Below are 56,486 nucleotides of genomic sequence, written 5' to 3'. Positions count from 1 at the left end.
TGGCTGTGGACGCTCGGCGGCCTGGTGCTGCTCGCCGCCCTCGCAGCCGGCCTGGTGGTCCGCCGCAGGAGCCGGGCGCACTGATCACCCGCACGGCGCGGGCCGGGCGTTGGCGGGATGTCCGCGTCCCCTTTGCTCTGCTTCAACGGAGGCAACACCCGGCGTCCGATATCCGGACACCGGGTGTTGCGTGGATTGAAGCAGAGCAAAGGCGGCGACGCACAGGTACGACGCCGGCCCGCCGCCGGTCGGACTGTCAGACCAGGCGCAGTCGGGCCGCACGCATACGGGTCAGGGTGCGCTCGCGACCGAGCACCTCCAGCGACTCGAACAGCGGAAGGCCGACGGTGCGGCCGGTGACCGCGACCCGGACGGGCGCCTGCGTCTTGCCCAGCTTGAGGCCGCGCTCGGCGCCGACCGCCTCCAACGTCGACTTCAGCGACTCGGCGTCCCAGGACTGAAGGGCCTCGAACGCCGTGATGGCGGCGTCCAGCAGGTCGGCCGAGCCGTCCTTCATCGTCTTGGTCCAGGCCGCCTCGTCGATCAGCGGCGAGGCCAGGAACAGGAAGTCGACGTTCGGCACGATCTCGCTGAGCACGGCGAGCCGGGTCTGGGCCAGCGGCGCGACGGCGGCGAACGCGTCGTCGTCGTACTCCTCGGGCTGCCACGGCGGCGGCACGATGGTGCCGGTGCCGGTCAGCCACGGCTGGCAGGCGTCGACGAACTCGGACACCGACAGCGCCCGAATGTACTCGCCGTTGAAGGCGCGCAGCTTCTTCTCGTCGAAGAACGCGGGGGAGGGGTTGACCTCCTCCAGGCGGAACTCGTCCTCGATGACCGACCACTCGACGATCTCCCGATCACCGGAGGGCGCCCAGCCGAGCAGCATCAGGTAGTTGCGCATCGCGCCGGCGAGGTAGCCCTCGTCGCGGTACGCCTCCAGGGCGACCTTGTCGCGGCGCTTCGAGAGCTTCTGCCGCTTCTCGTTGACCACCACCGGCACGTGCGCCCAGATCGGCGGCTTGACCCCGAGGGCGTCCCAGAGCAGCTGCTGCTTGGGCGTGTTGGGCAGGTGCTCCTCGGCCCGGATCACGTGGGTGATCCCCATGGTCATGTCGTCGACGACATTGGCGAGCAGGAAGACAGGTGAGCCGTCGCCGCGGGCGATGACGAAGTCCTCGATGAGCTTGTTCTCGAAGGTGGGCTCGCCGCGGATCAGGTCGACCACCACGGTGGAGCCCTCGTCGGGCGTGCGGAAGCGCAGCGCGTGCCCCGGCCCCGGCCCGAGGCCGAGGTCGCGGTGGTAGCCGTCGTAGCCCTGGTACTGCGAGCCGGTGCGGGCCTGGATGTCCTCGCGGGTGCAGTCGCAGTAGTAGGCGCGGCCGGACTCGTAGAGCCTGGTGGCGGCGGCCCGGTGCTCACCGGCGTTCGCCGACTGGAAGTACGGACCCTCGTAGCTGCCCCGGGAGATGCCGATCCAGTCCAGCGCGGAGAGGATGCCCTCGGTCCACTCGGGCTTGTTGCGCGCCGCGTCGGTGTCCTCGATGCGCAGCACGAACACCCCGCCCTGCTGCTTGGCGTAGATCCAGTTCTGCAGCGCCGAGCGGGCGCCGCCCACGTGGAACATGCCGGTCGGGGACGGGGCGAAGCGCACACGTACTGTCACGCCCCTCAGCCTACGGTGACCGTCGAGTGGATTCGCACACGCCCTAGGGGACCGAGCGGATCTTGACGACCAGGGCGCTGCCCACCAGGGTGACAACGGCGGTGACCGCGTAGAGCGTCGGGTAGCCGCCCAGGTGGACGACGAGCGGGGCGGAGAGCGCCGGGCCGAGCACCTGCGGCGCCGAGTTGGCAATGTTGATCACGCCGAGGTCCTTGGCACGGTCGGTGGCCCGGGGCAGCACCTGGGTGATCAGGGCGGCGTCCACCGAGAGGTAGACGCCGTAGCCGGCACCGAGCAGCAGGGCGGCGACGATCGCCATCGGCCAGACCGGCGCGACGGCGAGCAGCAGCGCCGCCACCGCCATGATCAGGCCGGAGACGATCACGTACACCTTGCGCCGCCCGGAGCGGTCCGACAGCCGGCCGGCGACCACTGCGGTCAGCATCATGCCGAGCGTGTAGAGCAGGATCAGCACCAGCAGGCCGCCCTCGGGGTCGGGGTGGCGCACCCCGTCGGTGAGGAAGTACAGCAGGTAGAGGGTGCCCAGCGCGTTGCCGAGCTGGACCAGGAACCGGGTGATCCACGCCCAAGCGAAGTCCGGGTGTTGGCGCGGGCTGATCCACATCGAGGCGAACAGCGCCCGCGCCCGCAGTGCCGGGCGGTGCGCGCGCGGCAGTCGATCGTCGGGGGTGAGCAGCGCGAACGGCAGCGACAGCGCCAGGATGACCACCGCCATGGCCACGTAGCCGGCGGCGTTGCCGGTGACGACGGCGGTGACCAGCACCGCGCCGAGCACCAGCCCGAGCGCCTGCGGGATGCCCACCCAGCCGGAGACCGCGCCGCGCTGCACCACCGGAACCCGGTCCGGGATGGCGGCGGTGAGGCTGGCCAGCATCGCGTTGAAGCAGACCTGGGCGGCGACCCAACCGACGGCGACCCCGAGGATGGTCCGCTGCTGGGCGAGCAGCACCAGCGCCGCCGCGCCGAGCACCGCACCGCCGGCGGTCCAGACGTGCCGACGGCCGAACTCCCGGCCGAGGATCCGCAGGCAGGTCCGGTCGGACAGCGCGCCCGCCAGGGGATTGGCGAGCACCGCGGCCAACGCGCCCAGGCCGGTGACCACGGCCAGCATGGTCTCCTTGTCGCCGGGCGCGATCCGCTCGATCTGCTGCGGCAGCAGCACCTGGATCGGGGTGAAGAACGCCATCCACACGCCGAGGTTGGCCGCGAAGACCAGACCGATCCAGCCGCGCCGCACCGGCACTGTCGGCTCGGCGAGTGCCGCCGGCAGCGACGCCGGCGTCGGGTCGAGGGTGGTCACCGCGCCGACCCGTCCCGCGAGGCCGCGAGCATGTCCCGCAGCCAGGTGTACGACGACTTCGGCGTACGCCGCTGGGTGAGGTAGTCGACGTGCACCAGACCGAAGCGTTTGGTGAACCCCTCGGCCCACTCCCAGTTGTCCAGCAGCGACCAGACGAAGTACCCGCGCACGTCCACCCCGTCGTCGATGGCGGCCCGGAGGGCCCGCAGGTGCCCGTCGAGGTACGCGATCCGGTCCGGGTCGGCCACCTGGCCGTGCGCGTCCGGCACGTCGTCGTACGCGCAGCCGCCCTCGGTGATCTCGATGGGCGGCAGGGCGTCGCCGTACGTGTCGCGGAGCCAGCCGAGCAGTTCGCGCAGCCCGTCGGGGGCGACCGGCCAGTCGAAGGCGGTACGCGGGTAGCCGTCCAGCGGCACCAGGTCGAACGGCAGCGGCGAGCCCTCCTCGGCGGCCCGTACGCCGGTGGGGTTGTAGTAGTTGACCCCGAGCACGTCGATGGGTGCGGCGATGGTCTCCAGGTCCCCGGCGTGGATGAGGCTCGCGTCGAGGCCGGGCAGCTCCGGGTAGCCGCGGCCGAGCAGCGGGTCGGTGAAGAGGCGGTTGTGCAGCGCCTCGTACGCGGCCCCGGCGGCCCGGTCGGCGTCGCTGTCGCCGACCACCCGCACCGGCGAGTAGTTGTTGGCGATCGCCACGGGGCTGCTAGTGCGGCTGCGCAGCGCGGCGACGGCGAGCCCGTGGCCGAGCAGTTGGTGGTGGGCCACTCCGAACGCGTCGAAGAGCAGCATCTGGCCGGGGGCGTGCGTACCGATGCCGTAGCCGAGGCTCATGTGGATGAACGGCTCGTTGAGGGTGATCCAGAGCTTGACCCGGTCGCCGAGGCGGGCGGCGGTCAGCTCGGCGTACTCGGCGAAGCGGGCGGCGGTGTCGCGGTTGAGCCAGCCACCCGCGTCCTCGAGGGGCTGGGGCAGGTCCCAGTGGTACAGGGTGGCCGCCGGGTCGATGCCGGCGGCCAGCAGCTCATCGACCAGCCGGTCGTAGAAGTCCAGGCCGGCGGCGTTGGCCGGGCCGCTGCCGCTGGGCTGCACCCGGGGCCAGGCGATGGAGAACCGGTACGCGTCGACACCCAGCCCGGCCAGCAGCGCCACGTCCTCGGAGTGCCGGTGGTAGTGGTCGCAGGCGACCTCGCCGCTGCTGCCGTCGCTGATCCGGCCGGGGGAGCGCGCGAAGGTGTCCCAGATGGACGGTCCGCGTCCGCCGGCCGTGACGGCGCCCTCGATCTGGTGGGCGGACGTGGAGACGCCCCAGCGGAAGCCGGCGGGGAACTCGGGCATCGGTGCGGTAGGCATGCGCCCTCCCGGTCAACGTGAAACGTGTTCGGGACTCTAGGGCGCTGTCGATGAATGCGCCATAGGCCGGGTTGGCGCAATCCGCAATGGTTGATCGGCGTGTCTTTTTCCCAACCCGTCCGTGTAAGTCCGATTTAGCGCATAGAGTGCCGATATCGTGGGATGTCCTCACTGGAGGAAAGACGGAAATGATCCTCGTGGAACGTAGTGCGCACGTGGTGGCGCCGGTGGAAGTGGTCTGGGACGTCGTACAGCGGGCCGAGCAGTTACCGGCCTGGCTGGCGGGGGTTCGCGCGGCCGAAGTGCTCTCTGGAGAGGGCTTCGGGCGACGGCAACTGGTCCAGGCGGGGCGCGGTTCGGCGCATGAGGCCGAGGTGATCGCCTATCAGGAGCCGACACTGATCGGCTGGCGAGAACGGGCCAAGGGTGCCGGTGCCCGTGCGGAGGCGCGCACCGAGATCTACGTCCAACTCACCGAGGACGAGGAGGAGGGCGGGACGATCGTGCGGCTCATCGTGGTCCGCTGGCCGGCCGGCCCGGTCAAGGCCGCCCTGCTGCGGCTGGGCCTGCGTCGGGTCGGCGCCGACCTGGAGGACTCGCTCGCCCGGCTCACCGACCTGGCCGCCGTCGGCTGACGAGCGCTCCGCTCCCGACGTCACCCGCCCCGGCGGTGGTCCGGGCCTCCGCCAGGGGCTCCGGAGCGCCGCCGCTCCCCTCTCACCCGCCGTCCGCCCGGTCGGTCGGGCCGGGGAGCGAGGGTGCGGGTGCACCAAAAAGGGCCCGGCGCGGGTGCGCCGGGCCCTTTCTCGATCGTGCGGGTCAGCTGTCGCCGCCGGTCTCACCGACCGGCGCGGCGTTGACGTCGTCGATCGCGTACTTCTTGGCGGCCTCGGCCGGCACGCTGGCCGGCACCGCGCCGCTGCGGGCGAGCTGCCGCAGCGTCGCCACCACGATCGACTCGGCGTCGACGTGGAAGTGGCGGCGCAGCGCGTGCCGGGTGTCCGACATCCCGAAGCCGTCGGTGCCCAGCGACGTGTAGTCACCGGGTACCCAGCGGGCGATCAGGTCCGGTACGGCGCGCATCCAGTCGCTGACCGCGACCTTCGGCCCGTCCGCGTCGGCCAGCTTCTGCGCGATGTACGGGACCTTGGCCTCGGCGCCCGGGTTGAGCAGGTTGTACTCCTCGGTCTCCACCGCGTCGCGACGCAGCTCGGTCCAGGAGGTCACCGACCAGACGTCGGCGGCCACCCCCCAGTCCTGGGCGAGCAGCTGCTGGGCCTTGAGCGCCCACTGCATGCCCGTGCCGGAGGCGAGGACGTTGGCCTTCGGGCCGTCGACCTGCGGTGCCGGGGAGTAGCGGTAGATGCCCTTGAGCAGGCCCTCCACGTCCACCCCGGTCGGCTCGGCCGGCTGGAGGATCGGCTCGTTGTAGACCGTCAGGTAGTAGAAGACGTTCTCCTGCGCGTCCCCGTACATGCGGTGCAGGCCGGCTTCCATGATGTGCGCGATCTCGAAGGAGAACGCCGGGTCGTACGCGACCACAGCCGGGTTGGTGGCGGCGATCAGCAGCGAGTGGCCGTCCTCGTGCTGCAGGCCCTCGCCGTTGAGCGTCGTCCGACCGGCGGTCGCGCCGAGCAGGAAGCCCCGCGCCATCTGGTCGGCAGCCGCCCACAGCCCGTCGGCGGTCCGCTGGAACCCGAACATCGAGTAGAAGATGTACATCGGGATCATCGGCTCGTCGTGGGTGGCGTACGCCGAGCCCGCGGCGGTGAACGAGGCGACCGAACCGGCCTCGTTGATGCCCTCGTGCAGGATCTGCCCGGTCGTCGACTCCTTGTACGACAGGAACAGCTCCCGGTCGACAGAGGTGTAGCGCTGCCCGTGCGGCGAGTAGATCTTCGCGGTCGGGAAGATCGAGTCGAGGCCGAAGGTGCGGGCCTCGTCCGGGATGATCGGCACCCAGCGCTTGCCGAACTCCTTGTCCTTCATGATGTCCTTGAGCAGGCGGACGAAGGCCATCGTGGTGGCCACCTTCTGCTTGCCCGAGCCGCGCTTGACGTCGGCGAACCGCTCCGGACCGGGGATGGTCAGCCGCTTGGTGCTGGTCCGCCGCGACGGCAGGTAGCCGCCGAGCTGCTCGCGGCGCTCCTTCAGGTACGCCAGCTCCTCGGACTTCTCGCCCGGGTGGTAGTACGGCGGCAGGTAGGGGTTGTCCTCCAGCGCCTTGTCCGGAATGTCCAGGTAGAGGCGGTCGCGGAAGGTCTTCAAGTCCTCCAGCGTCAGCTTCTTCATCTGGTGGGTCGCATTGCGGCCCTCGAAGTGCGAGCCGAGCGTCCAGCCCTTGATCGTCTTCGCCAGGATGACGGTCGGCTGACCGGTGTGCTCGGTGGCCGCCTTGTAGGCCGCGTAGAGCTTGCGGTAGTCGTGCCCACCCCGCTTGAGGTTCCAGATCTCGTCGTCGCTCAGCGGCTCGACCATCTTGCGGGTCCGGGCGTCCCGGCCGAAGAAGTGCTCCCGCACGTACGCGCCGGACTCCGCCTTGTAGGTCTGGTAGTCACCGTCGGTCGTGGTGTTCATGAGGTTGACCAGCGCGCCGTCGGTGTCCGCCGCGAGCAGCGGGTCCCACTCGCGGCCCCAGACGACCTTGATCACGTTCCAGCCGGCGCCCCGGAAGAACGACTCCAGCTCCTGCATGACCTTGCCGTTGCCCCGGACCGGGCCGTCCAGCCGCTGGAGGTTGCAGTTGATCACGAAGGTGAGGTTGTCCAGCTCCTCACGGGCGGCCACGCCGATGGCGCCCAGCGTCTCCGGCTCGTCCATCTCGCCGTCGCCGAGGAACGCCCACACGTGCTGCTGCGAGGTGTCCTTGATCCCGCGGTGCTGCAGGTACCTGTTGAACCGGGCCTGGTAGATCGCGTTCAGACCGCCGAGGCCCATCGAGACGGTGGGGAACTCCCAGAAGTCCGACATGAGCCGAGGGTGCGGGTACGACGGCAGCCCACCGCCCGGGTGCGACAGCTCCTGGCGGAACCCGTCGAGCTGGTGCTCGCTGAGCCGCCCCTCCAGGAACGCCCGCGCGTACATGCCCGGCGAGGCGTGACCCTGGTAGTAGATCTGGTCGCCACCGCCCGGGTGGTTCTTGCCCCGGAAGAAGTGGTTGAAGCCCACCTCGTAGAGCGACGCCGAGCTGGCGAAGGTGGAGATGTGCCCGCCGACGCCGATCTCCGGGCGCTGCGCCCGGTGCACAAGCATCGCGGCGTTCCACCGGACGTACGCCCGGATGCGCCGCTCGACGTGCTCGTCACCCGGGAACCAGGGTTCCTGCTCCGGGGGGATGGTGTTGATGTAGTCGGTGGTGGTCAGGGGCGGAACCCCGACCTGGCGCTCGCGGGCCCGCTCCAGCAGGCGCAGCATGACGTAGCGGGCGCGTTTGGCGCCGCGCTCGTCGATGACACCGTCAAGCGACTCGACCCATTCGCTTGTCTCTTCAGGGTCGATGTCCGGAAGCTGGCTCGGTAGGCCGTCGCTGATCACCGGGCGCTTGCGTTCCGTAGCCACAGGCGTTCCCTCGGTTGTGTGTGGGATAGGTCTCTAGCGCCATCCTGCCCCCTGGTGGCACCCGTCGTCACGTCTAGGTCCCCCGGACGCGATGCTGAACACAGGTACCCGCCGGTAACTTAGTGCGACTGCCCTTATTTCCCCACGTGCCGGGGCTCCCGGGCCGCTGCGGCAGAATGCGACGTATGCGCAGTGACGTGATAACCGTCCAGACCGGGTCCCGGCCGGCCGTCCGGGACATCACCGCCGAGGCCCAGAGCTTCGTCTCCGGCGAGGGAGACGGCCTGCTGCACGTCTTCGTGCCGCACGCCACCGCCGGGCTGGCGATCATCGAGACCGGCTCGGGCTCCGACGACGACCTGCTCACCGCCCTCGACGCGCTGCTGCCCACCGACAGCCGCTGGCGGCACCGGCACGGCTCGCCCGGCCACGGCCGCGATCACGTGCTGCCGGCCTTCGTCCCGCCGTACGCGACGCTGCCGGTGCTCGACGGACGGCTGGCGCTGGGCACCTGGCAGTCCATCTGCCTGGTCGACACCAACGGCGACAACCCCACCCGCCAGGTCCGCTTCTCCTTCCTCCCCGCCTGACCGCTGCCTGGGCGGGTGTCCCGCCCCAAGATCCGCGCAACATCCCCGAAAGTGCTGCCTCAGCGCGTGCCGAGGCAGCACTTTCCCTGATGTTGCGCGGATCTTGAGGCGTTCGGCGGAGGTTACGGGCGGACGGTTTCCTGCTGGACGGTCTGCTGGCCCGGGTCCGCGGAGGGCGCAGCGCTGCGGGCCGCCGACGGGACCGGGTTGTCCGCCGTCTGGTGCAGGCCGGGCACGCGGTCCTCGATCACGAACGACGCCCGGGTGTACGCGGGAGCGTCCGGCCGACTGACGTACGGCAGCACGTCGAAGTCGGCGCTGAGCTGCCCCGGGGTGATCGTGGTCCGCACGTACCCCCGCAGGTTGTTCTGGAAGCGCAGGTGCGGATTGAACGCGAACCACGGGTGCGAGCCGGACGCCGAGTCCGCGCCGTCGCCTGTCGAGGTGATCGAGGAGCAGACCAGCTCGGTGCCGACGGTGCGCGAGGTGGGGTCGGCGTAGTCCAGCTTGAGGTCGCTGGCCCAGTGCGCGTGCACGTCGCCGGTCAGCACCACCGGGTTGCGGACCCCCGCGGCGAGCCAGCCTCGGGTGATCCGGTCCCGGGAGGCCACGTAGCCGTCCCAGGCGTCCATGCTGGTGACGGTCAGCGGGCCGGCGTTGTTGTCCCGCTGGGCGAAGAAGACCTGCTGGCCCAGGATGTCCCACCGCGCGTCGGAGCGGCGGAAGCCGTCCAGCAGCCACGCCTCCTGCTCCGCGCCGGTGATCGAGCGGGCCGGATCGGAAGCTGCCGCGCAGTTCTGGTAGCCGTCGCCACAGGCCTGGTCGTCGCGGTACTGCCGGGTGTCGAGCATGTGGAACGTGGCCAGCCGCCCCCAGCGCACCCGCCGGTAGAGCTGCATGTCGATGCCACGCGGAATCGAGGTCCGCCGCAACGGCATGTTCTCGTAGTACGCCTGGAACGCCGCCGCCCGCCGCGCGGGGAACTCCGGATCGGGTGCCTCCGGCACCTCGTCGGCCCAGTTGTTCTCCACCTCGTGGTCGTCGAACACCACCACCCAGGGCGCCACCGCGTGCGCCGCCTGAAGGTCGGCGTCGGTCTTGTACTGGGCGTGCCGCTGCCGGTAGTTGGCAAGCGTCCGGGTCTCCGGCCCCTCGTGGTCACGCGGGTTGCCGCCCGGCACGGTGTACGTGTCCGGGGCGTACTCGTACTGGTAGTCGCCCAGGTGCAGGATCAGCTCCGGCTCCGTCTCGGCCAACCGGCGGTAGGCGGTGAAGTAGCCGTGCTCGAATTGCGAGCAGGACGCGAAGCCCATCGCCAGAGCGGCGGGCATGCTCGACGGCGCGGGAGCGGTGCGGGTGCGCCCGACCGGCGAGATGTGCCGCTCAGCGCGGAACCTGTAGAAGTACTCCCGGCCCGGCAGGAGGCCGGCCAGTTCCACGTGGATGCTGTGCGCCGAGCGGGCACGGGCGACCGCGACGCCACGACGAACCACGTGCCGGAACCGCTCGTCGGCGGCCAACTCCCAGTGCACCGGCACGTCGCGGTCCGACATGCCGCCGAGGCCGTCCTCCGCGAGCGGCTGCGGCGCCAGGCGGGTCCACAGCACGAAGCCGTCGTCGTCGGGGTCCCCGGATGCCACACCGAGGGTGAACGGGTAGGCCAGCGGCCGTCGGGCGACAGCCGCGCCGGCCGCCACCGGCAGCCCGGTGACCGCGCCGGCGGCGCCGAGGGCGGCGCCGGACAGCAGGATGGTACGTCGGGACAGCGACACGAAATCCTCCCCAGGTTCCGATTTTTCGTGACCTGGGGAGCCTCGCGAGCGTTGGTGGCCGGGAGGTGACGACGAGGGCCCCGGCTCGTCGCCGGCAGTGGAACACCACTCATCATGATCGATGCGGGCCGGTGGTCAGCCCTCGTCTCCGGTCGGGCCGTTTCGTGGGCCGCCCACTCGCCCGGTGACCGAACCTGGTCGCTGAGCTGGTCGGCCCGGTTGCTGCGTACGATTGTGGCCGTGGCGCAGGAGGTCGGTTCCGGAGCAGATGGACCTGTCGGCCGTGCTGACCTGGCCGCCGACGTGGTGCGCCGGATGGCCCACGTGACCGCCGTGCTGCGGCACCGGCAGGATTCCGCGTTCGCCGAGCTGGGTCTCACGCCGGCGGCCGCGCGGGCGCTGCACGAGCTGGACCCGGACCGCCCGTCGCCGGCCCGCGACCTGGCCGAGCGGTTGGGTTGCGACAGGTCGAACGTGACGGCGCTCGTCGACAAGCTGGAGCAGGCCGGGCTGGTCGAGCGCCGCACCGACCCGGCCGACCGCCGGCAGAAGACGTTGGTCGTGACCGGTCCGGGTCGGGACGTACGGGCCGGGGTGGCCGAGGTGATGTCCGACTCCCGACTCCTGGCCGGTCTGACCGACGAGCAGCTGCGCACCCTTCGTGACCTGGTGTGGAAGGTGTCCGACGACGGCCGCCCGGAGCAGTGCGACGGACGGTGAGTCGGCGCGCCGCTGCCGTGTCCCACTGGGCGACCAGGGCTTGCGTCGGTAATGCTGTCCGACGTGACCACGCCGCAGGATCTCGACGACCGCTTCCGGGAGACGTTGGCGGCACTCCCCGCCGCGCAGCGGCGGCGTGACCCCGCCGACCCGGTCACCGACGACGCCCCGCTGACCGGCGCCGAGCTGCTGGACCTGTTCGACGCGCAGGTGACAAGCCGGCAGCTCGACCTGGCCGGCCGCTGGCTGCGCAGCTTCGGGGAGGGCTTCTACACGATCGGCTCGGCCGGGCACGAGGGCAACGCGGTGGTCGCCGCCGCGCTGCGCCCCACCGATCCGGCGCTGCTGCACTATCGCTCCGGGGCCTTCTACTGCGTACGCGCCGCCCAGGTGGCAGCCGACCCGGCGTCCGCCGTCGACGCCGCCGAGCCGGAGTCGGCCGCCGAACCCGAGCCGGCCGGGTCCGCGCCACCCGCCGGGGGATTCGCGGCGTACGCGCAGGCGGCCCGGGACGTGCTGCGCGGAATGGTCGCCTCCAGCGAGGAGCCGATCGCCGGTGGCCGGCACAAGGTGTTCGGCCGAGCCGACCTGGCGATCGTGCCGACCACCTCCACCATCGCGTCGCACCTGCCCCGCGCGGTCGGGATGGGGCTGGCCGTGGAGCGGCTGCGCAGGCTGGACACCGTCGGGCGGCGTGCCGGGGTCGGGGTGCGGGTCGGCAGCGGGGCCGGCGCTGTGCACGCCCCCTGGCCGCCGGACGCCATAGTGGTCTGCTCGTTCGGCGACGCCTCGGTCAACCACGCCAGCGCCACCGCAGCCTTCAACACCGCCGGCTGGTACGACCACGCCGGGCTGCGCATCCCGGTGCTCTTCGTCTGCGAGGACAACGGACTGGGCATCAGCGTCCGCTCGCCGGAGGGCTGGGTCGAGGCGACCCTGCGCGCCAAGCCGGGCATCCGCTACCTCAGCGCCGACGGAGCCGACCCGGTGCGGGCGTACGAGGTGGCGCGGGAGGCCGCCGACTGGGTACGCCGGCACCGGCGGCCCGCCGTGCTGCACCTGCGCACGGTCCGGCTGATGGGTCACGCCGGCGCGGACGCGGAGTCGGCGTACCGCAGCCCCGCAGAGCTGGCCGAGGACCTCCAGGCCGATCCGGTGGCCGCCACCGCCCGGCTGCTCGTGGAGGCCGGCGTGGCGACTGTCGACGAGCTGCTGGCCCGGTACGACGAGACCGGCTGGCAGATCCGCCGGCTCGCCGAGGAGGTGCTGGGCGAGCCGAAGCTGGCCTCCGCGGCCGACGTGGTGTCGGCGCTGGCACCCCGCCGCCCGGTGCGGGTGGCGCGGGCGGTGGCCGACGCGGCGGCACGGGCCAGCGGGGCGGGCTCGGCGGCGCGGGAGGAGTCGTTCGGGGGCAAGCCGCCGGAGCTGGCCGGCCCGCTCACACTGGCGCAGAGCATCAACGCGGCGCTCGCCGACGGGCTGCTCGACCACCCCCAGATGGCCGTCTTCGGCGAGGACGTGGCAGCCAAGGGCGGCGTGTACGGGGTGACGAAGGGCCTGCGGGACCGGTTCGGGGCGGCACGGGTCTTCGACACCCTGCTCGACGAGACGTCGGTGCTCGGGCTGGGCCTCGGCGCCGGGCTGGCCGGGATGCTGCCGGTGCCGGAGATCCAGTACCTGGCGTACCTGCACAACGCCGAGGACCAACTGCGTGGCGAGGCCGCCACCATGCAGTTCTTCTCGCGGGGCGCCTTCCGCAACCCGATGGTCGTCCGGGTGCCCGGGTTGGCGTACCAGGAGGGGTTCGGGGGGCACTTCCACAACGACAATTCGGTGGCCGTACTCCGGGATGTGCCCGGTCTGGTGGTCGCGGTGCCGGCGCGGCCGGACGACGCCGCGCCCATGCTGCGGACCTGTCTGGCGAGCGCCGCGGTGGACGGCAGCGTGGTCGTGTTCCTGGAGCCGATCGCGCTCTACCACACCCGCGACCTGTACACGGAGGGTGACGGGGAGTGGCTGGCCGGCTACCCGGAGCCCGGCTCGTGGGTGGCCGGGCACGTGCCGATCGGGCGCGCGCGGGTCTACCGCGTCGGCTCGTCCGACGACCTGACCATCATCACCTTCGGTAACGGGGTGCGGATGTCGCTGCGGGCCGCAGCCGTCCTCGCCGAGGAGGGGGTCGGCACCCGCGTCGTGGACCTGCGCTGGCTGGCGCCCCTGCCGGTGGCCGACATCATCCGGGAGTCCTCGGCCACCGGCCGGGTGCTGGTGGTGGACGAGACACGCCGGTCGGGCGGGGTCGGCGAGGGTGTGATCGCCGCGCTCGTCGACGCCGGATATGTCGGCGCCGCGCGGCGGGTGGCCGGAGTTGACTCGTTTGTACCATTAGGTCCGGCAGCACGTCACGTTCTGGTCTCCCCGGAGGCCATTACCGACGGTGCCCGTACGCTGCTGGCACGGTAAATTCCGTTGCACCCGGTGCGCCACTTGCGCGCAGAGGCACAACTGTGTGGACTTTGCCTGACGGCGTCGGTCCGACGCCGCGAGCAGGGACGAGATGAGGAGGCACGCGACAGTGAGCGCGACCGCTGGTCAGGCCGCCGACGGGGTACGCAGCCTGGCGGACCGGTTCGGCATCGAACCGGGGATGGTCGTCATGGAGATGGGGTACGACGATGACGTCGACCAGGATCTCCGGGACGCCCTGACCGACCGCTGTGGAGATCTGGTCGACGAGGACACCGACGAGGTGGTCGACGCCGTGCTGGTGTGGTACCGCGACGGCGACGGTGACCTCTTCGAGCTTCTCGTCGACGCCCTCGGCCCGCTGGCCGACAACGGCGTCGTGTGGCTGCTCACCCCGAAGGCGGGGCGTGACGGGCACGTCGAGCCGAGTGAGGTCGCGGAGTCCGCGCCCACCGCCGGCCTCCAGCAGACCTCGACCGTCAACGCCGGCCGGGACTGGAGCGGCGCCCGCCTGGTGCTGCGCCGTGGAGCCAAGGCCAAGAAGTAGCCCAATCCGTTCCCCTCGCGCCCCGGCGGTCGACGCCGCCGGGTGTGGCAGGCTGGCGTCGTCCCCCGACTCGACCCCGAGGAGTTCGCATGCCCATCGCGGTTGGCGCCGAGGCGCCGGACTTCGTGCTGAAGGACCAGAACAACCAGGAGGTCCGGTTGTCGGACTTCCGCGGCCGGCGCACCGTGCTGCTGGTCTTCTACCCGCTCGCCTTCACCGGCACCTGCCAGGGTGAGCTGAGCGAGGTGCGGGACAACCTCGACGAGTACGTGAATGACGACGTCCAGGTGCTCACCGTCAGCGTCGACTCGGCCTACAGCCACAAGATCTGGGCCGAACGCGAGGGCTACCAGTTCCCGATGCTCGCCGACTTCTGGCCGCACGGCGGCGTCGCCCAGGCGTACGGGGTCTTCAACGACGTGGCCGGCTTCGCCAACCGGGGCACCTTCGTCATCGACAAGGCCGGCGTGGTCCGCTTCGCCGAGATGAACGGCCCCGGCGAGGCCCGCGACCAGCAGGGCTGGCGCAAGGCGATCGCCGACGCGGCCGCCGGATAGGGGTACGCGTGCGGCCGGGTCGGCGGCGAACAGGTAGGCTTGCCAGCCACCGGCCCGCCGCACACGGGCGATCCGGGCGCGTAGCTCAGTGGGAGAGCACCCGCCTTACAAGCGGGGGGTCGCAGGTTCGAAACCTGCCGCGCCCACCCTTCACCAACAGCGGAAACCGTCCTGCGGAGATCAGTTCCCGGGGCGGTGACAGCAGGGAGTCCCTGGCGTGAGCGCTCCCGTGGTGCAGCCACGCAACCACCCGAGTAAAGCCAGCGGCCGGACTGCCGGCGATGCCTGGTCTCGGATGATGTTTGACGCAACGGCGTCGGACGATCCTTGACGCCAGGTCGTGATCGATTTGGTCTACTGCCTATGGCCGGTGGTAGGGCTGGTCACCCGCGTGAGGCGGAAGGGCTAGCGTGTTTCGTGTGCCTGAGGAACCCGACGAATATTTTCTGATGCACGAGGAGTCGGTGTTGGCCAGTCTGGTCGAGCTGTCCGGCGTCGAGATTCTGTGGTGCGACGACTTCTACGATGGAGCGATCGACGGGATGGCCCGGTGGGATGGGCGGGAGTTCTGGTTTGCGGGGGTCCATCCACTGGACCATCGCCCCCGGCGCTATGTCCTGCATGAGATCGGGGTCGTGGGCGTCGAGGCGGCCTCAGCGCTGCACCGTCAGCTGGGCGCATACGCTGAGGCATCCCGCCACGGACGCTTGGACTCGACACAGAAGAGAGCGTGGGGCCAGGTGTGGGCGAGCCGGCCGGATTATCGCGGTGCCCCGGCTGTTGGGTGGTTCACCGCCTAGCCTCAGCCTCAAGGTTCAGCCAGTGGTGCTGATGCGGTGGTGCGGTTCAGGTCGGTTGTGCTGCGTCGGGGGACGGCTTTGATCGGAGTGTCGGCGTCGTAGACGGTGACGGTGCTCGTCCAAGGCAATGGCGGCAAGCTTGCGGGCATGCACGACGCCGACCTGGATGCGTTGCCCGGCGACTTGGATGCTGCCGTTGACCGACACGACCCGCTCGACGGTGGGCGTGGTCCGGTGGTGGGATCGGGAAGACGGGTCGGGAGTCGCGGATGCGGCCGCAGGGGGTGGGCGGCAAGGGGCAGCGCAGGGTGCGGCGCAGCTGCCTGGTCTCGTCGATGACGTGCAGGAGGGTGCCATCGAGGCGGACCCGCACCCGTTGACCGGCTAGTGGCGTGCCGACGCTGATCTGCCGGCCAGCGATGCTGATCCCGCCGCAGACGTTGACGACCCGGTCGACCTCGACGGCGCTGGTCTGCTGTTCGACCTGAGGTAGTGGGGGCGGTCCGGCGGGAGTGCCGCCGTCGGCCAGGAGCCGGGCGAGGTCGCGTTGGGACAGCCGGGCGAGCCGAGCAGACCACCACCCGGCCCCCCAGCGTCCGCACGTGCGTCCAGGTCCGCTTGACGTGGCGGACCGGGCGGCGGCCCGCTCCCCAGGAGGGCGGGGCGGCAGACGGGATGGCGGCTACTTGAAGATGGCGATCGGGTGCACAAGAACGTCAGGGTGCGTGAACGACAAGTCATCATCCTCAAACGCGACATTAAGGTGAACCGCCGCCTCCTGCATGTGCTTCATCGCGTCGGTCACTGTTGTCACTTCAAGCGGCACAGGCGGGGCATCCTTCAATAGTCGAACGAGCGATTCGTTTTCGTCTGGTTTGAGAATCGAACGAACCTGGGCAATTATTTGATAGCGCTCCTCTATGTTGCCGAGCCCGGATACCAAATATTCAGATGAAAGCCTGGCCACAATTCGGGGCTTTCCCAGGCTGTTGGGTCTCAAGTAGACTGCGACAGACCGATTGCCCTCGCCGTCAGATATCCAACCCTCCATCATCCGGGATTGGCGCTTCATCTCCGTGACTTCCTGAGGCTTTAAGCCGAAGGCTTGAGGGTTCTGAAGGAATGAAGAAAAGGCTGTGACCAGCTTGAACAGTGGGCTCACCCGGACGTCGGCCGTGAAATGCAGAGTTTCCCCAACGCTGATTTCATCGCGCACCTCCATGTCCCAATCGTCGAAGATCCCTAGCGCGCCCTCTTCCCCGAGTCGCAGGAACCATGACTCGAATGCGGAGAACCTCGTACGAGTCTTGACGAGTTCCTCCTGGACGCTCCCCTGCCTCTTCTTTGCGCCGCCAACCCGGGTGCCTTTGAATCCAATTCCTCCGTCTATCGACCCCTCGGAGGCCTCGGTGGTCTTTTCCAGGATCTCATCGACTTGCCCGGCCTCGAAGGCCGAAAGAGAATTAAGGATAGTGTCGTGATTCAAGTACACAAATTCGCGATGAAGGTTTTTCTTTGGCTTTTGGTACTTCCCCATGCATTCTCACAATCATCGTGGAGGCCATTTCGTTCGCCTATTGCAAATCGGCTGCGAGGTGGACGAGCGTCAACAGCACGTGGCCCATGGTAGCGAGGCCATGCAAGGATGCCGAAGCCTCAAGCTCGTGGCGCGGCAAGACCGTGTCGTGCCCGTTGCGCCATCTCCGGTCATTACGCGAGACCGACCAAGCCTCCGGCCAACGATGCCACGACCGAATCACCGTGTCGCAGGGCACTTTCCAAACTGATTCCCAAGCTGAGACTATGCATCGCCCGACTATCGGTGGGGTGGTGCGTGACCGTCGGGTATCCGACGCGGCAGAGGACTCGGGTAGAGGGCAGGGGCATCGACTGACAGTGTGTGCCGATGGGCTTCATCGACAAACTGCTTCGGAAGACCGTCCGGCCGAACGAGGGGAGCCAGGAAACCCCGCAGCGAGCAACGTCGGTCGATGCCGTACCGAGCCAGCTGGGAGAGCGCGACGGCCTACCGGACAAGTGGTATGTGCCGCAGGATGGCGACTCTGATCGATTCATCGGAGCGAACGGTTTACCGACGCTGCGTCTGATTCCGTACCGGGACACGGGCGGCGAGCACATCTTGAGGCTCTGCGAGGACGATACTGGCCTTCTCGTCGGGCCGACAGATCGCCGACTTTTCCGTGCAGGCATCTACGTTTCCCAGCTTCGCGGCGAGGCTCACCACCAGGCCGAGTGTCGGGCTGGCGACTTCTATCCCGGCGAGCCGGTGCAGCTCGTTCGCGAGCCGGAAAACCCCTACGATCGAAACGCGGTGGCAGTGTACGACGCTACGGGGAAGCACATGGCAGCGTACGTCAACAAGCAGAAGGCGCGAACGCTGGCGAAGCTGATTGACTCCGATGCCGAAATCGGGGCCATCTCAATCCGGGGTACCCGTTCCGGCTTCGCATGCGATCAGGTCGCCATCCTGGCAGCGAGTCCCGGGGTGCTGCGGCACGTGCTGAGTCCTCGTCCGGCAGGCGCGCCCCATCCCGCGCACGAGCGGTGACCGACAACCAGGCTGAGTGACTTGATGGGTGACGACCCCGCAGCACCCAATGCTGACCATCTATGCGAGGCGTAACAGCAGTTTAGAAGCCAAGTCGTCCGCTTTGATCGACTACGTCCCCGCCGTTGATCAATACAACGTCAAGTGTTGAACGCTTACTCCTGCGGCGGGGGAGTGAGCCAGGCCAGGGGTTGTCCGCTGAGTGCGGCGTCGGCAAGGCGGTGGGCGCTGGCGGTCTTCAAGGCGGCTCGTGAACTGTCGATCCAGCGCTGCACGTTGTCGATGCCTTGGTGACGGTACTCGACGGCTTGGACGAGGCATTCCAGCTTGTCAGCATCACGAGCGACGACCGCCTCCATTGTCTCGCCAGCTTCATATTCGGCGACCGCGGCGGTGATGACGTCGGCGACGGCCGGTGGGCAGGCGGCGACCTGGTCGGCGGTGACGGCGGTGTTGGGTACGGCGGTGAGGTAGCGCTTGGCGATGTGTGGGATGTCGGTGATTCGGGTTTCCTGAGTGTCGTGCAGGGTGCAGAGCATCGACACTCGGGCTGGGTCGGCACCCTCCATGGCGGCGAGCATCATCCCGATGAGCGTCGTTCGGAAGGAGTGCTCGGCTATGGACTCGGGTTGCTTGACGCCGGCGAACCACCAGCCGGTCCGGGCGGCGCGCTTGAGGACGCCGGCTTCGAAGATGAAGTTCATCGCTCCGGCGGCGTCGTGATCGTCGGTCATCTGCCCGTCCCTGTGCCGGTGTGTCCGTCCGCCCGCAGGCTGTAGACGATTGAGGTTAGTTCCTGCCGCGACTGCGCGGAGAGCCGGCCACTGTCCAGGAGGGGGACACTGCGGTCGAGGAGCGCCCGAGTCGCGGCGGGGTTGTCGAGAGCTAGACCGCGTCGTGCGGCCAGCAGAGCCCAGATGTTGTGGATGTTGAGGTCGACGAAGGGGTGCCCTGGTTCGAGGCGATGGACCAGGTGCCGAAGGAGAATTGAGCCATGCCAGTCAGCGAGCGCGTCGGGCATGAAGGAGTCGTCGCGGTGGCGGTACGGGATCTCGCCCACCCAGTAGGCCGAGTAGTTGAGGGCTGCTCGCTCGCAGGCGTCGTCGGGGTGTGCGCGAGCGATGAAGTCTCGTAACGGTTCCGGGTCGCCTTGGTTGGCGAGGGACGTGACGACGGAGCGGGCGTCGGGCCACAGCGGTGACCAGGTGTGAAAGGTGGTCGTGCGGTGTGCCCGGGCGGTGGTCTGGGTGAGCCAACCTGCTGCTGCCTTGGTGGGGTCCATGCCGGCGAGGAAGCAGGCTTGCCGGTGCAGCAGCACGTTCCTGTGCCGTCCGGCTGCGGCGCGTTCGGCGAGTACGTGAAGGTGAGCGAAGAACGTGCGTTGCTCGTCGACGGGCAGGGTCGGCCCGGAGGCGACTGGACCCCGCCGGGGATGGGCGACGGGTAGCCCTCTGGCGAAGGTCGGTGTCTGCCCGAGGACGGCCCAGAGGATCAAGTCGGTCAGACGGTGGGTGAGTACGGACCAGCCCAGCGGCTGTTCGGCGATGTCGCAGCGGCCCACCTGTTCGGTGAGGACGGCGGCGAGGATCAGATCCGCCTCGGCGGCGTCGTCAAGTGCTGCGAGCAGGAGTGTGTTCGCGCCGAGCCGTCCGAGCCGGCGTCGGACGGCGATCGCCTGCCCGAGCGGTACCGCGGTGAATGGTCGGCGTCCGGATTCCCAGCTCTGCACGGTCACGCGATCGACGTCCAGGTCGACGGCGAGCTGCTCCTGGGTGAGCGGGATGGACTCCCGGATCAGCTTGAACAGGTAACCGGTCACCTGGCCACGATGTGGCGCTGATCGTCCGCGACCTGTCATCCGTCATCCCTACGTTGACCCGTGGTCGACGTTCCGCCGTGAAACCGATGCTGCGGCAGCTCATCCGGCCTGCTCACTCGTACTGCGGGTGAGTCCAACCGCCGTCGTCGTGATCGTAGCGTCGCAGTTACCGAACGTTCCAGATCCGGCCCCGTCGTTTCGAGGTCGGCCATGGAGTGCTGCTCGGTGGAGGGAGCCAGTGATGCGGGCCAGGACACCACCATCGCGACGCGTTACCTACGACCAGTACCTGATCGCCGTCGCGATGACCCTGGCGCGGCGACACCGCCCGGTTTGGTCGTGGCGGAAGTGGAGCTGGATCTGCCGCTGTGGGGCGGAGCTGCCCTGTCGCAGCCGACACCGCGTCCCGATCAATCGGGGGCACTGGCCCGCCGAGGAGGAACAGTGAGCAACGAGGCCGAGCGGCAAATCCTGGCCGTACCTCTGCCCGGGAAAGGCAGCCTTTGCACCGGTTGTCGGGCGTGGTGGTCGCGGCTCACGCCGTACCCATGCCGGTGGGTGGAGTGGGCGACCAGCCGGCAGGCGCGGTCGATGACGGCGGCGCTGCTCGGAGGCCGTGCATGACCATGCACGGCCCGGTGCTGCCGATCTGGAGCTGCGCCGGCTGCCATGCGCCCTGGCCCTGCCGCACGCGCCAGCGCGAGCTACGCGCCGAGTTTGACGACGCTCCGATCTCCCTGGCTCTCTACCTAGGTGCCCAGCTGGTGCGGGCCTCCGAGGACCTGACCTGGGTGCCGGCGGATGCGCTGCACAGACGCTTCCTCGGCTGGCTTCGGTGAGCATCCTGCGGCCGGGCGACGAGAAGTTCCACTACAGCGACGGCTCGCACAAGTGGATCCCACCGAACCCGGACTACGACCAGGAGGTCTGGGACGAACAGGTCCGCCAGCACAAGCACGGCCACCTCAGGAACGAGCGCCCGAAGGTCCGCATCCAGCGCCTCGTCTGACGGCAGCGAGGTCAGGACTGGGTGCGGGTCCACTGCTGGTTGGTGCCGGTTCCGCAGGTGTACTGGGTGATGTCGGTGCCGTCTGCGGTGCCGCTGCTCACCACGTCCAGGCATTTGCCGCTGTGTCGGGCGCGCAGCTGGTAGTAGTCGCCGGTGGCGACCCACTGCCACTGCTGGTTGGTGCCCCCGCCGCAGGTGTACTGGACGACGTTTGCGTTGTTGGCGGTGGAGGCGTTGGCGACGTCGAGGCATTTGCCGCTGTTCTGGTTGACGATCCGGAAGTAGCCGCTCCCGGCGTCGCGGAACTCCCACTTCTGGTTCGCACCGCCGTTCCAGGACCATTGTCTGACTTCGGCGTTGTCGGTGACGGCCCTGTCCAGCACGTCGACCACCTTGCCGCTGTTGCGGTTGGTGATGCGGTAGGAGGACGACGCCTCTCCGGTGACGGTGCCCGTGGCGGCGTCGATGGTGATGGTGGGATACCAGGTCAGGCTCATGGTCGTGGCCGAGGGGAAGGCGATCGGCAACCACACGTACTGGGAATCGTTTGCCGGCCCGCCCCATGCGCCGGCCCAGCGGTCGCCGAGGTAGAGGTAGCTCGTCGTCGACGTGCCCTGGATGGGGAGCACGAAGGCCGACTGGGAGCGGAAGGTGGTCGAGTCGGCGACGTTCGTCATGCCGGTCCACGGACCGGAGATGCTGGACGCCGTGGCGTACCTGGCCTGGTTCGGGCTCCAACCGGTCAGGCCGGAGGTGAGCAGGAAGTAGGTGCTACCGCGCTTGAACAGCGCCGGTGCCTCACGGTTGCCGTCGTTCCAGAAGTTGCCGACAAGCGTGGCCACGGTCAGGTAGTCGGCGGTGAGGCGGTAGATGAGCAGGTCGCGGTTCTCGTCCCCGGCGGAGATCATGTAGGCCGTACCGCCGTCGTTGTAGAGCGTGATGTCTCGCGACATGTTGCCCAGCGGCCGGAAGCTGCCGTGGTAGGTGTAGGTGCCGTCCACGGTGGCCGAGGAGGCGACGGCGGCCCTGGCCTCGCCGTAGTCGCTGCCGTTCTCCTTGTGCATCCACATCACGTACCGGCCGGTGCTGGCGTTGTAGATGACCTTCGGCCGCTCGATGTTTGCCGATTGCAGCTCCGCCGCCGACGCCTGGGTCAGCACGTTGTTGCGGAACTCCCAGTCGCGCAGGTTTGTGGAGCGGTAGACGGAGACGGCCCGGAACGTGTTGTTGGCGTTGCGGTTCTCACCGAACCAGTAGTAGTAGTCGCCGACCTTGAGCACCCCACCGCCGTGTGCGTGCAGCACGTTGCCGCTGGTGTCGGTGAACTGCGTGCCGTTGGGGATCGTGACCGGCGCCGCCTGGGCCGGCGCGGCAGCCAAGGTGGTGACCGCCACGATCGCCGTTCCGACCAGGCTGAGCGCTGCCACCAGGGATAGCAGCCGTCTGTTGCGTCGCACTACGTTCGTCCTTCCATGGGCGGGCAGCGCCATCCATCCATCCATGAATGTACATCTATTGCGGTCGACCTCAAGGTGGTGGGTGAGCAGCACCCGGTCCGGTGGCCGGCGGTCACCGTCGAGCAGGCGGGAGACCATGAGTTCGGCAGGTTTGGATCTCTTGGACCTGGCGGCGGACACCGCCCGAGTCGGCGGCCCGCCGTTGACCACGCCCGCTAGCCTTCGCGGCTATGGGCGCAATCAAACCGTGGCACCTCGTACTCCTCAGCATCTGTTGTCTGCTGCCGACGGTGGTGGCGGTCGCGGGTGGTGTCTGGGCCGTACGCCGAAAGCGCACCCGGCGCTGAGGCCGTAGCCCCGCCAGAGTCAGGCGCGATCCGCGACCATCACCCGGCTGTGGGCGAGTGACGTGGCACGGCGGACCGGTAGGGCGAGTGCCCGCGCCGTGTCGAGCAGGTCGTGGTCGCCGGTGACGGTGAAGCCGTGGCGGGCGAGCAGGGTGGCCATGGCGTCGGGTGTCCAGGTCGAGCGCCATGGCTCCTTCGCCCAGACGCTCCGCCGGCCGGTGGACGCCATCAGCAGCCGTGCGACGAGCCGGCCCAGCGTCAGAGATATCCCGGGCAGTTGGAAGTTGACGATGAGACGGCTGTGCGGCGCCGAGCAGGCGGCGATCGCGGCGACCGTCGTAGACACCTCGGCCCTGGTCAGATACGGCACGACGCCTTCCCAGATCCACGTCGTCGGCTCGCTGGGGTGATGCCCGGCGGCTGCCAGCGCCTCGGCGAGCCGGTCGCGGCCGAAGTCCACCGCGACGAACGTCGGTCCGGTGCCGGGCAGACCCTCGGCGCGTTCCCGCTTGTCGCGTTGGCTGCTCGGCTGGTCGACCTCGAAGACCGTCGCACCGGCGAGCTCCGGCATCCGCCAGGCGCGACCGTCCAGCCCGGCTCCAAGGATCACCACCTGCGGGGTCGGGTGCGCCCGTACGGCGTCGTCGATCGCGACCGTGCGGGGCACGATCATCTCGGCGTTGGCCCGCACCGTCTCGTAGTCGACCCGTTGCCGCCACGGCTGGGGAACAGCAGCGCCGCGTACCCACTCGACGGCCTCGCGCTCGTCGGCGCGGAGCAGGCGCACGGCCGTCGGGTCCGCGAAACGGCCGGGAGCGACCAGGCCGTCCGCCGCCGCGCGGCCCTGGCAGACAAGCACCGCCGTACGGCTCGGCTGTGGGGTTCTCGGCACTTGTGTCGCTCCGTCCTCGCTCGGCGTCGGCTCTGCGTGCCGACGGTACCGTCACGCACGGCCGGCCGGTCGGATCAGCTTCCGGATAGCGCGCCGCGGTGCGACTGCCGGCCCGCAGGACGCGCAGCAGCGCGTCGGCGGCCGAGCCGGTGTCCGGCTGGGCGGCGTCCATCGCGGCGGCGGCCTCGTCGGTGATCCGGTCGACGACCGCCGCCAGCAGGTGCTCGCGGGACGGGAAGTGGGCGTAGACGGTCTGCCTGGACCGCCCTCGGTCGGCCCGCTAGCGTCGACCACCATGACCAACGCGAATGAGCACGGTCACCCGGAGCCGCCGGTAGCGGGCGACGAGACCGCCACCCTGCTGGGCTCCCTGGACCGTCAGCGCGCCACCCTGGCGTGGAAGACCGGTGGGCTCGACGCGGCCGGGCTGCGGGCGACGCTCGGTCCGTCGTCGATCACCCTGGGCGGGCTGCTCAAGCATCTGGCGCTGGTCGAGGATCTCTACTTCTCGTTGAAGCTGGCCGGCCGCTCACCAGGACCGCCGTGGGACACCGTCGACTGGGACGCCAACCCCGGCTGGGACTGGCGATCGGCAGCCGACGACACCCCCGACCAGCTCTACACGCTGTGGCGGGAGGCGGTGGCCCGCTCCCGGGCCACCGTCGCCGAGTTGCTCGCCGACGGCGGCCCGGAGCAGTTGGCCCGGGGCGAGTGGCCCGACGGTCGGGTGCCGAGCCTGCGCCGCGTCCTGGTCGACCTGATCGAGGAGTACGCGCGGCACGTCGGGCACGCCGACCTGATCCGAGAGTCGGTGGACGGCCTCACCGGCGAGGATCCGCCGCGCTGACCGGGGACTACCTGGTCACCAGGTTGCGTAGTGCCACGATCGCCGCCCGATCACTGACCTTGGCGTAGATCTTCCTGTCGGCGCCGACCAGGACGACGTACGGGCACTTCTGGTCGTCGCCGCTCAGCTTCTTCTCCAGCAGCTTGCGGCCGGTCGCCGCCTCGTACACCCGCAGACGCCAACTGGTCCGCACCAGCGGCAGGCTCTGCGGCTTCGGATCGTCGAACTTGCAGGTCCGGATCGTCGAGCCGGAGCTGACCCGGTCCAGGCAGGCGACCATCTGCACGATCCTGGGGTCCTCCGAGGACCATGTCTGCTCGACCTTCTTGGACAGGCCCAGGTCGTAGTAGTAGCCGCCGTCCTTGTGGCGCAGGCCAGGGGTGTCCGACAGGAGCAGAACGACCGGGTGCGGTGCCTTGCCGGCGCGCTTGGGCAACTCGGGGTAGTAGATGTCCTCGTCGCACACCCGGTTCAGGTCCTCGATCTTCTCCGCCGGGTACGCGCTGGCCTGCGGCCCCTGCACGACGGGTTCCTCGGAGAGGCTGGGGGAGGGGCTGGCGATCGGGCCGCGGTCGGTCGGGGGGCGCGCCGGCGCGGTGGCGTCCGGGCCGGACGCGGTGGTCTCCCTGTCGCGCAGCAGGAAGAAGCCGCTGACCAGGCCGAGGCACAGCACCAGCAGGACGACCACGACGCCTCCGACGACGGCGGCGACGATGGCGGTGCGGTTCGAGCTGGTGGGCGGCTCGGCGGCAACCCACCCGGGTGTGCCGGTCGGGTAGCCCGGCTGCGGTGGCAGCTGCATGGCTGGCGCCTGGTCCGGCGTGGACGCGAGCTCGGGCGACGTGTCCAGCGCGACAGCGGGATCTGGAGTTGCATCTGACGCCGGGGTGGGATCCGGCGGCGGGCTTGCGGCAGGTTCAGCCCCGGTCATGGCGACGTCCTTTGTTGATCAAGGGAAAGGCGTCACTGTATCAACCGTGCCTACACAACGTGATCCTGTTTTCGGCGGCCCGTCGGGCTCAGGTGCGGTCGGCGCCCACCAGCTCACCGTCGCCCGTCAGGAGAGCGCCGACCGGTGGGCGACCCGCCGCGACGAGCGTTCCTCAGCTCGTGAAGCCGCCGTCTACGTTGATCACCGCGCCGGTCACGTACCCGGCTTCGGGGCTGGCCAGGTGTGCGACGGTGGCCGCTATCTCGGCGGCGCGAGCGTAGCGGCCGAGGGCGGTGAAGCCGGCGATGGTCCCCGCGTTCGGCCCGTCGGCCGGGTTGGCGTCGGTGTCGGTGGGCCCCGGGTTGACCAGGTTGACGGTGATGCCCCGGGGGCCCAGCTCGCGGGCCAGGCCCCGGGTCAATCCGACGAGAGCGGTCTTGCTCATCGCGTAGAGCGCCAGCCCGGGGAAGACCGCCCGTTCCCCGACGTTGCTGCCGATGCTGATGATCCGTCCACCGTCGTCCAGGTGCCGCAGCGCGGCCCGCACGGCGAGGTACGGCGCCCGCACGTTCACGGCGATCGTCTGCTCCAGCTCCGTTGCGCCGAGATCGCCGACGGCGCCGACCAGGAACACCGCCGCGTTGTTGATCAGGATGTCCAGCCGGCCCAGCTCGGCGGCGGCGCTGTCCACCGCGTCGTGAACGGCGTCCGGGTCGGCGTTGTCGACCTGGATGGCGTACGCCCGCCGGCCCAGCGCCTCGATCTGCTTCACCACGGCCGCCGCCCGCTCGGCGTTCTGCCGGTAGGTGAGCGCCACGTCGGCCCCGTCCTGTGCGAGGCGCAGCGCGATACCGGCCCCGATGCCGCGGGAGCCCCCGGTCACCAGGGCGGCCTTGCCGTCAAGTGTCGTCGTCGTCATGCAAACGATCATGTCGGCGGCTCGTGGTCGGGTCTGGCGGCCATCGGACCACTCGTTCCCAGCGCCGGGTCCGTTTTCCGCCAGCGGTCAGTGACGCCCTATTCTCGCAACGGAGCGTACGGGGGGAGCGTGGTCGTGGAGCTGGCGGACGTCGATGCGGTGCTGTTCGACATGGACGGCACGCTTGTCGACTCCGACGCCGCCGTCGAGCGGGCCTGGGAGCGCTGGGCCTCCGAGTACGCCGTCGAGCCGGCGGCGGCACTCGCGATCGCGCACGGCAGACCCGCCGACCAGACGATCCGCCGGCTGCTTCCCGCGCTGGACGACGCGGCGGTCGCCGTGGCGGCGGGCCGGCAACTGGCGTTGCAGTACGACGACCTGTCCGACGTGACCGCCACCCCGGGCGCCCACGAACTGCTGTCGGCGCTGCCCCGGTTGGGGTTGCCCTGGGCGGTGGTGACAAGCGCCGACGTCCGGTTGGCGCAGGCCCGCCTCTGTGCCGCCGGCATCGCCGCGCCCGTGCTTGTCACAGTCGAGGACGTACGCGCGGGCAAGCCGGACCCGGAGGGCTACCTGCGGGCCGCCGCGCTGCTCGACGTGTCACCGTCGCGCTGCCTGGTCGTCGAGGACGCCGAGGTCGGGGTGCGGGCCGGGCGCGCGGCAGGCGCGATGACCGCCGCGCTCAAGGGACTCGACGGTGACCTGCGGCTGGTCGACCTGACGCACCTGGCGTACGGGTTGGCAGCGGCTGCGGCACGCTGACCGCCAGCCCTGCCGAGACGGCGGGGTCAGCCGAGTCGCTGGGCCAGCCAGGGGAGCAACGCGTCGGCCTGGGCCTGCTGGAACGCCCGTACGGTGGGGATGCCGATGGGTGATGGGCGGCGGGCGCTGTCGGCGAAGAAGCCGGCCAGGCCGGCGTACACCCCGGTGAGCGCGGCAGGGTCGACACCGGCGGTGAGCGGCAGCCGGCGCAGCAGTGCCTCGGTGTCGTGCCCGCCGTGCAGCCGGACGTTCACCAGCAGCAACGCGGTGTCCAGCCAGGCGGGCCCCCGGCAGGCCCACGGCCAGTCGACCACTGTCACCGTCCCGGCGGCGTCGAGCAGCAGGTTGTCGGCCCGCACGTCCAGGTGGCAGAGGGTGTCTCCGGTCAGCGCGGCGACGCCCTCGTCGGCGGCGGCGCGCAGCTGGTCCAGGTGCGCCCGGGCCCACGGGTCCAGCCGATCCGGCGGGTCGGCGGCGATCCGGTGCCAGCCGGCGAAGTCCCCGGCCAGCAGCTCGGCGGCGGCCGGCACGTGCCCGACGGGGCTGGGGGTGAGCGCGACGGCCATCGCCTCCAGGACGTCCAGCACGCCTGTCAGCTCGTCGGCCCGCCACGGGGTTGTCGGGTGCCGTCCGTCCACGTCGGAGAAGACCAGCGCCACCCACTCGCCGTCGTCGTGGCAGCCCAGCAGGCGGGGCGTCGGCGCCGTCGCCGGCAGCGCGCCGGCGGTACGGGCCTCGGCGCGGTGCATGACCGGGCTGTCCGGGTTCTGCGCCGGGCTGACCGCCTTCACGAAGGCTCGCCGGCCGGTATCGGTGCGGACCCGGTCGGCGGTGCCCGGCGAGAAACCGCCCGGCTGGGACACCGCCTCGACCACCCGGTCACCGATGATGCCCTCCACCGCGGACCGGACCGCCGCCGGCAGATCACCCCAGCCGATCCGCGTCGCTGTCCGCTGCATCCACACACGGTGCGCCCGGCCCGCCTCGCCGAACAACCCATTTCCCGGTGGCGGCGTCGGGGCTGTTCTGCTGCACTACGCGCTGAATCCGAGATCGAAGGGGAGGCCCCGGTGGAGCTGACGTTGACGCCGATGACCGAAGAGGAACTGGCCCGGCTGTGGGAACCGCTGGAGGTGGGCTACGCCGAGGATCTGGTCGCGCACCGGGGCATGACCCCGGAGGCGGCCCGGGAGAGGTCGGCGCAACAAATGCGGGAAGGGCTGCCGGCGGGCGCGGCCACCGAGGGAGTGCTGCTGCGGGTGGCGCGGGTCGGCGACACCGAGGTCGGGTGGATCTGGGTGAGCCTGCCCGGGGTGGGTACCGCTGGCGGTCCGACGCAGGCGTGGATTCTGAACATCGAGGTCCATCCGGCGTACCAGGGGCGCGGGCACGCGCGGCGGATGATCCAGCTCATCGAGGCCGAACTGGCGGCACTCGGCGTGCCCGAGCTGGGGTTGAACGTCTTCGGCACGAACACCGTGGCGACCGGGCTCTACCGGAGTCTGGGCTTCGAGGTCACCGCGCAGCAGATGGCCAAGCGCCTCGACCCGGCGGGCTGAGCTACCCCCGGCGCCGGACCAGGACTGTTCGCCTGACCAGCGGGAAACCGTGGCGGACCGCACCTGGGGAGGAGCGACGGATGACGCATGGCGCCGGACTGACCATCGGTGTGCTCGGCTCGTACGGCGGCCGGAACCTCGGCGACGAGGCGATCCTGACCGGTCTGCTCACCGATCTACGCATGCAGGAGCCGAACGCCCGGATCATCGTCTTCTCCCGCAACCCGGAACACACCCGGGCCGCGCACCCCGACGTGGAGGCGGTGCCCTGGGAGGGCGTCAGTCGTACCGACTCGGCGTTGGTGCTGGCCCAGCTCGACCTGCTCATCCTGGGCGGCGGCGGGATCCTCTACGACCGGGAGGCCCGCCGCTACCTGCGGGTCGTCCGGGTCGCCCAGGAACGCGGCCTGCCCCTCATCACGTACGCGGTGGGCGTCGGGCCGCTCAGCGACGCCGTCGACACCGGCATGGTCCGCGAGACGCTCGCCGGCGCGACCCAGGTGACAGTCCGCGACCAGGAGTCCCGGATGGTCCTGGAAGAGGCGGGACTGCTCAACCCGATCACGGTCACCGCCGACCCGGCGTTCCTGTTGCAGCCCGCCGACTTCCCGGCGCACCTGCTCGCCGAGGAGGGGGTGCCGGCCGGTAAGAGGCTGGTCGGGATCAGCGTGCGGGAGCCGGGACGGGCCGCGGAACGCCTCGACGTCGACGGCTATCACCGGCTGCTCGCCCAGATCGGTGACTTCCTGGTGCACCGCATCGACGCGTACGTGCTGTTCGTGCCGATGGAACGCGACGACATCCGGCACGCCCACGGGGTGCTGTCGCACATGGTCGCCGCCGAGCGGGGGCGCATCCTGCACGGCACCTACTCGCCGGAGCAGGTGCTCGGGCTGATGCGCCACTTCGATCTGGCCGTCGGCATGCGCCTGCACTTTCTGATCTTCGCGGCGATGGTGGGCACGCCGTTCCTGCCGCTGCCGTACGCCGGCAAGGTCTTCGACCTGGCCCAGCGGCTCGGTGTGCCGGCGCTGCGTGGTGTGGAGCGGGAGGTGGAGGGGCCGCTGCTGGCGGAGGTCGACCGGCTGTGGGACGAACGCGCGGAACGCGCCGAGGCCACCGCCCGCCGGGTCGCCGAGGTCTGCGAGCAGGCCCGGGGCACCGCGGAGGTCACCCGTGGCGTGCTGGACAGGCTGCGCAGTCAGAGCCTCACCCGGGCCTGACCGCGATCACACCGCCGGGCCGGTCCACCGGTAGCGCCACTCGCGGCTCTCCTCGCGGGCGGACTCCAACTCGTAGATCTGCGCCTCGGCCAACCCACCGGACCCGAGGTGGTGGTGGGTGAGCGGGGGGCGGTCGTTGGTGTCCAGCTCGACGGTCACGGTCTGCCCGTCCGCCGCGCCGCCGACGAGGAGAATCTGCACGGATGAAGCCATGCGCCCATCCTGCCTGTCGCGAGCGCGCCTCGCAGCGGGATGCGGGGCAGCGCGGCGGCCCCGACGTCGTTAGGGTCGGCGAATGGCGGAGCAGACCATCGATCCGACGCTCGGCCCGGTGCTCGCCCGCGTTGGCGACGAGCGCGCCGTGTTGGACTCGTTCCTCGACTTCCACCGTGCCGTGGTGCTGCGCAAGGTGCGCGGCCTGTCCGATGCCGAGGCGACCCGCCGGCTGGTGCCCTCCGCGACCACGCTCGCCGGGCTTCTCAAGCACCTGACGCTGGTCGAGCGGAACTGGTTCCCGGTGCTGCTGGCGCCGGAGCCGGACGACGTCTACCTGAACTCGGAGGAGGACGCGGTCGCGAGCTTCACCCTCGACGAGCGTGACACGGTCGACGGGCTCGCCGAAGCGTACGAGCGGGCCTGCGCCCGCTCTCGGGCGGTCGCCGCGCGTTTCGACCTCGACCACGTGGTGCCGCACCCGCAGCTCGGTGAGGTGTCGGTGCGTTGGATCCTGGTCCACCTGATCGAGGAGACGGCCCGGCACGCCGGCCACGCCGACATCCTGCGCGAACTGAGCGACGGGTCGACAGGCGCGCTCTGAGCCCGGTTTTCGTCGTCATCCTGCTGGTAGCAGGCCCGGCGGATACTCCATGCCGTCGTGGGCGCAGGCCGCCGCGGCGACCCGTGCCGCGTACCGGGCCGCCTCCGTCAGGGGCTCGCCCCGCAGCCGGCCGGCGATCAGCCCGGCCGCGAACGCGTCGCCGGCCCCGTTGCTGTCCACCACCGCCCCGGGCGCGGCGGCGGGCGGCACCGGCACCCGCGTGCCGTCGCCCGGGTACAGCTCGGCGCCGTCCGCGCCCCGCGTCACCACCACGGTCCGGGGCGCCAGCGTGCCGGCGAGCGCCGCGGCCCGCTCGCCCAGCCGCACCCCGCTGACCAGGACCAGGTCGGCGACCTCGGCGAACGGCCGGTGGTAGGGGTTGGTGCCGTCCCAGTCGTGCAGGTCGGTGGAGAGCGACGCGCCCGCCGGGAGCGCGGCCCGCACGGCGGGCAGCAACGGCACCACCCAGTCCATGATCGAGAGGTGTACGTGCCGGACGTCCCGGACCAGTTCGGCGATCCGGCCGGGCGAGAACGGCGGGTCGCCCCGCCACGGGCGCGGGTCGTACAGCGAGGTGCGGCGGCCGCCGGGGTCCACCAGGTTCACCGACCGTCGGGTGCCACTGCGGTCCTGCGCCAGCACCGCCGGCACCCCGGCCCGGGTCAGCGCCGCCCGGACCAGATCGCCGGCCGGGTCCGCGCCGAGGGTGTCGACCACCCGTACCCGCAGGCCGAGCGCCCGACCGGCCAGCGCCACCCCGGCGCCGGTGTTGCCGATCCGCAGCTCGATCGGCTCGACGGTGTGCGAATCGGCGGCCGGCAGCGGCAGCGCGGGCACCCGGACCCGCACGTCCACCCCAAGCCCGCCAACAACCAGCAGATCCTCCACGCGTCGACGCTAACCCATGCGTCCCCTCGCCGATCTTGCACTTTCGATCGCGGGCATAACGGGCATGCAGCGCACAACGTCGACCGGAACCGCACGATCGCGCGAGGGGTGCGCCGGCGCCGCCGCGGGGCCGCCTATCCTGGGCGCGGGCGGCGACGAGGGGGAGTAGGTGCTGGTCATCCACGGGCTGTGGTTGCCCGGCTCTGGCTCGACCGCCGGCCTCGCCGTCTGGGCCGAGGACAGCGCCGCGCCGCCCCCCGCCGCCCGCTCCGGCCGGCCACCCCGGGAACGCCCGCACCCCTTCGCCGCCGGGCACGCCGACCTGGTCGCGGCCCTCGCCGACGCCGCCGAACCGGCCCGCCCGGCCACCGCGCTGCTCACCCTGCCCACCCGGGCGGGTGCACCGACCGACTCACCCGAACTGATCCGGGCCAGCGTCGCACCCCCGGCCCGCGGCCGGCTCACCCTGGCCGCGTGGCGGGTGCCCACCCTGGTGTACGCCCCGGACGACGCCCTGCCTCTCCTGCGCGCCCTGGACGACCTCCCGGCGGTGCCCGGGGCGACCCTGCGTCACCTCGCCGAGCTTGCCGACTTCGCCGCCGACCTGGTGAGCAGAGGCCGCGTCCTTCCCGGCGTCACAACGGCCGGCATCCAGACCCCGGGTGGCGGCGCGGCCGAGCCGACGGCCGACGCCCCGTCGCCGGAGGCGCAAGCGCTGCTGTCGACGCAGACGCACATGCAGACGCCGATGCAGGTGCCGACGCAAGCGCAGGTGCCGGCGCGGGCGATCTGGCGGCCGCTGCTGACCGGCACCGACGCCGGCTGGGCGCGGTCATTGGCCCTGGCCCTGCCACCCGCCGCCCGAGCAGCGACGGCGTCCACGGCCGGCGGGTCCACGGCCACGGCCTCCACGGCCACGGCCAGCGTGTCCACGGCCGGCGTATCCACGGCCACGGCCTCCACGGCCACGGCCGGCGGGTCCACGGCCGGTGCGTCCACGGCCACGGCCTCCACGGCCGGCGCGTCCCTCGTCGCCGCTGTTCCGCCCGCCCCTGTCCCGCCCGCCCGAGGCGCTGCCGCAGCCCCTGCCGCCGCCGCCCCGGCCCCCGCCTTCGCCATCTCGGGGTCCGACGGGCCGGACGGGTCCGAGTTGACGGCCGCGGCGCTTGTCGCGGACGCGCTCGACGCGCTCACCGACGCCGCCGCCCGGGCGGCCCTCGCGACCACGACGCTGGCCCGAGGCGTGCGCCCGGGTGGGCCGGCGCCCGCCTGGCTGGCCGCGCTCGCCGGCCCTCGCCGCGATTTCACTGTCGACCAGGCGGCGCTGGACATCCTCCGCGCCGAGCTGGACGACTGGCAGCGGGACGCGGCGGGCGGCGCGGTCCGGGCCAGCTTCCGTCTGGTGGAGCCGGTCCCCGACGAGGTCACCGAGCCGATTCTGGCCACCCGCCCGCTGCCCGGCGACCCGGCCGGGTTGGTGGAGGCCGGCCTCGTCGAGGAGGCCCCGGTCGTCGGCGGGCGGTGGCGGCTGGAGTTCGGGTTGCAGGCGGCCGACGAGCCGGGCCTGCACATCGACGCGGCGGAGGTGTGGCGGGCGCACACGGTCGACGGTCTCGCCGACCGGACGGCCAGCCCGCAGGAGACCCTGCTCGCCGAGCTGGGTCGGGCCAGCCGGCTCTGGCCCGACCTGGACGCCGCGCTGCGCACCGCCGCGCCCGAGGCGATGGAGCTGGACGTCGAGGGCGCGCACCGGTTCCTCAGCGAGGGCGCGCCCGTGCTGCACGCCGCCGGCTTCGGGGTGCTGCTGCCCTCCTGGTGGCAGCGCCCGTCGGCGCGACTCGGTGCCCGGCTGCGCGCCCGCAGCCGGACCGCGCCCGGCACGGTGGCCGGTACCGAGGCCGGCGTCGGACTGGACGCGCTCGTCGACTACCGCTGGGAGATCGCGCTCGGCGACCAGCCGCTGTCCGCCGACGAGTTGGCGGCGCTGGCCGAGCTGAAGACCCCGCTGGTACGACTGCGTGGTCGGTGGGTGGAGCTGAACCCCGGTCGGCTCGCGGCCGGCCTGCGTCTGCTCCGCTCGGCGGGCGAGTTGAGCGTCGCCGACCTGTTGCGCCTCGGGCTCGCCGACGGTGACGACACCGAGGCGTTGCCGGTGCTGGAGGTGACCGCCGACGGGGCGTTGGGCGACCTGCTCGCCGGTGCGGTCGAGCGCCGGCTCACCCCGCTCGACCCGCCGCCCGGTTTCCAGGGGACGCTGCGGCCGTACCAGCGGCGGGGTCTGGCCTGGCTGGCGTTCCTGCGGTCACTCGGCCTGGGCGGGGTGCTCGCCGACGACATGGGGTTGGGCAAGACGGTGCAGTTGCTGGCGCTGCTCGCCGGGGATCCGCCGGAGGCGGGGCCGACCCTGCTGGTCTGTCCGATGTCGCTTGTCGGCAACTGGCAGCGGGAGGCGGCCCGGTTCACCCCGGGGCTGCGGGTGCACGTACACCATGGGGCGGAGCGGGCGCGGGGGGCGGAGTTCACGACTGCCGCACACGGCGCGGACCTGGTTCTCACCACCTACTCGGTGGCCGCGCGCGATGCCGTGGACCTGGCCGGCATCGACTGGCACCGGGTGGTGGTGGACGAGGCGCAGGCGATCAAGAACGCCTCCACCCGGCAGGCCGAGGCGGTCCGCGCGCTGCCGGCCCGGCAGCGGGTGGCGGTGACCGGTACGCCCGTGGAGAACCGGCTCGCGGACCTGTGGTCGATCATGCAGTTCGCCAATCCGGGGCTGCTCGGCCCGGCGGCGACGTTCCGCAAGCGATTCGCCGAGCCGATCGAGCGGCACGGCGACGCCGAGGCCGCCGAGCGGCTGCGCCGGATCACCGGTCCGTTCGTGCTGCGCCGGCTCAAGACCGACTCGTCCATCATCTCCGACCTGCCGGAGAAGCTGGAGATGGAGGTGCTCTGCAACCTCACCGCCGAGCAGGCCGCCCTGTACCGGGTGGTCGTCGACGACATGCTGGCCCGGATCGAGACCAGTGACGGCATCGAGCGACGCGGGCTGGTGCTGGCCACGATGACCCGGCTCAAGCAGGTCTGCAACCACCCCGCCCAGCTGCTGCGCGACGGCTCGGCGCTGGAGGGCCGCTCCGGCAAGCTCTCCCGGCTCACCGAGATCCTGGAGGAGGTGCTGGCGGCGGGGGAGCGGGCACTGCTGTTCACCCAGTACGCGGAGTTCGGCGCGATGTTGCGCGGTCACCTCTCGGCGCGGTTCGGCCGGGAGGTGCTGTTCCTGCACGGTGGCCTCGGCAAGGCCGAGCGGGACGCCCTGGTACAGCGCTTCCAGTCGGCGGACGGGCCGCCGCTGTTCGTCCTCTCCCTCAAGGCCGGTGGCACCGGGCTCACCCTGACCGCGGCCAACCACGTGGTGCACGTGGACCGGTGGTGGAACCCGGCGGTCGAGGACCAGGCCACCGACCGGGCGTTCCGGATCGGGCAGCGCAGGCGGGTGCAGGTCCGCAAGTTCGTCTGCGCCGGCACCGTGGAGGAGAAGGTCGCCGCGATGATCGCCGACAAGCGCGCGCTCGCCCAGCGGGTGGTGGGCACCGGCGAGCAGTGGATCACCGAGCTGTCCACGGGTCAGTTGCGGGACCTGTTCGCCCTGGAGGCCGGGGCGGTGGTGGAGTGATGAGCACCGACCGTTTCGCCGACTACGGCCGTCCCCGCAAGGTCGACGGCGGGCTGCGGGCACGCAGCGCCCGGGGCGCTATCGGCAGGTCCTGGTGGTCCCGGCGCTTCCTGGAGGTGCTGGAGTCGTTCGCGCTCGGCACCCGGCTGACCCGGGGCCGGTCGTACGCGCGGGCGGGTCAGGTGCTCCGGCTGGACATCGCGCCGGGCCGGGTCACCGCCCAGGTGCAGGGCTCGCGACCCCGCCCGTACGAGGTCTCCATCGCGCTGGCGGCGTTCCCGGCCGCGCTCTGGACCCGGATCGAGGACGAGCTGGCCGGGCAGGCGTTCTTCAGCGCCCGCCTGCTCGCCGGGGACCTGCCCGACGAGCTGGAGGAGCTGTTCGTGGCGGCGGGCGCCCCGCTGTTCCCGGCCGCCGTGGACGAGCTGACCCAGCGCTGCAACTGCCCCGACTTCGCGGTGCCGTGCAAGCACCTCGCGGCCACGTTCTATCTGCTCGCCGAGGCGTTCGACGCGGACCCGTTCGAGCTGCTGCACTGGCGTGGCCGCTCCCGCGCGGACCTGCTCGACAGGTTGCGCGCCCGCCGAGCCGAGGCCACCGGCACGGCGGTGCCTCCCGGCCCGTCCAGGCCGGACGCGGTGCCGTCGGTTGTGGACGCCGTGGACGTGCTGCCGCCGGTCGGTGCGGCCCGGGCGCTCGCCGGGCTGGCGGCCACCCCCCTCGCGGAGGCGGCGGACCGCTTCTGGGCGGCACCGGTGCCGCTTCCTGACCGGCCGCCCCGACTGGCGACCGGGCCGGATCTCCTGCTGCGCCAGCTCGGCCCGCCGGCGCCGGCCATCGGTGGGCCGGGCCTGCTGGAACGGCTGCGTCGCGCGTACCGGGCCTTCGGCCCGGGGTGAGCCGTCACGTCCACCGGCGGCGGAACCGCCACATGATCGCCGCGTTGGCCACCAGCACCACCGCGCAGATCGCCCCGGCCAGTCGGCCGGCGAACACGGCCATCGCCGGGAGCGACGCCCACAGCACGATGGTCAACAACATCAGGTAGCGGCCCCTGCGGGCTCGGACCCGGTGGTCCAGCCGGGCGAAGAAGGCCGGGTCACTCTCCCGGAGCTGACGGGTGATCTGGTCGAACCTGCGCTGATCCTCTTTGCTGAGCATGGCGCTGCCTTCCCCTCACGCGTTCAGCGGTTCGGCGGCATACCCGCTGCGGTGGCGGCTCACGCTCGCCCGCTCCTCCTACTTTTCCCCAGCGTGAGGACACTTCACGTACGGCTTAGCTGAACCTTAAGTTTGCCTGTGGTGGCGAACGGCGCGGAACGTGTCGGGTACGGCGGCGCGGTCCGATCCGTACCCGGCTGCCGTACGTCCGCCCTGCTGGGAAGGTCGGAGCCCGACCCGGATCGCCGCCCGGCCACGTACGCGGTGGTGAGGGCTGTCTTAAGTGCCCTCACCGGCGTGTTCGGCCCACCTTGAAGGCACCTGAGCGCTTGGTTACCTTGCCGTAGCAACCCCCTCAGGCAACAGTCGCCGCACCTGCCGCACCCGCTCGGTCGCAGCTTCCGGCGCTCATCAGAAATCGGGATTGGTACATGGCCGACCAGAATGTGCCACCACGTCGACCGCGGGACGACCGCGGCTGGGACGGACGCCAGCACCACACCTCGGACAGCTACGGCGACCCCAGCGCGTCGTACGGATACGACTCGCCCCACCCCTACCAGGGCGGCTACCCGGCCCAGGGCGACCCGCGCGAGCAGTACGGCGACGGGTACGCGCACGCCGGACAGCCCGCCCCCGCCCCGCGTGGGCCGCAGTGGGTCGGTCCGGAGGGTCTGGGCCGCCCGGCCCCGGCACGTCCGGCCGGCGCCGGACTGCCCACCTTGGACGATGACGACGAGCCGGGCCGCAAGGTCGGCCGACGCAAGGCCATCGTCGCGCTCGGTGGCACCGCCGCCGTCGTGGCCGGTGGCGCGGCGCTGGCCATGACGCCGCAGTTCCGCAGCCTCTTCGGTGACGAGGCGGCCGCGGGCGACGCGACGGGCAGCACGGTCACCGACGGGACCGCGGCGCGTCCCAGCGGCCAGCAGCCCAGCACGGTGCGTACCTACACCGAGCAGAACGAGAGCTACATGGGCTCCCGGGCCGGCGAGGCGCTGAAGAAGAACGCGCCCAGCGGTGGCCGGACCTTCTCCGGCCCGGCCGCGGCCGCCGCGGAGACCAAGGTGACGGTCAAGACGGTGCTCGCCAAGGACCCGATCCTGCACCTGGCCCGGCGGACCACCTTCGGCGCGACCCCCGCCGTGGTCTCCGACATCAAGAAGCAGGGCATCGACGCCTGGCTCCGCGGGCAGCTCGACCCGGACAAGATCGAGCCGACCAAGGCCGAGCTGAAGCTCGCCGAGCTGCCCACCCAGACGCTCTCGGTGCAGCAGCTGCGGACCCAGCGGGACAAGCTCAACGAGCAGGGCGCCCAGCCGGAGCGCGAGGTCGTCGACGCCACCCTGGCCCGGCAGATCTGGTCGAAGCGCCAGCTGTTCGAGGTGATGGTCGACTTCTGGAACGACTTCCTGCACGTCGCCGCCGACTTCGACGGCGGCGAGGTGTACCGCACCTCGTTCGACAAGGACGTGGTGCGCAAGCACGCGCTGGGCAGCTACCCCGAGATGCTCGTCGCGGCGAACAAGCACCCCGCGCTGCTGATCTACCTGAACCAGAAGGACTCCCGCAAGGACGCCATCAACGAGAACCTCGCCCGGGAGAACCTGGAGCTGTACTCGGTGGGCGTCGACGGCGGCTACAAGGAGGGCGACGTCCGGCAGGCCGCCATGCTGCAGACCGGCCGTGGCGTCGACGACAAGGGCCAGTACGTCCTGCGCGTCAACCAGCACTACATGGGCAAGGTGAAGATCCTCGGCTTCACCCACGCCAACACGTTCGGCATCAAGGACGTCAACAACCCGACGGCCAAGGAGACCGCCGCCGTGGACGCGGCGATCGACAAGTACATCACCTACATCGCGATGCACCCCTCGACCGCGAAGTACGTGGCGCAGAGCCTCGCGACCCGGTTCGTCTCGGACACCCCGCCGAAGTCCCTCGTGGACCGGCTGGCCAAGATCTACACCAGCAACAACGGCATGATCAAGCCGGTGCTGATGGCGCTGTTCAGCTCCTCGGAGTTCTGGGCGGCGGTGGGCCAGAAGGTGCGCCGGCCGATGGAGTACCTGGTCGCCACGTACCGCATCCTGGGCGTCTCGCCGGAGGCGTCGGCGAAGAACGACAACGGCGACAACAAGCGCACCCCGTTCGCCCGGGGCCTGCGGCAGATCCACGACAAGCTGCGCGAGCTGGGCCAGTACCCGATGGGTCAGCCCACCCCGGACGGCTACCCCGACGTCTACGTCGCGTGGACCTCGGCCGGCACGATGGTCAACGGCTGGAACGAGGCCGGCGAGATCATTGCCGGCTACCGCACCTCCTTCACGTACACGGCACCGGAGAAGCTGGTCGCCAAGCCGCCGGCCACCGCCGGGGCGTACGTGGACGCGCTCGCCCAGCGGCTGGTCCACCAGAAGCTCACCGCCCGGGAGAAGAACCTGATCCTCGGCGTCGCCGGCGTCTCGGCGACCACCAAGGTCGATGCCACGTTCAACGGGGCCATCACCGCCGTCGCGCGGGCGATCCTCGCGTCCCCCCAGCACCACCTCCGGTGAGGCACCCGATGGAGAAGACTGTGTACAACTCTTTCCCCCTGCACCCCGAATGCCCCGACCTGGGGCGGCTGGCCGACAACCCGACCGAGGCCCTGCTGCGCGCGGAGGCCGACATCGTCGCCGCCGAGCAGGCCGCCGAGGCCGACCGCTACCGGACCCTGGAGGATCTGGAGGAGGCCCAGCAGGACGGTCGCGGCGTCACCCGGCGGACCTTCGTCGCCGGTGCCGCGGCCACCGCCACCGCGCTGGCCACCGCCCAGTTCGTCACCACCTCGGCGTCGTTCGCGGCGACCAAGACCGGCACCCTGATCCACGTCTTCCTCTACGGCGGGCTGGACGGGCTGAGCCTCGTCGCACCGGACAGCGACCCGGCACTGACCAAGGGCCGGCCCGAGCTGCTGCTCGGCAACGACTCGCTGGCCCTGGCCCGCGGCTTCAAGCTGACCAGTGCGTTCAAGCCGCTGGAGCAGTACCTCAAGGCCGGTCAGTTGGGCTTCATTCCGGCGGTCTCGGACGAGCGGCTGTCCCGCAGCCACTTCCAGGCCGCGGACGCCTGCAACCTGGGCGGTCTGCCGCACGAGACCGGCGGCCGGGGCTGGCTGGACAACCTGGTCGACCACCTCGGCACGGGCACCGCCTTCCGTGGCGTCGGCATCGGCAGCACGCTGCCCCGTTCGCTTGTCGGCAACAACGGCGCGCTGTCGCTGAACAGCGTCGGCTCGCTGCGGCTCAACGGCGACGACAAGTTCCGTGCCGCCACCGAGAAGGCGATCAAGGGGCTCTTCACCGGGATCAACCACCCGGTCGAGGAGGCCGTGCAGGACGGCATGGGCGCGCTCGCCACCGCGCAGAGGCTCGCCGCCAAGCCGTACCAGCCCGCCGCGGGTGTCAAGTACGAGGGCATCGGCAACGCCTTCCAGCAGCTCGCCCAGCTCATCAAGGGCGGCGCCAACGTCCGGGTCGCCACCGTCGGCATGGGTGGCTACGACACCCACGAGAACCAGGGCACCCAGGAGGGCGGTCAGCTGCACCGCCGACTGGGCGAGCTGGCCAGCGCGATGGCCGCCTTCTTCACCGACCTCGGCCCGCAGGCCGCCGACGTGACGATCATGGTGTCCAGCGAGTTCGGCCGGCGGGTCAGCTCCAACAAGGGCGGCACCGACCACGGGCACGGCGGCGTGGTCACCGTGCTCTCCGGCAAGAAGCTGGCCAGCTCTCTGCTGGGCACCTGGAACGGCCTAGACAAGTTGGACTCCGGCGACGTGCCGGAGTACAACAACATGTTCAACGTGTACGGCTCGGTGGCGCAGGGTCGGTTCGGCCTGACCAACGCGCAGGTGGAGAAGATGCTCTTCCCCGGCAGCGACCGGGCCTACAAGCCGATGAAGCTGTACGCGTGACGCATTCGCACACCCACGCCGCCGGCCGCCGCACCGGGACCTCGTCCCGGCACGGCGGCCGGTCGGCTGCACCCGTACCCCCGCAGATCCCGGCCCGGCGCGGACCCGGCGGCCGGCGGCTGCTGGCCGCGCTGCTCCTGGTCGGGCTGGTCGCCAGCGTGCTGCCCTGGTGGCTGGGCACGGCCGCCGGCTCGCTGCCGACCACCGCGGCCACCGTCACCGCGGCCGGCCGGATCACCGGCCTGATCGCCGGCTACCTGCTGCTCGTGCAGGTGCTCATGATGAGCCGTCTGTCGGTGCTGGAGCGGTGGATCGGCGGCGAGCAGCTCGCCCGCTGGCACCGCGACATCGGCGCGACGCTGCTGGTCGCCGTGTTGTCGCACGTGTCGCTGATCCTCGTCGGGTACGCCGACCTGCGGAACCACTCGATCTTCGCCGAGGTGGGCACGCTGCTCGGCGACTACGAGGACATGCTCTCGGCCTTCGTCGCCGCCGGCATCATGCTCGTGGTCGGCTTCAGCAGCATCCGGGCGATCCGTCGGGCGCTGCCCTACGAGGTGTGGCACCTGCTGCACCGGTCGAGCTACCTGGTGCTGCTGCTCGGCTACGGGCACCAGTTCAGCCACGGCGCGCAGCTCTACAAGCCGGGCCCGGTGCGGACCGGCTGGATCGCCCTGTACCTGCTGGTGGTCGCCGCCCTGCTCTGGGGCCGGGTGATCGCGCCGCTGGCGTTCAACATGCGTCATCGGCTGCGGGTCGCCGACGTGGTCGCGGAGAGCCCGGACACGGTCTCCATCTACCTCACCGGGGATCGGCTGGGCCGGCTGGAGATGCTCGGCGGCCAGTACTTCCGCTGGCGCTTCCTCACCCCCGGCAGCTGGTGGCAGTCGCATCCCTTCTCCGTCTCCGCCGCAGCCAACGGCCGCTGGCTGCGGCTCACCGTCAAGGTCGTCGGCCGGCACACCGCCGACCTGCGCGACCTCGACCCGGGAACCCGGGTCTGGGCCCACGGCCCGTCGGGAACCTTCACCGCGGCGCACCGGGTGCGCGAGCGGGCGCTGCTGATCGCCGGCGGCAGCGGCATCACGCCCATCCGGGCCATGCTGGAGGAGCTGCCGCCGGGCGCCGCCCTGATCTACCGGGCCCGTACGCCCGCCGACGTGCTGCTCAGCCGGGAACTGGACTGGCTGGCCCAGGAACGCGACACGTCGATCTGGTACGTCATCGGCTCCCGCGACGACCCCGGCCCCCGCCAGCTCATGAGCCCCGACGGGCTGCGCCAACTGGTGCCCGACGTGGCCCGGCGCGACGTCTACCTCTGCGGGCCCCCCGGGCTGGTGGAGCAGTCGGTGCGCGCGCTGCGCCGCGCCGGCGTACCCCGCCGACAGATCCACCTGGCCACCTTCGAGCTGTAGGAAGGCATCGCATGCGTCGCGCGTTGTTCGCGATCACCGGCCTGGCCGCCAGCACCACAGTCCTGGTGGTGCTCAAGGGCTCGCCGGGCACCACCCAGGTCGCCCAGAACCTGCCCACCGCGCAGCCGGTCAACCCGACCCCGCAGGCCGTCGACCCGAGCGCCGCCCCGGCTGCCGACCCGACGGGCGCGGCGCCGAAACCGTCGGTGACCGCCGGCGCACCGTCGTCGTCGCCCAAGCCGACCAGGACCACCGCGCGGCCGTCGGGCACGAAGACCACCGCGAAGGCCCCGACCGCGCCGCGCACCACCAAGGCGCCGCAGTCGACCACCCGCCGGGTCACCGGCCCCACCGTGGACACGGCCGATGGCTACGGGTACGTGCAGGTGCAGATCGTGGTCTCCGGCAACCGGATCGTCGACGCGGTGACGTTGTCGCTGCCCAGCGGGGGCGAGTCCGACATCCACAGCGGCGACGTCCGGAACAAGTACAACGGCACCGGCGGTGAGGTGGTGCAGAAGCAGAGCGCCAACCTCAACACCGTCTCCGGCGCCACCGAGACCAGCAACGCCTACAAGACCTCGCTGCGGGCCGCGATCGAGCAGGCGTTCTGACGTGCCGGCGGCGATGATCCGACCCGGGCTGTGCCGGGTCGAGCAGATCATGGGTACGGCGATCACCCTGGACCTCGCCGACGACCTGCCTCCCGCGCGCCTGTACGAGCTGGCCGATGACGTCTTCGCCTGGATGCGCGAGGTCGACGCCCGGTTCAGCACGTACCGGGCGGACAGCGAGGTGTGCCGCTTCGACCGGGGCGAGGTGCTGCTGTCCGAGGCGTCGGCCGACCTGCGGTTCGTACTGGAGGCGTGCGCCGACCTGTGGGGCGCCACCGACGGCTTCTTCGACGCGTACGCCACCGGACGGCTCGACCCGTCCGGGTTCGTGAAGGGCTGGGCGGCGCAGGTCGCCTCGGACCGGCTGCTCGCCGCCGGCGCGGCGAACCACTGCGTCAACGCCGGCGGCGACGTACGCGTGCGCGGCTTCTCACCGGCCGGGGAGCCGTGGCGGATCGGCATCCGGCACCCCTGGGACGCGATGGCGACGTGTCTGGTGCTGGCCGGCACCGACCTGGCCGTGGCCACCTCCGGCGTGTACGAGCGGGGCCGGCACGTGCTGGACCCCCGCCGGGGCGCGCCGGCCAGCGGGCTGCGCTCGGTGACAGTGGTCGGCAGCGACCTCGGCGTCGCCGACGCCTACGCCACCGCCGCCCTGGCCATGGGGGCTGCCGGGATCGGCTGGCTGGACCGTCTCGGCGATCACACGCACGCGGTCGTCACCGACGACGCCCGCCAGTTCCACTCCACGGCGCTTCCGCTGACGGTCTAGCGCCGGCCCTAACGCAGCGGACGATGGGTGCCGGCGGGGCGCGTGCCGGTGGGGCGGGGCCGCCCGGGGCGCGAACCGGCCGGGCGGGTGCCCGCCCAGCGGTGCCGTGGGTGGCTGCGACGGGGCGGTTCCGTGCCGCCGGGATACGGCGACCTGTCGTGCGTGGACATCGTTCCCCCGTTCGTGGCGCGCGTTCGCGCCGTCACCTGCTCAACGAGCGCCGGCCGTCCGGCGACGCTGTCGGTCACCGGATCGAATCGTCGGCCGGGGCCGGTTCACCTACCCCGGCGGGGCAGGGGCAGGTGACCGGGGAGCAGGTCGGGTGCGAGCGTCACCCCGCTGGCCCGCAGCGCCTCGATCAGGGTGTTCTGCACCAGGTAGGAGTCGGGGAGCTGCCAGCGGGCCTGCTCCGGGGCGACCGCCCAGCGGACGGTCCCCTCGGGCAGCCGGGTGGGTGGCGCCGGGATCCACGAGCCGGGCCCGTGCCGGACGACGTGGAAGCAGTGCTCCAACTCCGGTCGCAGCGGGTCTCCGGGGCGGACCAGGAACATCCACCGGCCGGTGGGGGTGACCAGCACGGGTCCGCGGACGCCGGTGCCGGCCGGGTGGACCTGCACGGCGTCGAGCACGTGTCGGCCGAGGTGGGCCGGCACCTCCAGCACGTCGAAGGTCCGGCCAGTGGGCAGCAGTACGCCGTGCGGGCGGGTTCGCCACCAGGTGGCCACCCGGGCCGGGTCGGTGGTGGCGGCCAGCTCCCAGTTCTCCAGGGCGGGGTGGCAGCCCACCGTGGGGCAGCCGGCCCGACCGCACACGAACCTGCTGCGGGCGAGGCAGGCGCCCGGCGTCACCTCCCAGCCGTGTACGGCGTACCGGATGGCGATCCGGCGCAGCCGGACGCGTTCCAGCGGCGACAGTTCGGCGACGCGCGGTACGACGTTCCCCCACATGTGTGCCATCTCCCCTCGTCGGGCCCGGCTGACGCCAGGTCGCATGTCGAGCACCGTCACTGCCGTAACCCACGATCGTTGAGGTTGACGAACGGCTCGTGCAACTTGCACGAAAGCTACGAGGACTGGCTGTCCGGCTGACGTACAGGCTGTGCGACCAGCGAAAACTTCAAGATGGACGACTGATCGCCGCACCCGCGGACATCGCCGGCACTCGATCAGTGGCGGCGGCAGGGGAGGGATGGGGAGATGGACGAGCTACCCATTGGGCGGCGAGTGGCCTACTGGCGGGGGCGGCGCAAGATGTCGCAGCAGGTCTTCGCCGACCGTCTGGGCAAGTCGAAGAGCTGGGTGGACAAGGTCGAGCGGGGTGTCCGCCGGCTGGACAAGTTCTCCGTCCTCTACGAGATCGCCGACATCCTGCAGATGGATGTGCAACTGCTGATGGGCCGGGACCCGGAGCGGCGTACCGACGCGCTGAACTGCATCGACCAGGTCGAGGTGCAGGAGATCCGGGCGGCCCTGGAGCGGTACGACTCGATGAGCGCCTACTTCGACGCCGTGCCGTACCCGCCTCCGCTTGACGACATGCGCAAGGCCGTCAACCACGCCTGGCTCACCTACCAGTACGGCCGCTACGGGATGCTCACCCGGGCGCTGCCCAAGCTGCTGCGCGACGCTCAGGCGGCCGACGCCGCCTACGGGGGAACGCAGGCGCCGGAGGCGGCCCACCTGCTCGGGCAGGTCTATCAGATCGCCTCGTCGGTGTTGCGCAAGCTCGGCGAGTTCGAGCTGGCCTGGCTGGCCGCCGACCGGTCGATGGCGGTGGCCCAGCGAGCCGACGACCCGCTGCTGGCAGGCATCGCCACCACCCGGGTCTGCAACGCCCTGGTCGCCATGGGCCGGGCCCGGCCGGCGCTGGAGCTGAACGTCCAGATCGCCAACCGGCTGGTACCCGGCGGCAGCAACGAGGTCTCCCCGGCCCGGCTGTCCGTCTACGGGATGCTGCTGTTGCAGGGGGCGATGGCCGCGTCCCGGATCGGCGACTCGGCAAGCGTCGACGACCTGATCAACTGTGCGCAGGAGGCCGCCACGCTGCTCGGCGGGGACCACAACCACTACTGGACCTCATTCGGCCCGACGAACGTCGAGCTGCACCGGGCCGCCGCCGCCGTCGAGTTGGGGGACGGGGGCCGCGCGGTCGAGGTGCACCAGGTGCGCATCGAGGAGCCCGCGTTCAACGCGTTGCTGCCCGAGCGCCGCGCCCACCACCTGCTCGACATCGCCCGGGGGTACGCCCAGATCGGCGACGTGGCGAACGCCGGCGAGATGTTGCTGCTCGGCGATCGGCTCGCGCCGTCGGAGATCCGCTGCCGGCCCATCGCGCACGAGGTGATGTCGGACGTCCTACGTCGCACACGTGGTGCGCCGCCTTCTCCGATAGCGGAGTTGGCTGAGCACATGGGAGTAGGGGTATGAGCGCGGAGCCGGCTTGATGACCGGCGCACCACGCACCAGCGAGCGCCGTGCGGTGCTCTACGTCATCGCCTGCGGTTCGCCGCTGGCCCGCCACGTCGGTCGCCTGGTCGACCTGGCCCAGTCGGACGGCTGGGACGTCTGCGTGATCACCACACCGGACGGCGCCAAGTTCGTCGACCAGCCGGCCCTGGTGCGGCAGACCGGCCACCCGGTGCGGACGCACTACAAGAACCCCGGTGACCCGGACGTGCTGCCGTCGGCCGACGCCATGATCGTCTGCCCGGCGACAGTGAACACGGTCAACAAGTGGGCCGCCGGTATCGCCGACACCCTCGCTCTCGGGTTGCTCGTCGAGGCGCAGGGCAAGGGCGTTCCGATCGTCGCGGTGCCGTACACAAATGTCGCGATGGCCGCCCACCCGGCGTTCCGGGCCGGCGTGGCCCGGCTGGCCGACTGGGGTGTCACGGTGCTCTTCGGTGACCATGTGGTCGCCCTGCACCCACCCGGAACGGGTGAACAGCATCTGCACGCGTTCCCCTGGCAGATGCCGCTGGCCGCGCTGCGGACCGTCGCGTACCGGGCCGCCTGAGCGTCCGGCGGTCGCCTCGGCCAGTTCGACGGACCGGCGCGGTCGGGCCGGGCGTCGCCGCCCGAAGCTCCCCGCGCCGGTAAGCTGGCCCGCCGTGAGCATCAGCGCATCCACAGCCACGGTGACGGACGTGGTCGCCGAGTTGGAACGGCGCTACCCGCCGAGCTGGGCCGAGGAATGGGACCGCGTCGGCCTGGTGCTCGGCGAGCCGAGCGCCCCGGTCCGGCGGGTGCTCTGCGTGGTCGACGTGGTGCCCGAGACGGTCGCCGAGGCGCTGGCCGTCGGCGCCGACATGATCGTCGCGCATCACCCGCTGCTGCTGCGGGGGGTCTCGTCGGTCGCCCCGACGACAGTCAAGGGGCGGATCGTCCACCAGCTCATCCGGGCCGGCGTGGCGCTCTACGTGGCGCACACCAACGCCGACGTGGCGTCCCCCGGCGTCTCCGACGCCCTCGCTGCCCGGTTCGGCCTGACCGGGCTGCGTCCGTTGCAGCGGCCGGCGACCGGCTCGCCCGCCTTCGGCGACGACCGGGGCATCGGCCGGATCGGGGAGCTGCCCCGTCCGATGACACTCGCCGAGCTGACCCGGCACGCCGCCACCGTGCTCCCCGTCACGTCCTGGGGAGTTCGCGCCGCGGGGGATCCCGGGCGTATGGTTCGTACCCTCGCCGTCAGCGGCGGGTCGGGGGACAGCTTCCTCGGCGCCGCGACCGCCGCCGGGGTGGACGCGTTTCTCACCTCCGACCTGCGGCACCATCCGGCCAGCGAGCACCTCGCCGCCGATGGTCCCGCCCTGATCGACGCCGCTCACTGGGCGACCGAACGACCGTGGCTGGACGACCTGGCCGCCCTCCTCCGAGAGGCGCCGGGCGTCGAGACGCTGGTGTCCGACCTGGACACCGACCCGTGGACCGTGCACGCCGCCGCACCCGTTGTGGACGACAAGGAGCCCGACCGTGAAGGCTGAACCCCAGGTCCAGCGCCGCCTGCTCGACCTTCAGGCGATCGACACCAACCTCGCCCAGCTCGCGCACCGTCGCCGGTCGCTGCCGGAGCGGGCCGAACTGGAGGCGTTGGCCCGGGAGCTGTCGTCGCTGGAGGACGAGCGGGTTCGCGCCCAGGTCGCGGTCGACGACCTGGACCGGGACATCGCCCGCCTGGAGAAGGACGTCGAGCAGGTGCGGGCCCGCAAGGAGAAGGACCAGAACCGGCTCGCCGCCGGCACCGGTCCGGCCCGCGAGCTGGAGGCGCTCCAGCACGAACTGGCCTCGCTCAACAGGCGCCAGGGTGACCTGGAGGACGCCGAGCTGGAGCTGATGGAGCAGCGCGAGACCGCGCAGAGCGTGCTGGACGGCGTGGAGCAGCGGTTGGCCGACGCCCGGGAGAAGCGGGCCGCCACCGAGCAGCGCCGCGACGACGCGCTCGCCGAGATCGCCAAGGAGGAGGAGTTCAAGCGGGGCGCCCGGCAGCCGCTCGCGGCCGACCTCCCCGCCGAGCTGGTCACCCTCTACGACAAGATCCGCGCGGACACCGGGCTGGGCGCGGCCCTGCTCACCGCCGGCCGCTGCGGTGGCTGCCGGCTGGACCTCTCCGGCGCCGACCTGGCCCGCATCCGCAAGGCCGCGCCGGACGACGTGGTCCGCTGCGAGGACTGCCGACGGATCATGGTCCGTACCAACGAGTCGGGCCTGTAGGTCGTGGCGCCGCGCGTGGTCGTCGTCGAGGCCGACGGTGGGTCCCGGGGCAATCCGGGGCCGGCCGGCTACGGCGCGGTGGTGCGCGACTCGGAGACCGGCGAGGTGCTCGCCGAGCGCTCCGAGTCGCTGGGCACGGCTACCAACAACGTCGCCGAGTACCAGGGGCTGATCGCCGGCCTGCGGGCCGCCGCCGAGGTGGACGCCGCCGAGGTGGACGTCCGGATGGACTCCAAGCTGGTGGTCGAGCAGATGTGCGGCCGGTGGCAGATCAAGCACCCCGGCCTGCGCCCGCTCGCCGCCCAGGCGGCCACCCTGGTAGGCCGCTTCGACGCGGTCCGCTTCACCTGGATCCCCCGCGAGCAGAACCGGCACGCCGACGCGCTCGCCAACGCCGCCATGGACGCCGCCGCCGGCCGACCCACCGCGCCGCCGGCCTCTCTCGGCGCACCGGCCTCGGCCAGCGCCCCGGCCGGCGGCGCCTCGACGGGCAGCGACCCGGCGACCGCGCCGGCCTCCTGGGAGCCCCGGCCGAGCTTCACGGCCACCCGCCTGATCCTCGTGCGGCACGGCGAGACCGCGTACACCGAGCAGGGCCGCTACTCCGGCCGCGGCGACGTGCCGCTCTCCGAGCGCGGCCGGGCCCAGGCCCGCGCCACCGCCGCCCGGGTGGCCGCGCTGGCCCCGTCCGTCGCGGCCGTGCTCAGCTCACCCCTTTCCCGGTGTACGGCCACCGCTGCCGCGATCGCCGGGGCGATCGGTGACGTGCCCGTGCGCACCGAGGCCGACCTGATCGAGTGCGACTTCGGTCAGTGGGAGGGGCGCACCTTCGCCGAGGTACGCCAGCAGTGGCCGGGGGAGATGGACGCCTGGCTCGCCTCGCCGCGGATCGCCCCGCCCGGTGGGGAGTCGTTCACCCAGGTCGCCGAGCGCGTGCACCGGGTCGTCGGCGCGCTGCCGAAGGCGTACCCCGGGGAGACCGTGGTGGTCGTCTCGCACGTCTCGCCGATCAAGCTGGCGCTGCGCGACGCCCTCGCCGCCAGCGACGCCTTCCTGCACCGGCTCTTCCTGGACGCGGCCGGCATCTCGGTGCTCGACATGTGGCCCGACGGCGGTATCGCGGTACGCACGGTCAACGACACCGCGCACCTCGCCGCCCTCTGAGCCGGCACACCCCAACCCATTCGGCCGACCGGCCGGTCACGCCGTTCGGCGCAGCCGGTCGGCCGTTCGGCGCAGAGCCGTCCACGCGCTGATCGTGACGGCAGTCACAGAGTCGTAGCCTCCGGCCGTCACATCGCGTGCCACGACTCCCCGGAGGTGTGTCAGATGCCTGCACCGGAACCGGAGGCGCCCACCACGGCGCCGACCCGGGCGAAGGACCACAGTCCCTGGAACTGGTTGCTCTTTCTCCCCATCCTGGTGCCGCTGATCCCGGCGTTCTTCAACAGCGACGCGCCCCGGATCTTCGGGTTCCCGCGCTACTACTGGCTGCAACTGGCCTGGATCCTGCTCGGCGTCTCCACCACGACGCTTGTCTACCAGATGACGAAGAAGCGGGGAGGCCGCTGATGTGGCGCGACCATCTCACCGAGATCATCGTCTTCTCCGTGCTGTTCCTGCTGGTCAGCGCGATGGGCTTCGTCGCCGCGCGCTGGCGGCGGCCGACGGACATGGCGCACCTCGACGAGTGGGGGCTGGGCGGGCGCAGCTTCGGCGGCTGGATCACCTGGTTCCTGGTCGGCGGTGACCTCTACACCGCGTACACCTTCGTGGCGGTGCCGGCGCTGATGTTCGGAGCCGGAGCGGCCGGGTTCTTCGCCGTGCCGTACACGATCGTCGTCTACCCGCTGGTCTTCCTGGTGCTGATCCGGCTCTGGTCGGTCTCGCACCGGCACGGCTTCGTCACCCCGGCCGACTTCGTCCGTACCCGGTTCGACTCGCCGGTGTTGGCGCTGCTGATCGCGATCACCGGCATCGTGGCCACGATGCCCTACATCGCGCTGCAACTGGTGGGCATCGAGGCGGTCCTGAAGACGATGGGCGTCACGGGGGAGAGCACCCTGGCCCGGCACCTGCCGATCATCATCGCGTTCGCCATCCTGGCCGCGTACACCTACCAGTCGGGGCTGCGCGCACCGGCGCTCATCGCGTTCGTCAAGGACAGCCTGATCTACGTCGTCATCCTGGTGACGGTCATCTACCTGCCGTACAAGCTCGGCGGTTGGGGTGACATCTTCGACGCCGCGGACGCGAAGTTCCAGGCGTCACCGAACCCGAACGACGGCATCCTGCTCAACGGCAACAACCAGTTGCAGTACGTCACGTTGGCGTTCGGCTCGGCTCTGGCGCTGTTCCTCTACCCGCACAGCATCACCGGCGTGCTGGCCAGCCGGAACCGCGACGTGATCAAGCGCAACATGTCCGCGTTGCCGGCGTACAGCCTGCTGCTCGGTCTGATCGCGTTGCTCGGCTACATGGCCATCGCGGCCGAGGTGAAGCCGCTGCCGGGGGCGTCGGCGGGCAGCGTCGACAACAACACGATCGTGCCGCTGCTGTTCGACAAGCAGTTCCCGGACTGGTTCGCCGGCGTCGCGTACGCGGCGATCGGCATCGGCGCGCTGGTGCCGGCGGCGATCATGTCGATCGCGGCGGCGAACCTGTTCACCCGCAACATCTACAAGGAGTACCTGAAGCGGGACGCCAGCCCGGCGCAGGAGGCGAACGTCTCGAAGATCACCTCGCTGGTGGTCAAGGTCGGGGCCGTGGCCTGCATCGTGTTCCTCGACCCGCAGTTCTCGATCGACCTCCAGCTCATCGGCGGCGTGATCATCCTCCAGACGCTGCCGGCCGTGGCGCTGGGCCTCTACACCCGCTGGTTCCACCGGACCGCCCTGATCGCCGGCTGGGTCGCCGGCATGGGGCTCGGCATGTGGATGCTCTACCAGGTGGCCAGCCCGACGAAGAAGCACTTCGGCGGGTCCGCGTTCCCGTTGGAGAAGTTCGGCTTCGACACGCCCAAGACGATCTACGTGGGCATCGTGGCGGTGCTTGTCAACCTGGCGGTCGCCGCCCTGCTGACGCTGATCCTGCGGGCCACCAGGGTGTCCGAGGGCGTCGACGGCACCACGCCTGACGACTACTTCGCCGACGAGGGCGACCCCCGCGTCACCCCGGGCGTCGAGCGCGACGCCGACTCGGCCCGCGAACCGGTCGCCTGACCTCCGGCCCGCCCGGGCGCCGACGTGGTCGGCACCCGGGCGGGCCGTTCCGACGTGGTCAGCGCCTCGGCGGGCAGACCCGCCACCCTGCGAGCGTCGCCTGCCGCGGCATCACCTGGTTGCGGCGTCGTCCCGTCGCTCCGTCGTCCGGTCGCTCCGTCGTCCGGTCGCTCCGTCGCGGCGTCGCCTGTCGCGGCGTCGCCCCAAGATCGTGCTCGATCCTTGTTCTAGTGGTGTCGGGCCGCGGCGGATGCCACTACAACAAGGATGTTGCGAGATCTTGGCGGTCGAAGGGGCACGCGCCGTCCGGCTAGCCTCGGCGTGGTCGGCGCCTCGGCGGCAGCTCGGGGTGATCGGCATCCGGGCGCGCCACCGCCGGGGCGAGCGGGCCTCGTTCGGGCCCTTTGGCGCTGATGTCGCCGACGAATCAGGCACGGCCCGCGGGCGCGGCCTGCCTGGGGCGCGGCCTGCTTGGGGCACGGTCCGCCCGGGGCGCGGCCCGCCTGGACGCGGCCTGCTTGGGGCGCGGCTCGCCTGGGGCGCGGGTCAGCGGCGGTTCGGGTCAGCGGCGGCGCGGTCAGCGGTTGCGGTTGCGGTTGATCAGGGCGTGGTTGAGGCGGCCCAGCAGGGTCGCCAGGCTGGCCCGGTCCTCGGCGCTCCAGCCGGCCAGCATGTCCCCGTAGAGCCTGATCCGGGCGGCCTGCACGGCTGCCATCCGCTGTAGCCCGGCCGGGGTGGGGGAGATGACAGTGCCCCGGCCGTCCGTCGGGTCGGGGGCGCGGACGATCAGGCCGTCGCGCTGCAGGGCGGAGACCTGCCGGGTCACCGTCGAACCGTCCAGGTTGAGCCGCGCGGCGAGGGCCGAGACGTTCTGCGGGCCGGCGGAGTCCAGGTGCCGCAGGATGACGTACGCCGCGCGGTCCAGCACCCGGTGCTCGTCGGTGCCGGTGGCCCGCCGGGTGGCCTCGCCGAAGCGCATCAGCAGGGCCACCTCGGTCTCGATGTGGCCGAGGGTGCTCTCGTGGTCGTCGCTCATAGCTGTATGATACAGAATAACTACCTGTACGATACAGCTACTTGGGGAGTCGGAGTGGATCGGAGTTCAGAACCGAACCGCAGTGCCATCTACGCCACCACACTTGTGGCCTTCCTCGCCATCGCCGGCATCGCCGTCGTCGACCCGATCCTGCCGGCCATCGGTGAGGCGATCGGGGTCACCGCCTGGCAGGTCGAGCTGCTGTTCACCGCGTACATCGCGGTCATGGCCCTCGGCATGATCCCGGCGACGCTCGCCAGCGGCCGGTTCGGGTTCAAGCCGGTGTTGATCGCCGGTGTCTCGGTGGTCGGGCTGGCCGCCATCCTCGCCTCGTTCAGCGACAACATCGTGCAGCTGTCCGTGCTGCGCGGCGTCTGGGGGCTGGGCAACGCGATGTTCTTCGCCACCGCCATGGTGGTGCTCGTCAACCTGGCCATCGACCGGGAATGGGTCGTCGGCCTCTTCGAGACAGCCCTCGGCCTCGGCTTCGCCGTCGGCCCGCTGATCGGCGGCCTGCTCGGCCAGGTCTCCTGGCGGCTGCCGTTCTTCGTCTGCGGCGTGTTCATGGTCCTCGCCCTCGGCGTGGCCGCCCGCAAGCTGCGCGAACCCACCAACCGGCAGGCCCCGGTACGTGTCGGCCAGATTTTCGCCACCTACCGCAAACCGGCGTTCATCGCCCTCTGCGTGGTGACCGCCGCGTACAACTTCGTGTTCTTCGTCGTACTCGGCTACACGCCGCTCTTCCTGGGCCTCGACGTCGTCCCGCTGGGGCTCGCGTTCACCGGCTGGGGCCTCGGCCTGGCCACCGGCATCCTGGTGATCGGCCACCGGCTGGCCCACCGGATCGGCGCGGTGCAGACGGTCGGCGTGGCCATCGCCGGCCTGCTGGTCTGCATGGTCCTCTTCGCGACCTCCACCAGCACCGCCGAGGCGCTTGTGGTGCTCGTGCTCGCCGGCCTCTGCATGGGCCTGGCCAACGCCAACCTCACCGACCTGGCGCTCGGCCTCGGCTCCAGCGACCGCCGGCTCGCCACCGGCGCGTTCAACCTGGTCCGCTGGGGCGCTGCCGCGCCCGCGCCGATCATCTCCGGCAAGCTCGCCGAGCGTTCGCTGGCCCTGCCGTTCTGGGTCGGCTTCGGGGTGCTCGCCGTCGGCGTGCTTGTCTACCTGGCGTTCGCGCACGTGATGGCCGCCGGCTACGGCGAGCGGGTGCTGTGGTCCCGCTGGAACCGTGCCGCCGCGGACACCGAACACGCGCCCGAAGAACCGGTAGGCGAGGCCTACTGACCGTCCCGGCCCCTGCCCGCCGCTCCGCGACGCGCGCCGGCCAAGATCCGCGCAGTTTCGGGGAAACTGCTGCCTCGCGACCGGTTGAGGCAGCACTTTCCCTGAAGTTGCGTGAATCTTGGGCCGGCGCGTGTGGTGTTCGCGGCGCCGCCGCTCAGGTCAGCGCGCGATAGAGCAGGTAGAGGCCGATCGTCGTACCGAACACCACGATCAGCGTCTTGAGCACCACCGGCGGCAGCCGACGGACCAGCCGGGCGCCCGCGTACCCCCCGATGAGGGTGGCCGGCGCGACCACCGCGACGGCCGCCCAATTCAACGGGCCGAACAGGGCGAACACCACGAGCGTCGTGAGCCCCACCACCGCGGAGAGCAGATTCTTGATCGCGCTCACCCGCGCCAGCGTCGCGTCCAGCACCAGCGCCAGGCCGGCGACAAGCATCACCCCGAGCGCCGCGCCGAAGTATCCGCCGTACACCGAGCCGAGCGCCACCATCGTCTGTACCGCGACCGTCCGCTGTCGCGGCGACAGGTCGCGGGGGTGGCCGACCAGCCGGCGCAGCGGATCCTGGAAGGCCAGGACCGCTGTCGCGCCGAGGACCAGAAAGGGTACGACCAGCTCGAACGCGCGGGCCGGCGTGGCCAGCAGCAGCAACGCCCCGACGATAGTGCCCACGATGGTGGTCGGCACCAGCGTGGCGAGCGCCCGGGGGCGCGGCAGGTCCATGCGGCTGCCCGCCACGCTAGCCACGTACCCGGGGAACACGGCGACGGAGTTGCTGACGTTCGCCGGCACCGGCGGTAACCCGATCGCGATCAGCGCCGGGAAGGTGATCAGTGAACCGCCACCGGCCACCGCGTTGACCGTGCCAGCGGCGAGACCGGCGGCGAGCAGCAGCGCGGCGTGGGAGAGATCCATAGCCCCACGAGGCTAGCGCCCGCCTCCCGGGGCGGATCCGTCGGACCGCCCTTGAGCAGCGCGATCTTGCTCGGGCGGGGCGGCAATACCGGTGGCACGGTCGTCGTTAGGATGGGAGCGCGACGGACGAGTCGACCGGGCGGTCGCGTCGGCGGGCTCCGGCCCGCCGCCGAGGAACGTCCGGACTCCACAGGGCAGGGTGGTTGTTAACGGCAACCCGGGGCGACCCGCGGGACAGTGCCACAGAAAACAGACCGCCGACCCCAACGGGGACGGTAAGGGTGAAACGGTGGGGTAAGAGCCCACCAGCACCCCGGGTGACCGGGGTGGCTCGGTAAACCCCACCCGGAGCAAGGCCAAGCAAGGGCCGTCACCGCAAGATGACGACCCGGCGCAGACGCTTGAGGGCTGCCCGCCCGATGTCTGCGGGTAGGCCGCTGGAGCCTGCCGGCAACGGCAGGCCGAGATGGATGGCCGCCGCCGGCGCAAACCCTTCGGGGTACGCGCCGCGCACAGAATCCGGCGTACAGGTCGACTCGTCCGTCGCCCACCAGCTCAGCCGCCGATACACGGTGGCTGACCTGCTGTTTCTTCGCGTGCTGCCGGTCGGCGTTCGACGGCCCAGAGGGCCCGAGCTGACCCTGGGCTTTGCAACCATCACATTGCCCATGGCCACCCGAGCGGGCGATCGCAGCGGTGTTCCACAACTCGCCTTGCCAGCGTCTGGGTTCTCCGCTACCAACAACCCGTGGCACTATGAGGCGTGCCCTTTGAGATAGTGGATCTTAACGACCACGAGGTTCAGCAGATCCTCCTCACGGAGGAAAGCCACACGGCCGACTTGAAGGCGACCGAGATTGCTCCCGCCAAGCTGACACGCACCATGGCCGCCTTCTGCAACGCCGAAGGTGGGGAGATCTTCGTTGGCATTGGCGAGGACAGCACGCGGCAACTGAGGAGTTGGCGGGGTTTCGGTTCAATCGAGGAAGCGAACGGGCACGTCCAGGCCTTCGAGTCCTTTTTCCCGTTTGGCCAGTTCGTTGACTATCAATTCTTGCGCCAGCTCGACGACCCGGACTCTGGACTCGTTCTGAAGGCAACCTTTCTGCGCACTCCAGACGTGCGGAAGAGCAGCGACGGCAAGATATATGTCCGACGCGGCGCGCAGAATATGCCCCTCACGGACTTGGAAGCCATCAGGCGGCTCGAATACGCTAAGGGTGTTACTAGCTTCGAGACGCACCCTATCGATGTGCCACTGGACTTCGTAACCAACTCCGACACCGTTATTGGTTTTATGCTCGAAATCGTGCCAACGGGCGAACCCTTGCAGTTCCTCAAGAAGCAACTTCTGATCCGAGACGAAAAACCTACGGTTGCCTCGGTTCTGCTATTCGCCGACGAGCCACAGGCGGCATTGCCTAAGCAGTCCGCCGTGAAGGTGTATCGGTATGCGACATCGGAGCCGCTTGGCACGCGAGCAACTTTGGCCGGGCAGCCCATCGCCATCGGCGGGCCGGCATACGATGTCATTCGAGAGGCTGTCAGGACGACGGTTGATCTCGTCCAAGGAATTCGCGTACTGACGCCAAACGGGCTTGAAGACATCACTTATCCGGAAGTGACGCTTCATGAAATTATTACTAATGCGGTTCTGCATCGCGATTACAGCATCGCCGATGATATTCATGTCCGAGTCTTTGACAATCGCGTGGAGGTCGAAAGTCCCGGAGGCCTGCCCGCCCACTTGACGCCAGAGAACATTCTGGAGCAGCGCTTCGGCCGAAACGGTCATTTAACTAGATGGATTAGCCGGTTTCCTGATCCGCCAAACAAGGATGTGGGGGAAGGGCTCCGCACCGCATTTGATGCTATGAAAGGGCTCAAGCTTAAGCCGCCGGAGATTATAGATAAGCGCACGTCAGTCCTCGTGGTGATTCGACACCAGCGCTTGGCGAGCCCCGAAGAAATGATTATTGAGTACTTGCAGAGTCAGCCCGAGATTTCAAACTCCGTTGTTCGTCGGCTAGCCGGAATTGGCTCAGAGAACACCGTCAAGCGCATCTTTCAGAGAATGATTCGTGCGGGGGAGCTCGAGCCGATTCCAGGGCGACCCCTTCGAGATGCGGCCTACCGGCTCCCCACACAACTGACAACCAAAGCAGACGAGCCCGAACATCCCACGCTCTTGTAGCCCTCTGCCATCCCGATGCCGTCAAGCACCGTCGGCCACCGTATGGCGCCGGAGCTCGACTCCTTCGTCCCGAAGGAACCATCGCCGGTCGATGACCTGCGCGAGTGGCAGGTTGAGCTGTCCGTCCAGTCCACCATCGTCCGTCGACGTC

Annotated in this window: 52 protein-coding genes, 1 tRNA gene and 1 other RNA gene (2 of these 54 only partly in view); 35 read left to right on the top strand and 19 right to left on the bottom strand. The window is 70.9% G+C overall.

Annotated elements, in window-relative coordinates:
* On the top strand, window positions 1-84 hold the end of the coding sequence (locus AB0K10_RS14375; protein WP_363683374.1) for a copper resistance CopC family protein. 597 nt of this gene lie to the left of the window's left edge; the window shows 84 of its 681 coding nt (coding positions 598-681); its start codon lies off the left edge, out of view; it ends in the stop codon at window positions 82-84.
* 172 nt (window positions 85-256) lie between these two features.
* Here AB0K10_RS14375 and gltX read toward each other — a convergent pair whose 3' ends face one another.
* Genes gltX through AB0K10_RS14360 form a run of 3 tightly spaced genes read right to left on the bottom strand, consistent with a single transcriptional unit; the run spans window position 257 to window position 4,333 of the window.
* A complete protein-coding gene (gltX, locus tag AB0K10_RS14370; protein ID WP_363683372.1) occupies window positions 257-1,666 on the bottom strand; it encodes a glutamate--tRNA ligase in 1,410 nt (469 codons plus the stop codon).
* A gap of 43 nt (window positions 1,667-1,709) precedes the next feature.
* Window positions 1,710-2,987: an MFS transporter gene (locus AB0K10_RS14365; RefSeq protein WP_363683370.1), complete on the bottom strand. Its 1,278-nt coding sequence runs from the start codon at window positions 2,985-2,987 to the stop codon at window positions 1,710-1,712.
* Window positions 2,984-4,333, bottom strand: coding sequence for a GH1 family beta-glucosidase (locus AB0K10_RS14360; RefSeq protein ID WP_363683368.1), 1,350 nt, complete (start codon window positions 4,331-4,333; stop codon window positions 2,984-2,986). Before AB0K10_RS14360 ends, AB0K10_RS14365 begins: the two co-directional genes overlap by 4 nt.
* Before the next feature lie 188 nt (window positions 4,334-4,521).
* Between AB0K10_RS14360 and AB0K10_RS14355 the strand changes: the two genes are divergently transcribed.
* Window positions 4,522-4,968: an SRPBCC family protein gene (locus AB0K10_RS14355; protein WP_363683366.1), complete on the top strand. Its 447-nt coding sequence runs from the start codon at window positions 4,522-4,524 to the stop codon at window positions 4,966-4,968.
* Between the two features lie 184 nt (window positions 4,969-5,152).
* On the opposite strand, the gene aceE is transcribed toward AB0K10_RS14355, so the two are convergent.
* The gene (gene aceE / locus AB0K10_RS14350; RefSeq protein WP_363683364.1) at window positions 5,153-7,891 is read right to left on the bottom strand and encodes a pyruvate dehydrogenase (acetyl-transferring), homodimeric type; all 2,739 of its coding nucleotides are present in this window, start codon (window positions 7,889-7,891) and stop codon (window positions 5,153-5,155) included.
* Window positions 7,892-8,076: 185 nt separating this feature from the next.
* Between aceE and AB0K10_RS14345 the strand changes: the two genes are divergently transcribed.
* On the top strand, window positions 8,077-8,481 hold the full coding sequence (locus AB0K10_RS14345; protein ID WP_358102170.1) for a YjbQ family protein: 405 nt from the start codon (window positions 8,077-8,079) through the stop codon (window positions 8,479-8,481).
* A 122-nt stretch (window positions 8,482-8,603) separates the two neighbouring features.
* On the opposite strand, the gene AB0K10_RS14340 is transcribed toward AB0K10_RS14345, so the two are convergent.
* Entirely contained in the window at window positions 8,604-10,253 is a 1,650-nt protein-coding gene (locus tag AB0K10_RS14340; RefSeq protein WP_363683361.1) for an alkaline phosphatase D family protein, read from the bottom strand.
* A 315-nt stretch (window positions 10,254-10,568) separates the two neighbouring features.
* Here AB0K10_RS14340 and AB0K10_RS14335 point away from each other — a divergent pair, with 315 nt between their 5' ends.
* From AB0K10_RS14335 to AB0K10_RS14310, 6 genes are all read left to right on the top strand, one after another.
* Window positions 10,569-10,973 carry a MarR family winged helix-turn-helix transcriptional regulator gene (locus AB0K10_RS14335; protein ID WP_363683638.1) on the top strand — a complete coding sequence of 135 codons (405 nt, stop codon included), beginning with the start codon at window positions 10,569-10,571 and terminating at the stop codon, window positions 10,971-10,973.
* Between the two features lie 51 nt (window positions 10,974-11,024).
* Window positions 11,025-13,436, top strand: a complete 2,412-nt coding sequence (locus AB0K10_RS14330; RefSeq protein WP_363683359.1) for a thiamine pyrophosphate-dependent enzyme — start codon at window positions 11,025-11,027, stop codon at window positions 13,434-13,436.
* Window positions 13,437-13,548: 112 nt separating this feature from the next.
* A complete protein-coding gene (locus tag AB0K10_RS14325) occupies window positions 13,549-13,986 on the top strand; it encodes a DUF3052 domain-containing protein (RefSeq protein ID WP_007463483.1) in 438 nt (145 codons plus the stop codon).
* Between the two features lie 89 nt (window positions 13,987-14,075).
* The gene (locus AB0K10_RS14320) at window positions 14,076-14,543 is read left to right on the top strand and encodes a peroxiredoxin (RefSeq protein ID WP_363683357.1); all 468 of its coding nucleotides are present in this window, start codon (window positions 14,076-14,078) and stop codon (window positions 14,541-14,543) included.
* 74 nt (window positions 14,544-14,617) lie between these two features.
* A tRNA-Val gene (locus tag AB0K10_RS14315) sits at window positions 14,618-14,689 on the top strand.
* A gap of 273 nt (window positions 14,690-14,962) precedes the next feature.
* Window positions 14,963-15,343, top strand: a complete 381-nt coding sequence (locus AB0K10_RS14310) for a hypothetical protein (protein WP_363683355.1) — start codon at window positions 14,963-14,965, stop codon at window positions 15,341-15,343.
* Window positions 15,344-16,025: 682 nt separating this feature from the next.
* Here the strand turns inward: AB0K10_RS14310 and AB0K10_RS14305 are convergent.
* Window positions 16,026-16,880, bottom strand: coding sequence for a hypothetical protein (locus AB0K10_RS14305; protein WP_363683353.1), 855 nt, complete (start codon window positions 16,878-16,880; stop codon window positions 16,026-16,028).
* Between the two features lie 369 nt (window positions 16,881-17,249).
* On the opposite strand from AB0K10_RS14305, the gene AB0K10_RS14300 reads away from it, so the two are divergent.
* Window positions 17,250-17,912, top strand: coding sequence for an HIRAN domain-containing protein (locus AB0K10_RS14300; RefSeq protein WP_363683351.1), 663 nt, complete (start codon window positions 17,250-17,252; stop codon window positions 17,910-17,912).
* Window positions 17,913-18,067: 155 nt separating this feature from the next.
* Here the strand turns inward: AB0K10_RS14300 and AB0K10_RS14295 are convergent, their stop codons facing one another.
* Window positions 18,068-18,646 carry an HD domain-containing protein gene (locus AB0K10_RS14295; RefSeq protein WP_363683349.1) on the bottom strand — a complete coding sequence of 193 codons (579 nt, stop codon included), beginning with the start codon at window positions 18,644-18,646 and terminating at the stop codon, window positions 18,068-18,070.
* A complete protein-coding gene (locus AB0K10_RS14290; RefSeq protein WP_363683347.1) occupies window positions 18,643-19,770 on the bottom strand; it encodes a helix-turn-helix transcriptional regulator in 1,128 nt (375 codons plus the stop codon). The genes AB0K10_RS14295 and AB0K10_RS14290 overlap by 4 nt, the downstream gene beginning before the upstream one ends.
* A 581-nt stretch (window positions 19,771-20,351) precedes the next feature.
* Between AB0K10_RS14290 and AB0K10_RS14285 the strand changes: the two genes are divergently transcribed.
* Window positions 20,352-20,570, top strand: coding sequence for a hypothetical protein (locus AB0K10_RS14285; protein ID WP_363683345.1), 219 nt, complete (start codon window positions 20,352-20,354; stop codon window positions 20,568-20,570).
* Window positions 20,567-20,740: a hypothetical protein gene (locus tag AB0K10_RS14280; protein WP_252416291.1), complete on the top strand. Its 174-nt coding sequence runs from the start codon at window positions 20,567-20,569 to the stop codon at window positions 20,738-20,740. The genes AB0K10_RS14285 and AB0K10_RS14280 overlap by 4 nt, the downstream gene beginning before the upstream one ends.
* Window positions 20,741-20,751: 11 nt before the next feature.
* Here AB0K10_RS14280 and AB0K10_RS14275 read toward each other — a convergent pair whose 3' ends face one another.
* Both AB0K10_RS14275 and AB0K10_RS14270 read right to left on the bottom strand, forming a co-directional pair.
* A complete protein-coding gene (locus AB0K10_RS14275; RefSeq protein ID WP_363683343.1) occupies window positions 20,752-22,197 on the bottom strand; it encodes an RICIN domain-containing protein in 1,446 nt (481 codons plus the stop codon).
* A gap of 366 nt (window positions 22,198-22,563) precedes the next feature.
* The gene (locus AB0K10_RS14270) at window positions 22,564-23,436 is read right to left on the bottom strand and encodes a class I SAM-dependent methyltransferase (protein WP_363683341.1); all 873 of its coding nucleotides are present in this window, start codon (window positions 23,434-23,436) and stop codon (window positions 22,564-22,566) included.
* 295 nt (window positions 23,437-23,731) lie between these two features.
* On the opposite strand from AB0K10_RS14270, the gene AB0K10_RS14265 reads away from it, so the two are divergent.
* Entirely contained in the window at window positions 23,732-24,283 is a 552-nt protein-coding gene (locus tag AB0K10_RS14265) for a DinB family protein (protein ID WP_363683339.1), read from the top strand.
* Window positions 24,284-24,290: 7 nt separating this feature from the next.
* On the opposite strand, the gene AB0K10_RS14260 is transcribed toward AB0K10_RS14265, so the two are convergent.
* Both AB0K10_RS14260 and AB0K10_RS14255 read right to left on the bottom strand, forming a co-directional pair.
* Window positions 24,291-25,085 carry a hypothetical protein gene (locus AB0K10_RS14260; protein ID WP_363683337.1) on the bottom strand — a complete coding sequence of 265 codons (795 nt, stop codon included), beginning with the start codon at window positions 25,083-25,085 and terminating at the stop codon, window positions 24,291-24,293.
* 301 nt (window positions 25,086-25,386) lie between these two features.
* Window positions 25,387-26,133, bottom strand: a complete 747-nt coding sequence (locus tag AB0K10_RS14255; RefSeq protein ID WP_363683335.1) for an SDR family oxidoreductase — start codon at window positions 26,131-26,133, stop codon at window positions 25,387-25,389.
* Window positions 26,134-26,268: 135 nt separating this feature from the next.
* Here AB0K10_RS14255 and AB0K10_RS14250 point away from each other — a divergent pair, with 135 nt between their 5' ends.
* Window positions 26,269-26,895: an HAD-IA family hydrolase gene (locus AB0K10_RS14250; RefSeq protein WP_363683333.1), complete on the top strand. Its 627-nt coding sequence runs from the start codon at window positions 26,269-26,271 to the stop codon at window positions 26,893-26,895.
* A 26-nt stretch (window positions 26,896-26,921) separates the two neighbouring features.
* Here the strand turns inward: AB0K10_RS14250 and AB0K10_RS14245 are convergent, their stop codons facing one another.
* On the bottom strand, window positions 26,922-27,854 hold the full coding sequence (locus tag AB0K10_RS14245; RefSeq protein WP_363683331.1) for a phosphotransferase: 933 nt from the start codon (window positions 27,852-27,854) through the stop codon (window positions 26,922-26,924).
* Between the two features lie 111 nt (window positions 27,855-27,965).
* On the opposite strand from AB0K10_RS14245, the gene AB0K10_RS14240 reads away from it, so the two are divergent.
* Together AB0K10_RS14240 and AB0K10_RS14235 are read left to right on the top strand one after the other, a co-directional pair.
* Window positions 27,966-28,454, top strand: coding sequence for an N-acetyltransferase (locus AB0K10_RS14240; protein ID WP_363683329.1), 489 nt, complete (start codon window positions 27,966-27,968; stop codon window positions 28,452-28,454).
* 80 nt (window positions 28,455-28,534) lie between these two features.
* Window positions 28,535-29,677, top strand: coding sequence for a polysaccharide pyruvyl transferase family protein (locus AB0K10_RS14235; RefSeq protein WP_363683327.1), 1,143 nt, complete (start codon window positions 28,535-28,537; stop codon window positions 29,675-29,677).
* Window positions 29,678-29,683: 6 nt separating this feature from the next.
* On the opposite strand, the gene AB0K10_RS14230 is transcribed toward AB0K10_RS14235, so the two are convergent.
* Window positions 29,684-29,890: a hypothetical protein gene (locus AB0K10_RS14230; protein WP_363683325.1), complete on the bottom strand. Its 207-nt coding sequence runs from the start codon at window positions 29,888-29,890 to the stop codon at window positions 29,684-29,686.
* 82 nt (window positions 29,891-29,972) lie between these two features.
* Here AB0K10_RS14230 and AB0K10_RS14225 point away from each other — a divergent pair, with 82 nt between their 5' ends.
* A complete protein-coding gene (locus AB0K10_RS14225; RefSeq protein ID WP_363683323.1) occupies window positions 29,973-30,494 on the top strand; it encodes a DinB family protein in 522 nt (173 codons plus the stop codon).
* Between the two features lie 15 nt (window positions 30,495-30,509).
* On the opposite strand, the gene AB0K10_RS14220 is transcribed toward AB0K10_RS14225, so the two are convergent.
* A complete protein-coding gene (locus AB0K10_RS14220; protein WP_363683321.1) occupies window positions 30,510-31,382 on the bottom strand; it encodes a PfkB family carbohydrate kinase in 873 nt (290 codons plus the stop codon).
* A 169-nt stretch (window positions 31,383-31,551) separates the two neighbouring features.
* On the opposite strand from AB0K10_RS14220, the gene AB0K10_RS14215 reads away from it, so the two are divergent.
* Window positions 31,552-35,055: a DEAD/DEAH box helicase gene (locus AB0K10_RS14215; RefSeq protein WP_363683319.1), complete on the top strand. Its 3,504-nt coding sequence runs from the start codon at window positions 31,552-31,554 to the stop codon at window positions 35,053-35,055.
* Window positions 35,055-35,954, top strand: a complete 900-nt coding sequence (locus tag AB0K10_RS14210) for an SWIM zinc finger family protein (protein WP_363683317.1) — start codon at window positions 35,055-35,057, stop codon at window positions 35,952-35,954. The genes AB0K10_RS14215 and AB0K10_RS14210 overlap by 1 nt, the downstream gene beginning before the upstream one ends.
* A 4-nt stretch (window positions 35,955-35,958) precedes the next feature.
* Here the strand turns inward: AB0K10_RS14210 and AB0K10_RS14205 are convergent, their stop codons facing one another.
* On the bottom strand, window positions 35,959-36,216 hold the full coding sequence (locus AB0K10_RS14205; RefSeq protein ID WP_234586377.1) for a DUF3040 domain-containing protein: 258 nt from the start codon (window positions 36,214-36,216) through the stop codon (window positions 35,959-35,961).
* A 431-nt stretch (window positions 36,217-36,647) separates the two neighbouring features.
* Between AB0K10_RS14205 and AB0K10_RS14200 the strand changes: the two genes are divergently transcribed.
* From AB0K10_RS14200 to AB0K10_RS14180, 5 genes are read left to right on the top strand one after another with little or no spacing between them, the layout of a single operon-like run.
* Complete coding sequence (locus tag AB0K10_RS14200) at window positions 36,648-38,771, top strand: DUF1800 domain-containing protein (RefSeq protein WP_363683315.1); 2,124 nt, start codon at window positions 36,648-36,650, stop codon at window positions 38,769-38,771.
* 8 nt (window positions 38,772-38,779) lie between these two features.
* Window positions 38,780-40,171 (top strand): DUF1501 domain-containing protein, encoded by a 1,392-nt coding sequence (locus tag AB0K10_RS14195; RefSeq protein ID WP_363683313.1) that lies wholly within the window; start codon window positions 38,780-38,782, stop codon window positions 40,169-40,171.
* A complete protein-coding gene (locus AB0K10_RS14190) occupies window positions 40,168-41,586 on the top strand; it encodes a ferredoxin reductase family protein (protein ID WP_363683311.1) in 1,419 nt (472 codons plus the stop codon). Before AB0K10_RS14195 ends, AB0K10_RS14190 begins: the two co-directional genes overlap by 4 nt.
* Before the next feature lie 11 nt (window positions 41,587-41,597).
* Complete coding sequence (locus AB0K10_RS14185) at window positions 41,598-42,200, top strand: FMN-binding protein (protein ID WP_363683309.1); 603 nt, start codon at window positions 41,598-41,600, stop codon at window positions 42,198-42,200.
* A 49-nt stretch (window positions 42,201-42,249) separates the two neighbouring features.
* Window positions 42,250-42,972 carry an FAD:protein FMN transferase gene (locus AB0K10_RS14180; RefSeq protein WP_363683636.1) on the top strand — a complete coding sequence of 241 codons (723 nt, stop codon included), beginning with the start codon at window positions 42,250-42,252 and terminating at the stop codon, window positions 42,970-42,972.
* Window positions 42,973-43,247: 275 nt separating this feature from the next.
* Here AB0K10_RS14180 and AB0K10_RS14175 read toward each other — a convergent pair whose 3' ends face one another.
* Window positions 43,248-43,919 (bottom strand): bifunctional DNA primase/polymerase, encoded by a 672-nt coding sequence (locus AB0K10_RS14175; RefSeq protein WP_363683635.1) that lies wholly within the window; start codon window positions 43,917-43,919, stop codon window positions 43,248-43,250.
* A gap of 249 nt (window positions 43,920-44,168) precedes the next feature.
* Between AB0K10_RS14175 and AB0K10_RS14170 the strand changes: the two genes are divergently transcribed.
* The 7 genes from AB0K10_RS14170 (at window position 44,169) to mctP (ending at window position 50,902) form a co-directional block, all read left to right on the top strand.
* A complete protein-coding gene (locus AB0K10_RS14170; protein ID WP_363683307.1) occupies window positions 44,169-45,398 on the top strand; it encodes a helix-turn-helix domain-containing protein in 1,230 nt (409 codons plus the stop codon).
* A gap of 16 nt (window positions 45,399-45,414) precedes the next feature.
* Window positions 45,415-45,987, top strand: a complete 573-nt coding sequence (locus tag AB0K10_RS14165; RefSeq protein WP_363683305.1) for a flavoprotein — start codon at window positions 45,415-45,417, stop codon at window positions 45,985-45,987.
* 130 nt (window positions 45,988-46,117) lie between these two features.
* Complete coding sequence (locus AB0K10_RS14160; RefSeq protein ID WP_363683633.1) at window positions 46,118-46,954, top strand: Nif3-like dinuclear metal center hexameric protein; 837 nt, start codon at window positions 46,118-46,120, stop codon at window positions 46,952-46,954.
* The gene (locus AB0K10_RS14155) at window positions 46,944-47,681 is read left to right on the top strand and encodes a C4-type zinc ribbon domain-containing protein (RefSeq protein ID WP_363683303.1); all 738 of its coding nucleotides are present in this window, start codon (window positions 46,944-46,946) and stop codon (window positions 47,679-47,681) included. Before AB0K10_RS14160 ends, AB0K10_RS14155 begins: the two co-directional genes overlap by 11 nt.
* A 3-nt stretch (window positions 47,682-47,684) precedes the next feature.
* Window positions 47,685-48,845: a bifunctional RNase H/acid phosphatase gene (locus tag AB0K10_RS14150; protein ID WP_363683301.1), complete on the top strand. Its 1,161-nt coding sequence runs from the start codon at window positions 47,685-47,687 to the stop codon at window positions 48,843-48,845.
* A gap of 165 nt (window positions 48,846-49,010) precedes the next feature.
* Window positions 49,011-49,253, top strand: coding sequence for a DUF3311 domain-containing protein (locus AB0K10_RS14145; protein WP_363683299.1), 243 nt, complete (start codon window positions 49,011-49,013; stop codon window positions 49,251-49,253).
* Window positions 49,253-50,902: a monocarboxylate uptake permease MctP gene (gene mctP / locus AB0K10_RS14140; protein WP_363683297.1), complete on the top strand. Its 1,650-nt coding sequence runs from the start codon at window positions 49,253-49,255 to the stop codon at window positions 50,900-50,902. Before AB0K10_RS14145 ends, mctP begins: the two co-directional genes overlap by 1 nt.
* Before the next feature lie 577 nt (window positions 50,903-51,479).
* On the opposite strand, the gene AB0K10_RS14135 is transcribed toward mctP, so the two are convergent.
* Complete coding sequence (locus tag AB0K10_RS14135) at window positions 51,480-51,938, bottom strand: MarR family transcriptional regulator (RefSeq protein ID WP_363683295.1); 459 nt, start codon at window positions 51,936-51,938, stop codon at window positions 51,480-51,482.
* Between the two features lie 54 nt (window positions 51,939-51,992).
* Here AB0K10_RS14135 and AB0K10_RS14130 point away from each other — a divergent pair, with 54 nt between their 5' ends.
* The gene (locus AB0K10_RS14130) at window positions 51,993-53,225 is read left to right on the top strand and encodes an MFS transporter (RefSeq protein ID WP_363683293.1); all 1,233 of its coding nucleotides are present in this window, start codon (window positions 51,993-51,995) and stop codon (window positions 53,223-53,225) included.
* Between the two features lie 154 nt (window positions 53,226-53,379).
* Here AB0K10_RS14130 and AB0K10_RS14125 read toward each other — a convergent pair whose 3' ends face one another.
* Complete coding sequence (locus AB0K10_RS14125; protein ID WP_363683291.1) at window positions 53,380-54,141, bottom strand: sulfite exporter TauE/SafE family protein; 762 nt, start codon at window positions 54,139-54,141, stop codon at window positions 53,380-53,382.
* Between the two features lie 127 nt (window positions 54,142-54,268).
* On the opposite strand from AB0K10_RS14125, the gene rnpB reads away from it, so the two are divergent.
* From rnpB to AB0K10_RS14110, 3 genes are all read left to right on the top strand, one after another.
* Window positions 54,269-54,684: RNase P RNA component class A (rnpB, locus tag AB0K10_RS14120), an RNA gene on the top strand.
* A 235-nt stretch (window positions 54,685-54,919) separates the two neighbouring features.
* Window positions 54,920-56,335 carry an ATP-binding protein gene (locus AB0K10_RS14115; protein WP_363683289.1) on the top strand — a complete coding sequence of 472 codons (1,416 nt, stop codon included), beginning with the start codon at window positions 54,920-54,922 and terminating at the stop codon, window positions 56,333-56,335.
* A 42-nt stretch (window positions 56,336-56,377) separates the two neighbouring features.
* Window positions 56,378-56,486, top strand: partial view of a hypothetical protein gene (locus AB0K10_RS14110; RefSeq protein ID WP_363683287.1) — the 5' portion only. Its footprint extends 62 nt past the window's final position; 109 of the gene's 171 nt are visible here — the first part of the coding sequence; its start codon is at window positions 56,378-56,380; its stop codon lies off the right edge, out of view.

Source organism: Micromonospora sp. NPDC049274 (assembly GCF_040678875.1).
Taxonomy (GTDB): Bacteria; Actinomycetota; Actinomycetes; order Mycobacteriales; family Micromonosporaceae; genus Micromonospora.
Note: the sequence above shows the minus strand (reverse complement) of the source record. Positions and strands in the feature narration are given on the sequence as shown.

Bases quoted from the DNA above. Each gene is read 5' to 3' on its own strand.
- AB0K10_RS14360 (WP_363683368.1), bottom strand. From the start codon at position 4,333: ATGCCTACCGCACCGATGCCCGAGTTCCCCGCCGGCTTCCGCTGGGGC.
- AB0K10_RS14355 (WP_363683366.1), top strand. From the start codon at position 4,522: ATGATCCTCGTGGAACGTAGTGCGCACGTGGTGGCGCCGGTGGAAGTG.
- AB0K10_RS14345 (WP_358102170.1), top strand. From the start codon at position 8,077: ATGCGCAGTGACGTGATAACCGTCCAGACCGGGTCCCGGCCGGCCGTC.
- AB0K10_RS14335 (WP_363683638.1), top strand. From the start codon at position 10,569: ATGGCCCACGTGACCGCCGTGCTGCGGCACCGGCAGGATTCCGCGTTC.
- AB0K10_RS14330 (WP_363683359.1), top strand. From the start codon at position 11,025: ATGCTGTCCGACGTGACCACGCCGCAGGATCTCGACGACCGCTTCCGG.
- AB0K10_RS14320 (WP_363683357.1), top strand. From the start codon at position 14,076: ATGCCCATCGCGGTTGGCGCCGAGGCGCCGGACTTCGTGCTGAAGGAC.
- AB0K10_RS14305 (WP_363683353.1), bottom strand. From the start codon at position 16,880: ATGGGGAAGTACCAAAAGCCAAAGAAAAACCTTCATCGCGAATTTGTG.
- AB0K10_RS14300 (WP_363683351.1), top strand. From the start codon at position 17,250: ATGGGCTTCATCGACAAACTGCTTCGGAAGACCGTCCGGCCGAACGAG.
- AB0K10_RS14295 (WP_363683349.1), bottom strand. From the start codon at position 18,646: ATGACCGACGATCACGACGCCGCCGGAGCGATGAACTTCATCTTCGAA.
- AB0K10_RS14290 (WP_363683347.1), bottom strand. From the start codon at position 19,770: ATGACAGGTCGCGGACGATCAGCGCCACATCGTGGCCAGGTGACCGGT.
- AB0K10_RS14285 (WP_363683345.1), top strand. From the start codon at position 20,352: ATGACCATGCACGGCCCGGTGCTGCCGATCTGGAGCTGCGCCGGCTGC.
- AB0K10_RS14265 (WP_363683339.1), top strand. From the start codon at position 23,732: ATGACCAACGCGAATGAGCACGGTCACCCGGAGCCGCCGGTAGCGGGC.
- AB0K10_RS14260 (WP_363683337.1), bottom strand. From the start codon at position 25,085: ATGCAGCTGCCACCGCAGCCGGGCTACCCGACCGGCACACCCGGGTGG.
- AB0K10_RS14255 (WP_363683335.1), bottom strand. From the start codon at position 26,133: ATGACGACGACGACACTTGACGGCAAGGCCGCCCTGGTGACCGGGGGC.
- AB0K10_RS14245 (WP_363683331.1), bottom strand. From the start codon at position 27,854: ATGCAGCGGACAGCGACGCGGATCGGCTGGGGTGATCTGCCGGCGGCG.
- AB0K10_RS14235 (WP_363683327.1), top strand. From the start codon at position 28,535: ATGACGCATGGCGCCGGACTGACCATCGGTGTGCTCGGCTCGTACGGC.
- AB0K10_RS14230 (WP_363683325.1), bottom strand. From the start codon at position 29,890: ATGGCTTCATCCGTGCAGATTCTCCTCGTCGGCGGCGCGGCGGACGGG.
- AB0K10_RS14225 (WP_363683323.1), top strand. From the start codon at position 29,973: ATGGCGGAGCAGACCATCGATCCGACGCTCGGCCCGGTGCTCGCCCGC.
- AB0K10_RS14210 (WP_363683317.1), top strand. From the start codon at position 35,055: ATGAGCACCGACCGTTTCGCCGACTACGGCCGTCCCCGCAAGGTCGAC.
- AB0K10_RS14205 (WP_234586377.1), bottom strand. From the start codon at position 36,216: ATGCTCAGCAAAGAGGATCAGCGCAGGTTCGACCAGATCACCCGTCAG.
- AB0K10_RS14200 (WP_363683315.1), top strand. From the start codon at position 36,648: ATGGCCGACCAGAATGTGCCACCACGTCGACCGCGGGACGACCGCGGC.
- AB0K10_RS14195 (WP_363683313.1), top strand. From the start codon at position 38,780: ATGGAGAAGACTGTGTACAACTCTTTCCCCCTGCACCCCGAATGCCCC.
- AB0K10_RS14185 (WP_363683309.1), top strand. From the start codon at position 41,598: ATGCGTCGCGCGTTGTTCGCGATCACCGGCCTGGCCGCCAGCACCACA.
- AB0K10_RS14180 (WP_363683636.1), top strand. From the start codon at position 42,250: ATGGGTACGGCGATCACCCTGGACCTCGCCGACGACCTGCCTCCCGCG.
- AB0K10_RS14175 (WP_363683635.1), bottom strand. From the start codon at position 43,919: ATGTGGGGGAACGTCGTACCGCGCGTCGCCGAACTGTCGCCGCTGGAA.
- AB0K10_RS14170 (WP_363683307.1), top strand. From the start codon at position 44,169: ATGGACGAGCTACCCATTGGGCGGCGAGTGGCCTACTGGCGGGGGCGG.
- AB0K10_RS14165 (WP_363683305.1), top strand. From the start codon at position 45,415: ATGACCGGCGCACCACGCACCAGCGAGCGCCGTGCGGTGCTCTACGTC.
- AB0K10_RS14145 (WP_363683299.1), top strand. From the start codon at position 49,011: ATGCCTGCACCGGAACCGGAGGCGCCCACCACGGCGCCGACCCGGGCG.
- mctP (WP_363683297.1), top strand. From the start codon at position 49,253: ATGTGGCGCGACCATCTCACCGAGATCATCGTCTTCTCCGTGCTGTTC.
- AB0K10_RS14135 (WP_363683295.1), bottom strand. From the start codon at position 51,938: ATGAGCGACGACCACGAGAGCACCCTCGGCCACATCGAGACCGAGGTG.
- AB0K10_RS14125 (WP_363683291.1), bottom strand. From the start codon at position 54,141: ATGGATCTCTCCCACGCCGCGCTGCTGCTCGCCGCCGGTCTCGCCGCT.